Source organism: Nocardia sp. BSTN01 (assembly GCF_015354405.1).
Classification (GTDB): domain Bacteria; phylum Actinomycetota; class Actinomycetes; order Mycobacteriales; family Mycobacteriaceae; genus Nocardia.
In genome coordinates this window covers 1-56739 of the sequence record NZ_JADKYP010000029.1, presented here as the reverse complement: position 1 = coordinate 56739, position 56739 = coordinate 1, and the positions used below count along the sequence as shown (strand labels likewise).

General features: G+C 67.9%; 53 protein-coding genes and 1 tRNA gene (1 of these 54 only partly in view). 22 read left to right on the top strand and 32 right to left on the bottom strand.

Features of this window, described 5'->3' with window-relative positions; all coding sequences use genetic code 11:
- Window positions 1–1159 carry the 5' portion of an MFS transporter gene (locus IRT45_RS22115; protein WP_194807739.1) on the bottom strand. The gene continues 260 nt to the left of window position 1, outside the view, so the window shows 1159 of its 1419 coding nt (coding positions 1–1159); it begins with the start codon at window positions 1157–1159; the stop codon falls past the left edge of the window.
- A 145-nt stretch (window positions 1160–1304) separates the two neighbouring features.
- Here IRT45_RS22115 and IRT45_RS22110 point away from each other — a divergent pair, with 145 nt between their 5' ends.
- Window positions 1305–1877: a TetR/AcrR family transcriptional regulator gene (locus tag IRT45_RS22110; RefSeq protein ID WP_194807738.1), complete on the top strand. Its 573-nt coding sequence runs from the start codon at window positions 1305–1307 to the stop codon at window positions 1875–1877.
- A 189-nt stretch (window positions 1878–2066) separates the two neighbouring features.
- Window positions 2067–4481, top strand: coding sequence for an MFS transporter (locus tag IRT45_RS22105; protein ID WP_228534763.1), 2415 nt, complete (start codon window positions 2067–2069; stop codon window positions 4479–4481).
- A 127-nt stretch (window positions 4482–4608) separates the two neighbouring features.
- On the opposite strand, the gene IRT45_RS22100 is transcribed toward IRT45_RS22105, so the two are convergent.
- The 4 genes from IRT45_RS22100 to infC all read right to left on the bottom strand — a co-directional run bounded on the left by IRT45_RS22100 (window position 4609) and on the right by infC (window position 6921).
- Window positions 4609–5454 carry an RNA methyltransferase gene (locus IRT45_RS22100; protein ID WP_194807766.1) on the bottom strand — a complete coding sequence of 282 codons (846 nt, stop codon included), beginning with the start codon at window positions 5452–5454 and terminating at the stop codon, window positions 4609–4611.
- Window positions 5455–5525: 71 nt separating this feature from the next.
- A complete protein-coding gene (rplT, locus tag IRT45_RS22095; RefSeq protein WP_025348785.1) occupies window positions 5526–5906 on the bottom strand; it encodes a 50S ribosomal protein L20 in 381 nt (126 codons plus the stop codon).
- A 73-nt stretch (window positions 5907–5979) separates the two neighbouring features.
- Window positions 5980–6174 (bottom strand): 50S ribosomal protein L35, encoded by a 195-nt coding sequence (gene rpmI, locus IRT45_RS22090; protein WP_030518931.1) that lies wholly within the window; start codon window positions 6172–6174, stop codon window positions 5980–5982.
- A 66-nt stretch (window positions 6175–6240) separates the two neighbouring features.
- Window positions 6241–6921, bottom strand: coding sequence for a translation initiation factor IF-3 (gene infC / locus IRT45_RS22085; protein ID WP_036500642.1), 681 nt, complete (start codon window positions 6919–6921; stop codon window positions 6241–6243).
- Window positions 6922–7297: 376 nt separating this feature from the next.
- Between infC and IRT45_RS22080 the strand changes: the two genes are divergently transcribed.
- A complete protein-coding gene (locus IRT45_RS22080) occupies window positions 7298–7672 on the top strand; it encodes a DUF1844 domain-containing protein (protein WP_051042309.1) in 375 nt (124 codons plus the stop codon).
- Window positions 7673–7890: 218 nt separating this feature from the next.
- On the opposite strand, the gene IRT45_RS22075 is transcribed toward IRT45_RS22080, so the two are convergent.
- The 3 genes from IRT45_RS22075 to IRT45_RS22065 form a co-directional block, all read right to left on the bottom strand.
- The gene (locus IRT45_RS22075; protein WP_194807737.1) at window positions 7891–8505 is read right to left on the bottom strand and encodes a TetR/AcrR family transcriptional regulator; all 615 of its coding nucleotides are present in this window, start codon (window positions 8503–8505) and stop codon (window positions 7891–7893) included.
- Between the two features lie 5 nt (window positions 8506–8510).
- Complete coding sequence (locus tag IRT45_RS22070; RefSeq protein WP_194807736.1) at window positions 8511–9338, bottom strand: class I SAM-dependent methyltransferase; 828 nt, start codon at window positions 9336–9338, stop codon at window positions 8511–8513.
- Window positions 9339–9521: 183 nt separating this feature from the next.
- The gene (locus IRT45_RS22065; protein WP_194807735.1) at window positions 9522–10490 is read right to left on the bottom strand and encodes a nitronate monooxygenase family protein; all 969 of its coding nucleotides are present in this window, start codon (window positions 10488–10490) and stop codon (window positions 9522–9524) included.
- A 209-nt stretch (window positions 10491–10699) separates the two neighbouring features.
- Between IRT45_RS22065 and IRT45_RS22060 the strand changes: the two genes are divergently transcribed.
- Together IRT45_RS22060 and IRT45_RS22055 are read left to right on the top strand one after the other, a co-directional pair.
- Entirely contained in the window at window positions 10700–10921 is a 222-nt protein-coding gene (locus IRT45_RS22060; protein WP_194807734.1) for a hypothetical protein, read from the top strand.
- Window positions 10921–12219 (top strand): hypothetical protein, encoded by a 1299-nt coding sequence (locus IRT45_RS22055; protein WP_194807733.1) that lies wholly within the window; start codon window positions 10921–10923, stop codon window positions 12217–12219. Before IRT45_RS22060 ends, IRT45_RS22055 begins: the two co-directional genes overlap by 1 nt.
- Before the next feature lie 166 nt (window positions 12220–12385).
- On the opposite strand, the gene uvrA is transcribed toward IRT45_RS22055, so the two are convergent.
- Both uvrA and IRT45_RS22045 read right to left on the bottom strand, forming a co-directional pair.
- Window positions 12386–15340: an excinuclease ABC subunit UvrA gene (gene uvrA, locus IRT45_RS22050; RefSeq protein WP_194807732.1), complete on the bottom strand. Its 2955-nt coding sequence runs from the start codon at window positions 15338–15340 to the stop codon at window positions 12386–12388.
- Window positions 15341–15469: 129 nt separating this feature from the next.
- Complete coding sequence (locus IRT45_RS22045) at window positions 15470–16612, bottom strand: beta-ketoacyl synthase N-terminal-like domain-containing protein (RefSeq protein ID WP_194807731.1); 1143 nt, start codon at window positions 16610–16612, stop codon at window positions 15470–15472.
- A 311-nt stretch (window positions 16613–16923) separates the two neighbouring features.
- On the opposite strand from IRT45_RS22045, the gene IRT45_RS22040 reads away from it, so the two are divergent.
- The 3 genes from IRT45_RS22040 to IRT45_RS22030 all read left to right on the top strand — a co-directional run bounded on the left by IRT45_RS22040 (window position 16924) and on the right by IRT45_RS22030 (window position 21064).
- Window positions 16924–18264 (top strand): diguanylate cyclase domain-containing protein, encoded by a 1341-nt coding sequence (locus IRT45_RS22040; RefSeq protein ID WP_309241093.1) that lies wholly within the window; start codon window positions 16924–16926, stop codon window positions 18262–18264.
- A gap of 11 nt (window positions 18265–18275) precedes the next feature.
- Complete coding sequence (locus IRT45_RS22035; RefSeq protein WP_194807729.1) at window positions 18276–18611, top strand: antibiotic biosynthesis monooxygenase; 336 nt, start codon at window positions 18276–18278, stop codon at window positions 18609–18611.
- A 65-nt stretch (window positions 18612–18676) separates the two neighbouring features.
- Window positions 18677–21064: an ATP-binding domain-containing protein gene (locus tag IRT45_RS22030; protein ID WP_228534762.1), complete on the top strand. Its 2388-nt coding sequence runs from the start codon at window positions 18677–18679 to the stop codon at window positions 21062–21064.
- Between the two features lie 27 nt (window positions 21065–21091).
- On the opposite strand, the gene IRT45_RS22025 is transcribed toward IRT45_RS22030, so the two are convergent.
- The 3 genes from IRT45_RS22025 to IRT45_RS22015 all read right to left on the bottom strand — a co-directional run bounded on the left by IRT45_RS22025 (window position 21092) and on the right by IRT45_RS22015 (window position 23410).
- A complete protein-coding gene (locus tag IRT45_RS22025) occupies window positions 21092–21544 on the bottom strand; it encodes a universal stress protein (protein ID WP_063007845.1) in 453 nt (150 codons plus the stop codon).
- Between the two features lie 439 nt (window positions 21545–21983).
- On the bottom strand, window positions 21984–22400 hold the full coding sequence (locus IRT45_RS22020; protein WP_194807728.1) for a DoxX family membrane protein: 417 nt from the start codon (window positions 22398–22400) through the stop codon (window positions 21984–21986).
- Window positions 22401–22504: 104 nt separating this feature from the next.
- Window positions 22505–23410 carry a helix-turn-helix domain-containing protein gene (locus tag IRT45_RS22015; RefSeq protein ID WP_309241092.1) on the bottom strand — a complete coding sequence of 302 codons (906 nt, stop codon included), beginning with the start codon at window positions 23408–23410 and terminating at the stop codon, window positions 22505–22507.
- Window positions 23411–23486: 76 nt separating this feature from the next.
- On the opposite strand from IRT45_RS22015, the gene IRT45_RS22010 reads away from it, so the two are divergent.
- On the top strand, window positions 23487–23957 hold the full coding sequence (locus IRT45_RS22010; protein ID WP_194807727.1) for a VOC family protein: 471 nt from the start codon (window positions 23487–23489) through the stop codon (window positions 23955–23957).
- 71 nt (window positions 23958–24028) lie between these two features.
- Here IRT45_RS22010 and uvrB read toward each other — a convergent pair whose 3' ends face one another.
- Window positions 24029–26212 (bottom strand): excinuclease ABC subunit UvrB, encoded by a 2184-nt coding sequence (gene uvrB, locus IRT45_RS22005; protein WP_194807726.1) that lies wholly within the window; start codon window positions 26210–26212, stop codon window positions 24029–24031.
- An 853-nt stretch (window positions 26213–27065) separates the two neighbouring features.
- Here uvrB and IRT45_RS22000 point away from each other — a divergent pair.
- From IRT45_RS22000 to IRT45_RS21990, 3 genes are all read left to right on the top strand, one after another.
- Window positions 27066–27629 carry a hypothetical protein gene (locus IRT45_RS22000; RefSeq protein ID WP_194807725.1) on the top strand — a complete coding sequence of 188 codons (564 nt, stop codon included), beginning with the start codon at window positions 27066–27068 and terminating at the stop codon, window positions 27627–27629.
- Between the two features lie 85 nt (window positions 27630–27714).
- Complete coding sequence (locus IRT45_RS21995) at window positions 27715–28239, top strand: DUF402 domain-containing protein (RefSeq protein WP_194807724.1); 525 nt, start codon at window positions 27715–27717, stop codon at window positions 28237–28239.
- 128 nt (window positions 28240–28367) lie between these two features.
- On the top strand, window positions 28368–29330 hold the full coding sequence (locus IRT45_RS21990) for an aldo/keto reductase (protein ID WP_194807723.1): 963 nt from the start codon (window positions 28368–28370) through the stop codon (window positions 29328–29330).
- A 64-nt stretch (window positions 29331–29394) separates the two neighbouring features.
- Here IRT45_RS21990 and coaE read toward each other — a convergent pair whose 3' ends face one another.
- Window positions 29395–30591, bottom strand: a complete 1197-nt coding sequence (coaE, locus tag IRT45_RS21985) for a dephospho-CoA kinase (RefSeq protein WP_194807722.1) — start codon at window positions 30589–30591, stop codon at window positions 29395–29397.
- Window positions 30592–30881: 290 nt separating this feature from the next.
- On the opposite strand from coaE, the gene IRT45_RS21980 reads away from it, so the two are divergent.
- Window positions 30882–31088, top strand: a complete 207-nt coding sequence (locus IRT45_RS21980) for a hypothetical protein (RefSeq protein WP_194807721.1) — start codon at window positions 30882–30884, stop codon at window positions 31086–31088.
- Between the two features lie 55 nt (window positions 31089–31143).
- On the opposite strand, the gene IRT45_RS21975 is transcribed toward IRT45_RS21980, so the two are convergent.
- Both IRT45_RS21975 and rpsA read right to left on the bottom strand, forming a co-directional pair.
- The gene (locus IRT45_RS21975; protein WP_194807720.1) at window positions 31144–32673 is read right to left on the bottom strand and encodes a phospholipase C; all 1530 of its coding nucleotides are present in this window, start codon (window positions 32671–32673) and stop codon (window positions 31144–31146) included.
- A 221-nt stretch (window positions 32674–32894) separates the two neighbouring features.
- On the bottom strand, window positions 32895–34364 hold the full coding sequence (rpsA, locus tag IRT45_RS21970; RefSeq protein ID WP_039777576.1) for a 30S ribosomal protein S1: 1470 nt from the start codon (window positions 34362–34364) through the stop codon (window positions 32895–32897).
- Window positions 34365–34837: 473 nt separating this feature from the next.
- Between rpsA and IRT45_RS21965 the strand changes: the two genes are divergently transcribed.
- Window positions 34838–35719, top strand: a complete 882-nt coding sequence (locus tag IRT45_RS21965) for a class I SAM-dependent methyltransferase (RefSeq protein ID WP_194807719.1) — start codon at window positions 34838–34840, stop codon at window positions 35717–35719.
- Here the strand turns inward: IRT45_RS21965 and IRT45_RS21960 are convergent.
- The 4 genes from IRT45_RS21960 to IRT45_RS21945 all read right to left on the bottom strand — a co-directional run bounded on the left by IRT45_RS21960 (window position 35694) and on the right by IRT45_RS21945 (window position 39162).
- Window positions 35694–36488 (bottom strand): hypothetical protein, encoded by a 795-nt coding sequence (locus tag IRT45_RS21960; protein ID WP_194807718.1) that lies wholly within the window; start codon window positions 36486–36488, stop codon window positions 35694–35696. The two genes, IRT45_RS21965 and IRT45_RS21960, sit on opposite strands and share 26 nt — an antisense overlap.
- A 109-nt stretch (window positions 36489–36597) precedes the next feature.
- Window positions 36598–36777 carry a hypothetical protein gene (locus tag IRT45_RS21955; RefSeq protein ID WP_194807717.1) on the bottom strand — a complete coding sequence of 60 codons (180 nt, stop codon included), beginning with the start codon at window positions 36775–36777 and terminating at the stop codon, window positions 36598–36600.
- Window positions 36777–37715 carry an SPFH domain-containing protein gene (locus IRT45_RS21950; RefSeq protein ID WP_194807716.1) on the bottom strand — a complete coding sequence of 313 codons (939 nt, stop codon included), beginning with the start codon at window positions 37713–37715 and terminating at the stop codon, window positions 36777–36779. Before IRT45_RS21950 ends, IRT45_RS21955 begins: the two co-directional genes overlap by 1 nt.
- 82 nt (window positions 37716–37797) lie before the next feature.
- The gene (locus IRT45_RS21945; RefSeq protein WP_194807715.1) at window positions 37798–39162 is read right to left on the bottom strand and encodes an FAD-binding oxidoreductase; all 1365 of its coding nucleotides are present in this window, start codon (window positions 39160–39162) and stop codon (window positions 37798–37800) included.
- A gap of 71 nt (window positions 39163–39233) precedes the next feature.
- On the opposite strand from IRT45_RS21945, the gene IRT45_RS21940 reads away from it, so the two are divergent.
- A complete protein-coding gene (locus tag IRT45_RS21940; RefSeq protein WP_194807714.1) occupies window positions 39234–40145 on the top strand; it encodes a LysR family transcriptional regulator in 912 nt (303 codons plus the stop codon).
- Between the two features lie 106 nt (window positions 40146–40251).
- A complete protein-coding gene (locus IRT45_RS21935) occupies window positions 40252–41094 on the top strand; it encodes an oxidoreductase (RefSeq protein ID WP_194807713.1) in 843 nt (280 codons plus the stop codon).
- A 10-nt stretch (window positions 41095–41104) separates the two neighbouring features.
- Here the strand turns inward: IRT45_RS21935 and IRT45_RS21930 are convergent, their stop codons facing one another.
- The 4 genes from IRT45_RS21930 to IRT45_RS21915 all read right to left on the bottom strand — a co-directional run bounded on the left by IRT45_RS21930 (window position 41105) and on the right by IRT45_RS21915 (window position 44972).
- Window positions 41105–41893 carry an amino acid ABC transporter ATP-binding protein gene (locus tag IRT45_RS21930; RefSeq protein WP_305082320.1) on the bottom strand — a complete coding sequence of 263 codons (789 nt, stop codon included), beginning with the start codon at window positions 41891–41893 and terminating at the stop codon, window positions 41105–41107.
- Window positions 41890–42840 (bottom strand): amino acid ABC transporter permease, encoded by a 951-nt coding sequence (locus tag IRT45_RS21925; protein WP_194807712.1) that lies wholly within the window; start codon window positions 42838–42840, stop codon window positions 41890–41892. Before IRT45_RS21925 ends, IRT45_RS21930 begins: the two co-directional genes overlap by 4 nt.
- A 6-nt stretch (window positions 42841–42846) precedes the next feature.
- Window positions 42847–43755, bottom strand: coding sequence for an ABC transporter substrate-binding protein (locus tag IRT45_RS21920; protein WP_309241091.1), 909 nt, complete (start codon window positions 43753–43755; stop codon window positions 42847–42849).
- A 152-nt stretch (window positions 43756–43907) separates the two neighbouring features.
- The gene (locus IRT45_RS21915; RefSeq protein WP_194807762.1) at window positions 43908–44972 is read right to left on the bottom strand and encodes an isocitrate/isopropylmalate dehydrogenase family protein; all 1065 of its coding nucleotides are present in this window, start codon (window positions 44970–44972) and stop codon (window positions 43908–43910) included.
- 187 nt (window positions 44973–45159) lie between these two features.
- Here IRT45_RS21915 and IRT45_RS21910 point away from each other — a divergent pair, with 187 nt between their 5' ends.
- Both IRT45_RS21910 and trxA read left to right on the top strand, forming a co-directional pair.
- Window positions 45160–45681, top strand: coding sequence for a 2'-5' RNA ligase family protein (locus IRT45_RS21910; protein WP_194807710.1), 522 nt, complete (start codon window positions 45160–45162; stop codon window positions 45679–45681).
- A gap of 76 nt (window positions 45682–45757) precedes the next feature.
- Window positions 45758–46123: a thioredoxin gene (trxA, locus tag IRT45_RS21905; protein ID WP_030514619.1), complete on the top strand. Its 366-nt coding sequence runs from the start codon at window positions 45758–45760 to the stop codon at window positions 46121–46123.
- A gap of 89 nt (window positions 46124–46212) precedes the next feature.
- On the opposite strand, the gene IRT45_RS21900 is transcribed toward trxA, so the two are convergent.
- The 4 genes from IRT45_RS21900 to IRT45_RS21885 form a co-directional block, all read right to left on the bottom strand.
- Entirely contained in the window at window positions 46213–46641 is a 429-nt protein-coding gene (locus IRT45_RS21900) for an alpha-isopropylmalate synthase regulatory domain-containing protein (protein ID WP_036500539.1), read from the bottom strand.
- Window positions 46642–47047: 406 nt separating this feature from the next.
- Window positions 47048–47692 (bottom strand): class I SAM-dependent methyltransferase, encoded by a 645-nt coding sequence (locus IRT45_RS21895; RefSeq protein ID WP_194807709.1) that lies wholly within the window; start codon window positions 47690–47692, stop codon window positions 47048–47050.
- 136 nt (window positions 47693–47828) lie between these two features.
- Window positions 47829–50639: a DNA polymerase I gene (gene polA / locus IRT45_RS21890; protein WP_194807708.1), complete on the bottom strand. Its 2811-nt coding sequence runs from the start codon at window positions 50637–50639 to the stop codon at window positions 47829–47831.
- Window positions 50640–50810: 171 nt separating this feature from the next.
- Window positions 50811–51437 (bottom strand): ANTAR domain-containing response regulator, encoded by a 627-nt coding sequence (locus tag IRT45_RS21885; protein ID WP_036500534.1) that lies wholly within the window; start codon window positions 51435–51437, stop codon window positions 50811–50813.
- Between the two features lie 197 nt (window positions 51438–51634).
- On the opposite strand from IRT45_RS21885, the gene IRT45_RS21880 reads away from it, so the two are divergent.
- The 4 genes from IRT45_RS21880 to IRT45_RS21865 all read left to right on the top strand — a co-directional run bounded on the left by IRT45_RS21880 (window position 51635) and on the right by IRT45_RS21865 (window position 53705).
- Window positions 51635–51721 (top strand) — tRNA-Leu (locus IRT45_RS21880).
- A 113-nt stretch (window positions 51722–51834) separates the two neighbouring features.
- On the top strand, window positions 51835–52416 hold the full coding sequence (locus tag IRT45_RS21875; RefSeq protein WP_194807707.1) for a phenylacetaldoxime dehydratase family protein: 582 nt from the start codon (window positions 51835–51837) through the stop codon (window positions 52414–52416).
- Between the two features lie 147 nt (window positions 52417–52563).
- Entirely contained in the window at window positions 52564–53193 is a 630-nt protein-coding gene (locus IRT45_RS21870; RefSeq protein ID WP_194807706.1) for a low molecular weight phosphatase family protein, read from the top strand.
- Between the two features lie 107 nt (window positions 53194–53300).
- Window positions 53301–53705: a hypothetical protein gene (locus tag IRT45_RS21865; RefSeq protein ID WP_194807705.1), complete on the top strand. Its 405-nt coding sequence runs from the start codon at window positions 53301–53303 to the stop codon at window positions 53703–53705.
- A gap of 11 nt (window positions 53706–53716) precedes the next feature.
- On the opposite strand, the gene IRT45_RS21860 is transcribed toward IRT45_RS21865, so the two are convergent.
- The 3 genes from IRT45_RS21860 to IRT45_RS37820 all read right to left on the bottom strand — a co-directional run bounded on the left by IRT45_RS21860 (window position 53717) and on the right by IRT45_RS37820 (window position 56631).
- Entirely contained in the window at window positions 53717–54625 is a 909-nt protein-coding gene (locus IRT45_RS21860; protein WP_051042298.1) for an acyl-CoA thioesterase II, read from the bottom strand.
- Window position 54626: 1 nt separating this feature from the next.
- Window positions 54627–56048 (bottom strand): pyruvate kinase, encoded by a 1422-nt coding sequence (gene pyk / locus IRT45_RS21855; RefSeq protein ID WP_083870718.1) that lies wholly within the window; start codon window positions 56046–56048, stop codon window positions 54627–54629.
- A 103-nt stretch (window positions 56049–56151) separates the two neighbouring features.
- Window positions 56152–56631: a TM2 domain-containing protein gene (locus tag IRT45_RS37820; RefSeq protein WP_194807704.1), complete on the bottom strand. Its 480-nt coding sequence runs from the start codon at window positions 56629–56631 to the stop codon at window positions 56152–56154.
- Window positions 56632–56739 lie beyond the last annotated feature (108 nt).

Genomic DNA, 56739 nt, shown 5'->3' with positions numbered 1-56739 from the left:
GCGCGAAGGTCAGGCCCATGCCGACACCGGCGAGAAGGAACGGCCCGATGATCGACGCATAGGACAGGTCGGCGGTGACGATCGCTCCGATCCAGGCCAGCGCGGCCGCCTGGAACACCTGCCCGGCCACGATGAGAGTGCGCGCGCCGATCCGGTCGACCACCAGGCCCGCCAGCGGCGCGACCACCATCGGCGCCATCGTCCACGGCAGCGTCCGCACTCCGGCCGCCAGCGGCGAGTATCCCTGGACCACCTGGAAGAACTGGGCGAGCAGGAAGATCGAACCGAAGACACCGACCGCGAACGCGAACGCCGACACGTTCATCACCGCGAACGCCCGGGAGCGAAACAGCCGCATCGGCAGCATCGGAGCCGATGAGCGCAGTTCCCATCCGACGAACGCGATCAGTGCCAGCGCGCCGGCGAACAGCGCGGCCAGTACCGGCGCCGAGGTCCAGCCGTCGTCGGCGCCGTGCACCACGCCCCAGACGATCGACAGCACGCCACCGGCCGAGAGCAGCAGTCCCAGCGGATCCAATCGCTGTGCGCCGCCGAAGGATTCGCCCAGCACTCGCGCCACGAACGGCAGCGCCAGCACTCCGATCGGCACATTGAGCCAGAAGATCCACTGCCAGCTCAGCCCGTCCACCACCAAGCCGCCGACGACCGGACCGACCGCGATGCCGAGCCCGGAGATGCCACCCCAGATCCCGATCGCCGCGCTGCGCTTCGCGACCGGCACCGCGTTCGCCAGCAGCGTCAGCGACAGCGGCATGACCGCGGCGCCACCGAAGCCCTGCACCGCCCGGGCGAGGATGAGCATCCACGGCTCGGTCGCCAGCGCACATGCCGCCGAGGCGAGAGTGAACAGGGCGATTCCCGACAGGTACATCCGGCGGCGGCCGAACCGGTCGCCCAGCGCCGAGGCGGTGAGCAGCAGCGACGCGAAAGACAGCGTGTAGGCGTTGACGAACCATTGCAGGTCGGCCAGGGACGCGCCCAGTTCCGTGCGGATCACCGGGAGCGCGTTCGTGACGACCAGATTGTCCAGGGTGACCATGAACATCGGAATGCCGACGGCGGCCAGGACCGCGCCGAGCGACCCGGTGGTGGCGCCGGATGAGCCGGCGCGGGGGGTGGTTTCGAGGGTGGTGGTCATCGCAGATCCTTTGTTGTTATCGACTGATAACTTGATAATCGAAAGAGTATGCATCCGCTGATAACATGTCAACAGGTGACGATGCCGGGCTCTCCCCCCGCCCGCACCGCGACTACCGTGACCGTCGGACAACGTAAGGAGGACCATGGCGGACTCGACCCGCATGCGCCTGACCGCAGCCGAGCGCAGCGAGCAGGTGCTGGCCGCCGCGGTCACCGCGTTCGCCGAAACCGGTTACGCCGCAACGAAAACCGATGAGATCGCCCGGCTCGCCGGAGTATCGCAGCCCTATGTGATCCGGCTGTTCGGCACGAAGGAACGACTGTTCGTCGCCGCGGTCAACCAGGCCTGCGAACGGATCGAAGAGGTCTTCCGCGCGGCGCGCGCCGACGCGCCGGCGAACGCGACCGCCCAGGAGGCATTGCAGGCGCTCGGCAAGGGATACGAGACCTTTCTCGCCGAACGGGAATTGCCGCTCCTCCTGTTGCACGGCTTCTCCGCCAGCGCCGATCCGGCGATCGGCGACAACGTCCGCGAGCGTTTCGGCCGCATCTACGAACTGGTTCGCGAGCTCACGGGCGCCGATGCCGACGACGCCCGTCGATTCATGGCCACCGGCATGCTCATCACCGTGATGACGGCCATGCAGGTGATCGGACCCGATGCGGTGCCGACTCCGTGGGCCGAGGAAATCAACGCCTGCCTCCAGGACGACTGACCAGGCGTTTCGCCCCCGTTGCACCGGTGTGATCGAGCACACCGCCCCCTCGGCCTTTGCGCAGCGTCCTCACAGGATTATAGTTACTTTCGTTAATCAACTTGTTTGATATCCCCCGAACACCTCTTGCTGCGGCGAGATCGGCATAACCGGCTGTCCGCCGCATCGACCGCTTCCGGAAAGAGAACGATGGCAATCACCACTGCGAACGACGCCGCGCGCAGATCCCCGGACACGGGTGACACGGCGGCGATGACGCACCGGCAGATCATGGAGGCCCTGTCCGGCCTCCTGCTGGGCTTGTTCGTCGCGATCATCTCCTCCACGATCGTGACCAATGCGCTGCCGAAGATCATCGGCACCCTGGGCGGCGGACAGTCCGCCTACACGTGGGTCGTCACCGCCTCCCTGCTCGCGTTGACCGCCACCACCCCGTTGTGGGGCAAACTCGCCGACCTGTTCAGCAAGAAGGCACTCGTCCAGATCGCTCTGCTGATCTACGTCGCCGGATCCGTGGTCGCGGGTCTGTCCCAGAATCCGGGCATGCTCATCGCCTGCCGCGCGGTGCAGGGCATCGGCGCGGGCGGTCTGTCCGCGCTGGCTCAGATCGTGATGGCCGCGATGATCTCGCCGCGCGAGCGTGGCCGCTACAGCGGCTATCTGGGCGCGGTGTTCGCGGTGGCGACCGTCGGCGGTCCGCTGCTCGGCGGTGTGATCACCGACACCAGCTGGCTGGGCTGGCGCTGGTGCTTCTACGTCGGTGTGCCGTTCGCGGTGGTCGCGCTGGTCGTGCTGCAGCGCACGCTGAACCTGCCCGTCACCAAGCGCGAGGTGAAGGTCGACTGGCTGGGTGCCTTCCTGGTCACGGCAGCGGTGTGCCTGCTGCTGGTGTGGGTCACCTTCGCCGGCGACAAGTACGCGTGGGGTTCCTGGCAGACCCTGGTGATGGTGCTCGGGGCCGTCGCGCTGGCCGTCGCATTCGTCTTCGTCGAATTGCGGGCCGCCGAGCCGATCGTGCCGATGCACCTGTTCGCCAACCGCACCATCAGCCTCGCCTCGGCCGCCTCGCTGTTCATCGGTGTCGCGATGTTCGCCGGCACGGTGTTCTTCAGCCAGTACTTCCAGCTGGCCCGCGGCGAATCGCCCACGATGTCGGGCGTCATGACCATCCCGATGATCGGCGGCCTGTTCATCTCCTCCACGGTGTCGGGTCAGATCATCACCCGCACCGGCCGGTGGAAGGCGTGGCTGGTCACCGGCGGCTTCCTGGTGACCGCCGGCCTGGGGCTGCTCGGCACCATCCGCTACGACACCAACTACTGGCTGGTGGCGATCTACATGGCGATGATGGGCCTGGGCATCGGTATGACGATGCAGAACCTGGTGCTGTGCACCCAGAACCAGGTGGCGCCGCACGAACTGGGCGCGGCCAGCTCGCTGGTCACGTTCTTCCGCAGCCTCGGTGGTGCGATCGGTGTCTCGGCGCTCGGCGCGGTGATGGCCGAGCGGGTGAAGGACTACATCAGCGACGGGCTGAGCCACCTGAACCCGGCCGCGGCCGGAGCCATGGGCGGCGGCGGCCGGATCCCGGACATCTCCGCACTGCCCAGCCCCGTCCGCACGGTCGTCGAGGACGGCTACGGTCACGGCATCGCCGACGTGTTCCTCATCGCGGCGCCCATCGCGCTGGTCGCCTTCCTGCTGACCCTGTTCATCAAGGAGGTCGCGCTGCGGACCACCGGCGCGCTGGCCCAGGCCGCCGAATCGGGGCCGGAGCCGGTGCTCTCGGCGCAGGTCATGGCCGAGGACGCCTCGGGCCTGGTGCCGGAGGAGTTCGTGAGTACCGGAATCACCATCCACGGCCGCGTCCAGGCCGGTGACGGCTCACCGGTGACGCGCACCGCGCTCACCCTGATCTCCCCCACCGGCCGCCAGATCGGCCGTGCCATCGCCCGCGGCGACGGGCACTACGCACTCGACGCACCGGAGCCCGGTTCCTATGTGCTGATCGCCTCGGCCGACGGCTTCCAGCCGCAGGCCACGCCGATCACCGTGGGCACGCGACCACTCGAACACGATGTGCGCCTGAGCGGTATGAGCGGATTGGCCGGCACCGTGCGAGCGGCGGACGACGGCACACCGGTGCCCGACGCGCTGGTGATCGTCACCGACAGCCGCGGCGACGTCCTGGCGGCGGGCGCGTCCGGTCCCGAGGGTGACTACGCGCTGACCGAACTGGTTCCCGGACCGGTGACCGTCGCGGTCAACGCCGCCACGTTCCAGCCGGTCGCGTTGCCGGCGGAGGTCGCCGGCCAGGGCATCACCCAGCTCGACGTGGTGCTCTCGCGCGGCGCCCAGCTGCGGGGTGTTGTGCACGGCGCCCACGGCCCGCTGCGCGATGCCCGGGTGACCCTCGTCGATGCGGGGGGCGCGGTGATCGACAGCACCACCACCGACGCCGACGGCAGTTACCTGTTCGCCAATCTCGCGGTCGGCGACTACACGGTGGTGGCGTCCGGCTACCCGGCGACCACCTCCACGCTCACCCTGGCCGCGGGCACCGGTGACGACCACGTGATCGAGTTGGCGCACCCGCGCGACTGATCGAGAAAGTGTGGGCGCCGGATACGAATATCCGGCGCCCACAGTCGTATTCGGGGCCCGCCGACACGTCGTACCGGTCCGGCACGGTCTGCGTTATGGACCGGGCACCGTGGCTGTCGCGCGGGCGCTATGGGCGGTGGCGGACCCGGGCGTCGGCGTAGAGGCAGATCGCGGCGGCGGCGGCCAGGTTCAGGCTTTCCGCTCGGCCGTGGATGGGGATGCGGATGCGGTGGTCGGCGCGGGCGGCGACGGCGGGGTCCAGGCCGTGCGCCTCGTTGCCGAAAAGCCATGCGGTGCCGCCGGATTCGCCCGCGGTACGCAGCAGGTCGTCGGCGTCGTCGAGATCGACTTCCCCCCGCGCGGTCGTCGCGAGCACGGTGATGTCGTGGTCGCGCAGCGCGTTCAGTACGGCATCGATATCGCGGTCGCGCGCGATCGGGACGTGGAACAGGCTGCCCGCGCAGGCGCGCACACATTTGCCGTTGTGCGGATCCACCGAATCGCCGGCCAGGACGACGCCGTCGGCGCCGACCGCGTCGGCGACGCGAATCAGAGTGCCGGCATTTCCGGGGTCGGCGATCTCGACCGGGACGGCGAGCAGGCGGGCGCCCGAGGCTACCGCTCCGGGCTCCGCGGCCACCGGCGCCCCGCGCGGCGAAACAACCTGTGCGAGCGGCCGATCCACGAGGCGGCAGACCGCGACCAAGCCCGGCGGGGTGACCGTCTCACCCAGATGTTCGGCGGCGCGCTCGCTCACCAGCGTGGTGCGCACACCCAGCGCGGCGGCCGTGGCCACCAGTTCGTGTTCGCGTTCGGCGGCACGACTGGAGTAGAACAGCTCCTCGACCCGCTCGGTATCCAGGGCCGCGGCCACGGAATTGGCGCCCTCGGCCAGGAACAGGCCGGTTTTGCGGCGCGATGCGGAGCGGTGCAGTTTGACAGCGGAAACGACCCGCGGATTGCGTTCCGACAGTTCCGGATTCGTCCGGGCGTCGGAGCCGCGCTCCGCGGGTCGTTTCGACGTGTTGGTCAACTGGTCGCAGCTCAGGCGGCCGGGGCGTTGACATCCTCCGGCAGGGCGGCCTTGGCCACCGCCACCAGGCCCGCGAACGCCTCGGCGTCGGAGACGGCGAGCTCGGCGAGGATCTTGCGGTCGACCTCGACGCCCGCGGCCTTCAGGCCCTGGATGAAGCGGTTGTAGGTGATGTCGTTGAGCCGAGCCGCGGCGTTGATGCGCGCGATCCACAGCTTGCGGAAGTCACCCTTGCGCGCCCGGCGGTCCCGGTAGGCGTAGGTGAGCGAGTGCAGCTGCTGTTCCTTGGCCTTGCGGTACAGCCGCGAGCGCTGCCCGCGGTAGCCCTTGGAGGCCTCGAGCACGGAACGGCGCTTCTTCTGAGCGTTGACGGCCCTTTTGACGCGTGCCACTGGTCAGTCCTTGTTCGATCGAGGGGCGCGGCGGCGCCCACAGGTTGGGAGAGGGAACGGTGCGCGAGCGCGCTCAGATACCGAGCAGCTTCTTCACGCGACGGACGTCAGCGGGCGCGACGACCTCCGTGCCGTCCAGACGACGAGTCCGGCGGCTGGACTTGTGCTCGAGCAGGTGGCGACGGTTCGCCTGCTGGCGCAGCAGCTTGCCGCGACCGGACACCTTGAATCGCTTCGAGGTGCCGCTGTGGCTCTTCATCTTCGGCATGGATTCCTCAATCTTGTCTCGTTCCGGCGGCATCGCGTCGTGCGATACCGCCGGTGCTGTATCGGTTTACTGCGGGCTGGCCGCTTCGGCTTCCGGCGCGGGCGCCGAACCGGCCGCAGCGTCGCCCCCAGCGGGCGCGGAACTGCCCGGCGCCGAACCACGCTGCGCGGTCTGCTGCGCGGCGGTCTGCGCCTTCACCCGGGTCTTCGCACCCTTGTGAGGTGCGAGGACCATCGTCATGTTCCGGCCGTCCTGCTTGGCGGAGGTCTCCACGAAGCCGAGGTCGGCGACATCGGAGGCCAGCCGCTGCAGCAGCCGGAAACCGAGTTCGGGACGCGACTGCTCGCGACCACGGAACATGATGGTGACCTTGACCTTGGACCCGGCCTCGAGGAACCGCATCACGTGTCCCCGCTTGGTCGCGTAGTCGTGGTCATCGATCTTCGGACGGAGCTTCTGCTCCTTGATCACGGTCTGCTGCTGGTTCTTGCGGGACTCGCGCGCCTTCTGCGCGGTCTCGTACTTGAACTTGCCGTAGTCCATGATCTTGCAGACCGGTGGACGCGCGTCCGGTGCGACCTCGACGAGGTCGAGGTCAGCCTCTTGGGCGACGCGTAGTGCATCTTCAACACGCACGATCCCCACCTGCTCACCCCCCGGTCCGATGAGTCGGACCTCGGGCACGCGGATGCGATCGTTGATGCGGGTCTCAGTGCTGATGGGGCCTCCTAGGTCAAGCGGTGTCATCCAACGACCGCGAGCAACAACTGCAACCCCATACCCAACACGAAAGCCCCGTTGCGGTATTTCACCGCCACGGGGCCCGAATGTCGACCGGTCGCCGCGGGCGTCCACCAACAGGACTGCCACCTCGACCCCGCCACGGACGGATCCGAGCGAGAACCCGCCGCATACGGCGGGTGACCGGACCATCGAACCTGGCACGCAGGCCGGCCGATGGTGGGAGTCGGGCTCCACTTACAGCCCCGAACCGGTGCACTGGATCGGTTCCAGCACAGGACCGGGGCGGTCGTCGCCGACCACTTTAACACCGCGGGCGCCCCTACTCCCAATCGGCCGCCCCCGCAACCCGTCGACGCGAACTCGATGACATGCTACGGATATGAGCGAGCATGCCGGCGACCCGTCGGCCCTGAGTGAGTCCGCGGATCAGGAAACGGTGCGGGAGCTGGCCGACATCCCCGCCGTCGAGGTGATCAGCCGGGCCGCGGTGATGCTGATGAGCTCGGCCGCCGAGAAGCTCGGCCTCGCCGACGAGGATCCCGACTCCAGCCCGCGCCGCGACCTGGACGAGGCCCGCCGCGTGATCACGGCCCTCGCCGGTCTGGTGACGGCCTCGGTCGAATATCTGGGCCCGCACGCCGGACCCATCCGCGAGGGTCTGCAGTCGCTGCAGCGGGCGTTCCGGGAGTCGTCGGCGCATCCGGATGCGCCGGGTGCGGGACCGGGCGAGAAGTACACCGGGCCGGTCTACTGAGCAGAGGTGCGCCCGCGCCGGCCGCGTCCGCCGGCGTTCCGCATCCACCGATCGCGACCGCATTCCCAGGGTGATCGCGACCGCACCCCATGGCGTCGGGCTGCGACGGTGCCGCCGAGTCGTATGGCGGCGCAGCGGGCGCCGGTACGACGGGCAGCGCCGGGCGCGCTGCGACGCACCCGCCCGCTGCTGCCGGCACGTGCGTGGCGCCGCGCCGATCACCGCACGGCGATCCCAGTGAGCAGGGTGGCGACGACGGCCTCCACCGGGGGCGGCACGAACGGGCGCGGCGTTCCCGACAGCAGCGACGACAGCACCGCGTCGTGACAGATGCCGATCAGGACCGCGGCGGCCGCATCGACGTCCGCATCGGCCGCCACTCGGCCCAGATCGCGTTCGGCGCGCAGATAGTCGACCAGCTGTTCGCGCCACATCCGTTGCCGGCCTTCCGTTTCGGCGAATCTGGCCAGGACCGTGGGCTGGGTGATCAGACCCGCGAACACGGGCAATACCGCCTGATGCAGCGCCAGCCCCTGACGCAGGCACACCGCCAGGTTCTCCGCGAGATCGCCGCTACCGGCGGCGGGCAGCGGCGGAAAACTCCGATCCACCGATTCGACATGAGACCGCAGCGCCGCGGCGAGCAGTTCCTCCTTGTCGGCGAAATGGTTGTAGAGCACCCCGTCGGACACCCCGGCGGCCCGGGCGATGGCGCGCACGGTGAGCCCGGCGGCGCCCTGTTCGGCGAACAACGTTTCAGCCGTGGCGATCAGATGGGCACGCAGATCGCGGTCGTCGCGGTCGTGCAGTGCCGCCGCCCGTCGGGGTGACATGCGACCTACGGTAGTGCGACGGTGGCGGTGACGACGCGGGAGGCCGCGCGCAACCGGACCGGGCCGTCACCGGCGAACGGCGCGAGCGCGGCGGCGACGGCTGCCCGGACCTCGGCATCGGTGCCGAAGTCGTTGCGCAGCCGGTGATATCGCACAGGCCCCCAGCCCACGACGAATTCGGTGGCATCGTCGACATCCGCGCCCCAGATGCTGTCGGTGACGACGAGTTCGTTTCCGACACCGGCGAATCCGGCCGCGCCGAGCAGGTCGGCGGTGGCCGCGGGATCGGCGAAGGCGTTGAAGCCGTGTCCCACCTCGAAACCGGGCAGATGCGCCGCGGCGGCGGCGAAGACGCCGGCGATCTCGGAGTCCGCCATGGCCGGGACCGCCACCGCGAGCCGCCCGCCGGGACCCAGCGCGCGGGCGATGTTGGTGAACGCCGCCACCGGATCGGCGAAGAACATGATGCCGAACCGGCTCGTCGCCACATCGTAGGAGCCGGGTGCGAAGCCGAACACCTGCGCATCTCCCTGCTCGAACGAAACGTTGTGCACGCCTTCGGCTTCGGCGAGCAGGCGCGCCCGCGCCAGCATCGGCCCGGAGAGGTCGACCCCGGTCGCCGAGGCCGCCCGCCGCGCCGCCGCCCGCGTCAATTGGCCATTGCCGCAACCGATGTCGAGGACGCGATCTCCCGGAGCGACCTGCGCCGCGGCCAGCAACGGCTCGTTGATCCCGGAGTTCACCGCGTCGTAACGGTCGGCGTGGCCGGCCCAGTGTTCGCCCTCGTAGCCGTTCCACGCCTCGGACTGTGCGGTGTTGACGATGTGGGTCATCACGGTCTCCTCGCGATTATTATGAACACGTGTTCATGAACGTGTGTTCATAATGGTTGACGAGTCGTTAGGCCGTCAAGATGCCGGCACATCACCATCTGCGTCGGCGCACATCGTTCGAGGTGAACGACTCCCGGGCGAAGCGGGCCGCCGAGGAACGCGGCACCGCGAGTCGGGCACGGATCAGTTGTCGCGCAGCGTGATTCGCCGAAGCGCCGCGTCCGTCTCCTCGGCGAGAAGGCCCACCAGTTCGGTCGCCGAAGCGATCGAGGTGATCCGGTCGACGGCTTGGCCCGCCCACACCGGAACGGCGGTGAGGTCGTTGCGGGCGGCGGCGTCCCGGTACTCGCGCAGGGCGATCTCGTCGGTGCGCAGTTCGTCGTCGCGCCCGCGCCACCGGTCGAGGAAGGTGTTGCGCAGCGTACGGGCGGGATATTTCTCCGGCCACGGTGCGCCGCGGGCGATGTCGAGAGTCCAGTTCACCTCGGTATCGCCGCCGGTGGCATCCACCAGGGCCTCGCCCAGTTCGGCGGGCACCAGGGCCTCGTGGGTCGCCTGGAAGCGGGTACCCACCATCGCTCCGGCCGCGCCCAGCGCCAAGGCGGCCGCGACCGCGCGACCGTCGGCGATTCCACCGGCGGCGAGGACCGGCACCGCATCCGCCAGATCGACGACCGTCGGCACGAACGACAGGGTCCCGATGCCCTGGGCGGCGCAGTGACCGCCGGCATCGCTGCCCTGCGCCACCAGCACATCCGCGCCCGCGTCCAGCGCCCGGCGCGCCTCGTCGACATCGGTGACCTGGACGATCAACACCGCACCGGCGTCCCGGACGGTCGCGGCCAAGGGCAGGGGATCGCCGAAGGACAACAGGACCGCTGCAGGATCGAACGACAGCGCATGGTCCAGTACGGTCCGGTCGATCGCCCAGCTCAGGAAGCCGATTCCCCATGGCGCGGTGGTGTTCTCGCGCACCAGTCGCAGTTCGCGCTCGACCCATTCCCGATCGCCGCGACCGCCACCGACGAGTCCCAGGCCGCCCCCCTCGGACACCGCGGCGGCCAGTGCCCCGCCCGCTTCCCCACCCATCGGCGCGGACACGATCGGGTGGCGGACGGAGAGGATTTCGGTGAATGCGGTCGGGATCGCCATACCCCGATCGTCGCAGGTGTGTGCGGCGGACGAGTGGCGGCGTGCGGACCGGTTGGTCGTTGTCGCGCTCGAGCACCACCCGTTGCTCGCGGTGACTTGCCCCAATGCGCGCAGTTTCGCCCTCGCCGCACGGTAGCCGCCTTCTATGATTCGCCGAATGTCTTCATGGGTACGTTCCAGCGGAAGACGTGACGATACCGGGGTGCAGCATGACCGCCAGAAGAGATCTGGACCACGAACTCGGCGGCCCGACCGCCGCCACGGATCTACTGACCGATCACGAGTGCGCCGACCTGTTGCTGCTGTTCACGCAGGCACGTCAGGAGGAGGCGAAGGCGCTGTCGCAGTCGGTGGACACGATGATCAGCGCCCTGCCGCGGCCACTGCGCACGCCGGCGAAGAAGATCATGTTCGGGAACCTGCTGGACTGATGACGGATCCGGTAACCCGAGCCCAGCTCATCCTGCTCGCCCGCACCCTGCACGTACCGCCGGAACGACTCGCGCATCTGGAACGGCTCGGCGCCCGGAATCTGCACGAATTACAGCAGCGGATGGCGGCGGTCGTCTTCGATCAGCATGCCGAAACCTTCAAGCGGATAAGCAGATTGGTGCCGATCATTCCGCTCGGCATCTCGATACCGCTGGTGCAGAAGCTGGTGCCGTCCGCGCTGACCGGGCGCGCGGCCGGCGCGGTGGGCGTCGACCATCCGAAGAAGGCCGCCGAAACCGTCGCGCTGCTCGGCATCGGCTACGCGGCCGACTGCGCGCCGTATCTGGATCCGCGCACGGTCGGTGAACTGGCCGATATCGCGCCGCCGGAGCCGATCGTGCAGATCGTCAACGAGGTCTTGCGCCGGCGCGACTACATCACCGCGGGGCCGTTTCTCGGCTATGCCTCGGCACGGTTGATCGAGGCCGTGGAGCGCGGCGTCCCCGACGACGAAGGCCTGATCTTCTCGGCGTCGTTCGCGTTCTCGACCAACGCCCTGACCTCAGTGCTGCGCCAGTTGCTGAACGGGCCGGCGCGCCGGATGCCGCGCATGATCCAGACCGTCCTGCACGGGTCGCCGGAATTGCGGCTGGCGGCGTTGTCGATCTTCGCGCGCTGCGACTCCGACGTTGTCGCCGACGTCGGAGATATCGTGCTGGGCGTCGGTACACCCGCAATGCTGGGCAATCTGGTGACGACCGCGATCCACGGCCGGGCGGTGCGCGATATGGCCGTCTTCTTCGACACCTTGCGTCCGGCCGCCCTGGCTTCGATGGCGGCATTACCGATCTTCACCGATACCACGGTCACCGGCGCGCTGCTGCAGGGCCTGGAGGGCTGCTCCGATCCGGCGCCCTGGCGCGGTGTGTTCGCCCTGCTGGCACAGCTCGATCCCACGATGCGGCCGGCGCTGGCGGATATGCTCGCGCAGCAGTCCGACGCCACGATCGCGGCGCTGCCCTCGCACGCCACCGAGGCCGATCTGTGGCCCGTGCTGCTGGATATCGTTGCCACCGGCTCTCATTCGGTTCAGACGCGGATCGGCAGCCGCTGGGCGATGCTGCCGCCGGAGCGCCGCGCGGGGGTGCAATGGCATCTGGACGAACGCAGCGACGACCCGCGGCTGACCACGGTGGCCGGCGCGGTGGCCGCCAGTTCGGTCTCGGTGGAAGAGGTCTTCTTCCGGCGCCGCCAGCTCGGCCGGCGCCGCGGCGCCGACAGCTGGGACGCCGTCTGATCGAGCCGGGGCCCATCGGCGCCGCAGTCACCGATCGACGTAGTTGAGAGACAACACATTCGACCAGCAGTCGCGCACCCGGCGCGACGGCACAGACATCACCCGCGCAGCGTCGGCGCAGGCGCGGCGGACCCGCTGGAAACCCCGCGGGCCCGTCGCGCGTTGCTCAGCCGACGGCAGCCGTCTTGCGACGGCCGGCGGGCTTGGCAGCCGACGACTTGGCGGCCGTCGCCTTCTTGGTCTTCGTCGTCTTCGCCGGTGCGACCGGCTTGTCGAGGACCTCGCGCAGGAACTGGCCCGTGTAGCTGTCGGCAACGGCCGCAACATCTTCCGGGGTGCCCTCTGCGATCACGGTGCCACCGCCGGAACCGCCCTCGGGACCCATATCGATCACCCAGTCGGAGGTCTTGATGACGTCCAGATTGTGTTCGATGACGATCACCGTATTGCCCTTGTCGACCAGTCCGTTGATCACCGCGAGCAGTTTGCGGATGTCCTCGAAGTGCAGGCCGGTGGTCGGCTCGTCGAGGATGTAGACCGTGCGCCCGGTCGAGCGCTTCTGCAGTTCGGCGGCCAGTTTCACGCGCTGTGCCTCACCACCGGACAAAGTCGGGGCGCTCTGGCCCAGCCGCACATATCCCAGGCCGACATCGACCAGCGTCTTGAGGTAGCGGTGGATCGAGGTGACCGGCTCGAAGAATTCGGCCGCCTCCTCGATCGACATGTCGAGCACCTCGGCGATGGTCTTGCCCTTGTAGTGCACCTCGAGGGTTTCCCGGTTGTAGCGGGCGCCGTGGCACACCTCGCAGGGCACGTACACATCCGGCAGGAAGTTCATCTCGATCTTCAACGTGCCGTCGCCGGAACAGGCCTCGCACCGCCCGCCCTTGACGTTGAAGGAGAACCGGCCCGGCTGATAGCCGCGCACCTTGGCCTCGGTGGTGGCCGCGAACAGGGTGCGGATCTTGTCGAAGACGCCGGTGTAGGTCGCCGGGTTCGAACGCGGGGTGCGCCCGATCGGCGACTGGTCGACCTGCACCAGCTTGTCGAGGTGATCGAGCCCGTTGATCCGGGTGTGCCGGCCCGGCACCTGCCGCGCGCCGTTGAGCTTGTTCGCCAGGACGGTCGCCAGAATGTCGTTGACCAGCGTCGACTTCCCGGAGCCGGAGACGCCCGTCACCGACGTCAGCACGCCGAGCGGGAAGGCCACGTCGATGCCGCGCAGATTGTGTTCATTCGCGCCGACCACGGTGAGCTGCTTCTTCTTCGACACCGGCCGGCGCACCAGCGGCACCTCGATCACCTCGCGGCCGGACAGGTAGGCGCCGGTCAGCGAATTCGGATCCTCGAGCAGGCCCGGATACGGGCCGCTGTAGACGACCTGGCCGCCGTGCTCGCCGGCCAGCGGGCCGATGTCGACGACCCAATCCGAGGAGTGGATGGTGTCCTCGTCGTGTTCGACTACGATGAGCGTGTTGCCGAGATTGCGCAGCCGCGTGAGGGTTTCGATCAGACGCCGGTTGTCGCGCTGGTGCAGGCCGATGGACGGCTCGTCCAGTACGTACAGCACACCGACCAGCCCCGAGCCGATCTGGGTGGCCAGCCGGATCCGCTGCGCTTCACCGCCGGACAGCGTCGCCGCCGCCCGCGACAGCGTCAGATATTCCAGGCCGACGTCGAGCAGGAAGCCCAGCCGGGCCTGGATCTCCTTGAGTACCTGGCCGGCGATCGCGGCCTCCCGCTCCCCCAGCGCGAGCGAGTTCAGGAAACGTGAGCAGTCGCGGATCGAGAGATCACACACCTCGGCGATGGAGCGGCGTCCGCCCTCGGCGTTGAGGGTGACGGCCAGGATCTCCGGACGCAGCCGCGCACCGCTACAGACCGGGCACGGCACATCGCGCATGTACCCGTCGTAGTGCTCCTTCATCTGCTCGGATTCGGTGCTCTCCAGCCGCCGCTGCAGGAACGGCATCACGCCCTCGAAATCGGCGTAATAGGACCGCTTGCGGCCGTAGCGGTTGGTGTAGGACACGTGCACCTGGTCGGAACTGCCCTCGAGCACCGCCTTACGGGCCTTGAGCGGCAACGTGTTCCACGGCGCGTCCATCGAGAAGCCGATCGCCTCGGACAGCCCGGACAGCAGCCGGTTGAAGTATTCGGCGGTCTGCCCGCGCGACCACGGGGCGATCGCGCCGTCGTTGAGGCTCAGTTCCGGATCGGGTACCACCAGATCCGGATCGACCTCCTTGCGAATGCCGAGACCGGTGCAGTCCGGGCAGGCGCCGTAGGGCGAGTTGAAGGAGAACGATCGCGGTTCCAGGTCCTCGATATCGAGCGGGTGACCGTTCGGGCAGGCCAGCTTCTCGGAGAACCGCCGCTCGCGGTCGTGTGCGTGCTCGTCGCGGTCGACGAAGTCCAGGACCACGATGCCGTCGGCCAGCCGCAGCGCCGTCTCGATCGAATCGGTCAGTCGCTGTTTGGAAGTCGGCTTCACCGCCAGCCGGTCGATCACGACCTCGATGTCGTGCTTCTCCTGCTTCTTCAGCTTCGGCGGCTCGGTGAGCGGATACACCACGCCGTCGACGCGCACCCGGGAGTAGCCCTGGGTGTTGAGCTGGTCGAACAGGTCCACGAATTCGCCCTTGCGGGTCCGCACCACCGGGGCCAGCACCTGGAAGCGGGTGCCCGGCTCCATCTCCAGCACCTGATCCACGATCTGCTGCGGGGTCTGCTTGGCGATCAGCTCACCGCAGACCGGGCAGTGCGGCGTTCCGGCGCGGGCATACAGCAGGCGTAGATAGTCGTAGACCTCGGTGATGGTGCCGACGGTCGAGCGCGGGTTGCGGTTGGTCGACTTCTGGTCGATCGAGACCGCCGGGGAGAGACCCTCGATGAAATCCACATCGGGCTTGTCCATCTGCCCCAGGAACTGGCGCGCGTAGGCCGACAGCGATTCGACGTAGCGGCGCTGGCCCTCGGCGAAGATGGTGTCGAAGGCGAGGCTCGATTTACCGGACCCGGAGAGTCCGGTGAACACGATGAGGCTGTCCCGTGGCAGGTCGAGGTCCACTCCCTTCAGGTTGTGCTCCCGAGCTCCGCGCACGGTCAACAGATCCGCCACCGGCTGTCCCTTCTCGATCGAAATTCGGCGTCCAGAATCTCCCCGGACGCCATGCTAGGCACACCCACCGACAAGTTCGGCGACACGCCGCGAGCGGACCCTCCGGCACCGCCCCGAGCGGGCCCGCTGTCACGCCGGACCGAGCACCACCACGGAGTTGTGCCCGCCCATACCGAGCGAGGTCTTCACCGTGAATCCGCCGTCGAACGGGGTGGGTCCGTCCAGCAGGCGAGGATGCGCCTCGGCCACGATCGGCGGCGCCACCACGACGCCGCGCTCGTAACCCAGGGCCGTCGCCGCGATCTCGACGCCGGCCGCCGCACCCATGCAATGTCCGGTCAGCGGCTTGATCGAATAGACCTGCGGGCGGTCGTCGAAGATCCGCGCCAGCACGGCCCGTTCGGCCACATCACACTGCCGGGTTCCCGGACCGTGGGCGTTGTAGTAACTCACGTCCCCGGGGCGCACCCCGGCCCGGTCCAGGGCCCGGTGCGTACAGTCCAGTATCCGCTCCAGACCGGGGTCCACGGACACGACGTGATAAGCGTCATTGGTCATCGCCCCGCCGAGCATCGCGCAGTACGGCCGCTCCACCTGCCGGGAGACCACGAACGCCACCGATGCCTCGCCGAAGCTGAACCCGCGGCTGCCCTCCTGGAACGGCCGGCACGCCTCCAGCGGATCGGCGTCGATCACCGCCGCGCCCATCTGCACGAAGTGGTGGACCATATCGGGGCTCGACGACAGGTCGGTGGTCACGCATACGACGTCGTCGGCGAAACCCTGATCCAGCCACATCTGCGCCGTGATCAGCGCGACGTTGGCCGAACTGCAGGCCGCCGAGACGTTCATCGACGGTCCGTGGAAGCCGAACTCCTGCATCAGCAGCGAAATCGGGGTCGACGGCAGCAGCCGCAGATAGTCGCGGGAACGACGGCGGCTGTCGTCGGTGAGGTAGAAATCCTCCCAGTCGCGGACATCGCCGAGCACGATCGCGTGGATCACCCCGACGGTGCCGCCCGGACGCCAGCCTCGTTCGGCCGCATCGGCGATCGCCTCGCGCGCGGCCTCCTGCACCGCGCGGGCGTAGCGGCTCGGACTGAGCGACTCGTCGCCGCCCTCGGGTACCAGCGCAACCCACGCGTATTCGTCGCGATCGGGACCGTAGCCGGGGTAGAGCCGGGCGGCCGCCTTACCGGTGTGCAGACCGCGCCACAGCGTTTCCCGGCCCCAGCCGTAACCGCTGACCACGCCGATACCTGCGATCGGCATACGATCTTGATATTCTCGAGTTGATATCGGGGTTGTGTTCGGCATTCGCGCTCCTACACCCTGCCTGGGCTACTGCCTCCGGCGTCACACCCGGTCCGGTCCCCCGACCGGACCGAACCCGAACCCGAACCCGACAGCGTACCCTCCGCCGTTACCGCGGGAACGGGCACCTGTCATGATCACTCACAGGCCCGATTAGAACCTGAACTGTGACCGAACCAATACCGTCCGCACTGTGATCCGCGGTACGTCACCATCAGAATGATCCCGTGCGCCAATTGACCTGACAGACCATGATCAGGGGGTTACATGTGGTTGAGGCAGGTGAGAACCGGTCCGACGGCGTGATGGACGCCGAACAACTCGCCCAGCGGTACCGCACGCTGGTCGAGCACAGTCCCGACGGTGTCGTCGTGCACGAGGACGGCGTCGTCGTCTTCGCCAATCCGGCGATCGTGCGGCTGCTGGCCGCCCCGGGAGTGGACGAGGTGGTCGGACATCCGGTCGCCCAGTTCGTGGCGCATCGCGACGTGCCGGCGATGCTCGAGCGCATCGACCGGCTGCATCAGACCGGCGACGCGTCCGAAACAGCGGAAATGACCCTGATTCGCTGCGACGGCCAGGCCGTCGACGTCGAGACGGTCTCGGTGCTCACCGTCTGGCAGAACCGGCTCGCCTATCAGGTGGTGATCCACGACCTCACCGCGCAACGCCGGGCCGAGGCCGCGCAACGCCGGGCCGAACACCATTTCACGGCCGTGGTGTCGCAACTCGAGGAGGGTGTGGTCGTCATCGACCGCGAGGGCCGGATCGAATCGATCAATCCGGCGGCGCTGCGCATCTTCGGTCAGGACGGCGACAATCTGATCGGCCGCCGCATCGATTCGCTGCCGCTGACGCTGTTGGACGCGAACGCCCAGCCGCTGGCTCCGAGCCATCACCCGGTGGCGCGGACGCTGGCCACCGGGGAAACCATCTCCCGCTACGTGTTCGGTGTGGACCGCCCGGACGGGCAGCGACGCTGGCTGTCGGGTTCGAGCCGGTTGCTCAACCCCGGCGCACCCGACTCACCGGCCGTCTCCTCGTTCAACGACGTCACCGAATTCCGTGCCAGCCGAAGGCAATTGGAGTATCAGGCGACCCACGATCCACTCACCGGGCTGGCGAATCGGTCGCTGGTGCTCTCGCGGCTGGCGACCGCGCTGGGTGTCGACGAACAGTCACCGGTGTCGAACGTGCTGTTCATCGACCTCGACGGATTCAAGGCCATCAACGACACCCTGGGCCACGCGATCGGCGATACCGTGCTGCAGATCGTGGCCCAGCGCCTGCAGCGCGGCCTGCGCACCGACGACGTGGTGGGCCGCATCGGCGGCGACGAATTCCTGGTGCTGCTGTCCGGCCGTACCCAGCCGGAGGATCTGGACGGACTGATCGCCCGGCTGCGCCAGACGATGGCCGAGCCGATCATCGCGCGCGGTCACCGCATCCACATCGAGGCCTCGATCGGCGTCACCGCGCTGCGCCCGGGTGATCCGCGCACTCCCGAAGCGGTGCTGCACGACGCGGATCTGGCGATGTACCGTGCCAAGCCGGCAACCTCCGAGAGCAACGCGCTGGGACGGCGGCCGAACAACACCCACGCCTCCTGAAAGACCCGCAGATGATCCTCGAACACGCGCTGCTGCCTGTCGTGCCCGATCGCACGGCCGAATTCGAGGCGGCGTTCGAGCAGGCGCGCCCCCTGATCGCCCGGGCGCCCGGGTTCCGGTCGCTGACGCTGTCGAAATCCGCCGAGTCGCCGCACACGTATCTGCTGCTGGTGGAGTGGGAGCAACTCAGCGATCACACCGAGGGCTTCCGCGGCTCTGCGGACTATCGGGAGTGGAAGCGCCTCCTCCATCACTTCTACGATCCGTTCCCGGTAGTGCAACATTTCACTACCGTGTTCGCGGCGCGTTCACCTGGGACTACGGCGAGTCCGACGAACCCCCACTAGACTCGACGATTCCGTTCTCTTCGCGCGCGGCCCGCTCGGCCCCTGTGGTGACAAGGAGTTCCGTTTTGCCCGACCGCCTCACCGAGGATCGCCCCGCCACCGATCGCGCCGCCGAACTGGAGCGGGAGCAGAGCTATCTCACCCTGCTGTATCAGCGGCTGGACGGTATGCGCGAATACGCCCAGCGCCGCCTGCGGACGGTACTGCTGGAGACCGGCGGCACCCCGCAGGCCCGCAGCGAACGCGAATCGTTCACCCAGCTCTACTCCGAGGATCTGGCCAAATACGACGCCGCCGAGAACGGGCTGTGCTTCGGCCGGATCGATCTGACCGCGGAGAACACGGAGGACACCGGCGACGCGAGTGCCGAGGGCGAGTACCGCTACATCGGCCGCCTCGGCATCCTCGACGAGGACGACGACTACAACACCCTCCTGCTCGACTGGCGGGCCCCGCTGGCCCGGCCGTTCTACCTCGCGACCACCGCCGCCCCCGACGGCGTGACTCGGCGCCGGCACATCCGCTCGCGCAATCGCGCCGTGACCGGAATCAGCGACGAATACCTCGATCTGGAGATGGCGCGCCGCGCCGGCGCGATCGAGTCCGACGACGGCGGCGTCGGCAGTGAGAGCGCCCTTCTCACCGCCCTGAACGCGGCGCGCACCGGCCATATGACCGATATCGTCGAGACGATCCAGAGCGAGCAGGACGCCATCATCCGCTCCGAACACCGCAGCGTCCTGGTGGTCCAGGGCGGGCCGGGTACCGGAAAGACCGCGGTCGCATTGCACCGCGCGGCGTATCTGCTCTACACCTACCGTCAGCAGCTCGACAAGGCCGGTGTGCTGATCATCGGCCCCAATTCCACCTTTCTCGACTACATCGGCCAGGTGCTGCCGTCGCTGGGCGAGACCGGTGTGCTGCTGTCCACGATCGGCAATCTGTATCCGGGAGTCGAAGCGACACTGGAGGATTCGCTGCGCGCGGGCGAACTCAAGGGTTCGCTCGACATGCTCGATGTGCTGAAGAAGGCGGTGCGCGACCGGCAGGAGGTGCCGCGCGACCCGGTCCGCCTCGACTTCGACGGGTACGAGCTGACGCTGGATCGCAAGATCGCCACCCGCGCTCGCGGCCGGGCCCGCTCCTCGTGCCGCCCGCACAACCTCGCCCGCCCGATCTTCGCCGCCTCGGTGGTGGACGCGCTGACCGACCAGCTGGCGCAGATCATCGGCAAGGACCAGTTCGCCGACACCGTCGACGAGGCCGATGCCGCCGCCGGGCGCCGCCCGTCGAACACCGGGCGCAATCTGCTGAGCCAGGCCGACCTGACCGAGATCCGTGACGAGATGCGCGCGGACGCCGGCATTCAGCGCGCGATCGCGCAGTTGTGGCCGATCCTGACCCCGCAGCAGGTGCTCGCCGATCTGTGGGCCGAGCCCGAGCGGCTGGCGCATGCCGCGGACCGGCTCAGCGCCGAGGACCGCAAGGAGCTGTTCCACGCCCTCGACCCGGCGAGCGGGCCCGCATTCGCGGCCGCGGACGCGCCGCTACTCGACGAGCTGGCCGAACTGCTGGGCATCGACGACGCCGAGGAACGGGAGCGCTCACGGCGGCGGTGGCGCGCGCAACTGGCCGAGGCGCAGGAGGCGCTCGACATCCTGACCGGTTCGGCGCCGCAGGACCTCGAGGACGATCTGGATCCGGAAATCCTGATGGCCTACGACCTGATCGACGCCGGCCAGCTCGCCGAACGCCAGCATGTGCGCAACCGCCAGACGACCGCCGAGCGGGCCGCCGGTGATCGCAGCTGGACCTACGGGCACGTGATCATCGACGAGGCGCAGGAGCTGTCGGAGATGGCGTGGCGAATGGTGATGCGGCGCATTCCGAATCGCTGGGTAACGGTGGTCGGCGATGTGGCGCAGACGGGCGATCCCGCGGGCGCATCGTCATGGCAGCGGATGCTGGAACCCTATGTCGCACAGCGCTGGAAGCTCACGGAACTGACGGTCAACTACCGCACGCCCGCCGAGATCATGGCGGTGGCCGCCGATGTGCTGGCGGCGATCGATCCGGAGGCGACCATCCCGCGATCGGTCCGGGAATCCGGCTTTCCGCCGCAGGCCGTGCAGGTGGCGGCCGGCGGTTCGCTGGCCGCGGTCACCGAACTCGTCGCCGCCGAGGCCGGTAAGCCGGGAATCACCGCCGTTCTGGCCCCGCATGCGACGGTGAGCGAATTCGCCTCGCTGGCGGGCGATTCCGTGCAGGTGCTGACGGTGGCGGAGGTGAAGGGCCTGGAGTTCGACGCGGTCGTGCTGGTGGAACCGCAGGCCATCCTGGACGAATCGCCGCGCGGGCTCAACGATCTGTACGTGGCGCTCACCCGTGCCACCCAGCGATTATCGGTGGTTCACACCGGCACGCTGCCCGAGGTCCTCGGCGCATTGCGCTGAGGCCCCGGGCGGCCGGTCATGCGAATGTCAGCGAACGGTGTGCACGATCAGGACGTCGCTGCGCGACTTGCGGGCGACGTCGGAGGGCACCGAACCGAGCAGACGCCCGGCCAGGGTGTTGAGGCCGCGGTTACCGACGACCAGCAGATCGGCCTCCACCTCCTTGACCAGGTTCAGCAGCGATTCCACGGGTTCGCCGACGACGGCCCGCTCCACGATGTTGGCCGCCCCGGCGGCGACCGCCTTGTCCCGCGCGACCCGCAGGATCTCGTTGGTGGGGGCCGAGCCGCGTACCTGGTAGGCCTCGTCCTTGAGGACGTCGGCCGCGGCGGCCACATCGCGGTCGTCGGTCGGGTAGTACGCGCACGCGACGTACAGGGTGGCGCCCGCGTCGCCGGCCAGCGCGGCAGCCTTCTCGACAGCGACGTACGACGAATCCGAGCCATCGGTACCGACGACAATGGACCGGTAGGCGGTCATCTTTCCTCCAAACGTACAAGTGGGCGGATGCCTGCGCGCAATTCCGGAGCAGAAACCCGCGCGGGCAACTGCGCTAGACCATAACCGTTATCGCGCCGGAATCATCGACAATCGCAATACATCACATCGGTGCGCCCCGCGATCCGCAGGACACATTAGCCGGCCGGGCGGCCGCGCGACCCGTCTCACCAGCGCCGATCCCGAAACCGGCCACATCGCTCTGCGATCGTCGTCGCACTGGCGAACCCGGTTGTGGCCCTGGGATTTTCGTCACAGAAGGGTTTCCCGCAATTGCACGGACCGCGATTGCCCGGATGCACAGAGCGCACCCGGGCGTGATGGTGAGAAATCACAATTCACGGCGGCGAGAACCGATTCCGGCGGTTTCCGGATGCGCGAGGGAATAACCGCCGAATGATGAATGCGGGTCGTTCCGCGTTCATCCGAGGTGGAATAACGGTCCGGTGATTGTGGCGCCGAGATCGTCGACATGGGCGAAGAAGGCGAACAACATCAGGGCAGCACCGGCCAATGCCAGATCCTTGTTGAAATGAATCATCTCGCCCTGTTTGGCCTGAGCATCGGATTCCTTCCAGAAGGGGTGCATCAGGAATGCGGTCGGCAGCAGGAAGACGAACAGCAGCAACGCACCCAGATCGGCCCACACTCCGAGCAGCACGCTCAAGGCGCCGAGCAGCAGGACCACGCCCGAACCCAGCACCGCCCCCTTCGCCATCGGAACACCCTTGCTGCGGGCGTAGCCGGTCATCGCGTCGGCCTGGGTCAGATGCCCGATCGCCGAACTCGCGAACAATATGACGAACAGAATGCGCCCGATCAGCACCAGAACACTCATCGCCAACTCCTCTGTCGGCCGGCGGCACCGCCGCCGGGCTGGTAGTACAGCATTCAACTACTTATGTGTTCGGATATTCCCGGAACCGGAGTGGCCGAAACGAATCAGCGATCCGGCGCCGGATCGCCGGGTGAGGCGTGGTGTGACAGTAGCGATGCGCGTGCGTATTCCAGCGGCGCCATTCCGATTTCGTTCGCGAATTCGCGGCTGAAATGGGCCTGATCGAAATAGCCGAGTTCCAGCGCCAGCGTCGCCAGATCGTCGGTGCGGCCCTGTGCCAGCAGTTGTGCGCCGTCCTGGAGGCGATAGCGGCGCAGCACCCATTTCGGCCCGGCGCCGACGTAGCGGCGGAACAGGCGTTGCAGGGTGCGGATCGGAATGTCGAAACGGGCGGTGACCTGATCGACCCGGGTCAGCTCGGGATCGGCTTCCATCGCGGCGATGATCCGTAACACCAGCAGGTAGTTGTCGTTGGGCGTGCGGCGGCGCGCGGCGCGGGCGAGGTAGGCGTCGACGATGTCACGGCGCTCCTCGGCGCTGTCGGTCGCCAGCACGCGTTCGGTCAGGCCCGCGGCCTCCGGCAGCACCTCGGTCAGTTCGATCGTGGTATCGCGCAGGGCGCCGACGTCGATGCCGGTGAAGGCGCCGAAGCCGCCGGGACGGAATTTGGCGGCGAAGGTTTCCCCCTCCCCCGTCAGTTCCCGCACGAATTTGCCGGTGGTCACACCGTTGACGAATCCGCCGGTGCGGGTGGCGGACCGCTCGAAGCTGACGTTGACCGAGGGGAACGGCAGCACCTGCGCCTGATAGGGCGGCCGGCCGCGCAGATCCCAGGAGACCGACCAATACCATTCGACGAATTCGGCCGTGTGCGGGCCGGCCGGCAGCCGGATCAGCCTGCGGTGACGCTCCTGTTCGCGGGGATGCAGGATGCCCTTGGTGACCTCCGGCGGAGGCACCGGAACCGGATGCAGCGCAGCGCCTTTCGCGCGCTCGTCACCGGTCGGCACGGCCCGTCTCCCACCGCGGATGAGGCTGTCGCTTTCTTACAAGATCTATTCCTCGCGATGGACGAGAGTTGTTCCCATGAGCAACGACGTCAATCCCATTCCCGAGGGTTATCACTCCATCAACTGTTTCCTGGCCGTACCCGACGGCAACAAGGCCATCGAGTTCTACTCCGCGGTCTTCGGCGCGAAGGTGCTCAGCCGCAACGACCTTCCCGACGGGCAACCGGCGCACGCCGAACTGGCGATCGGCGATTCCACCATCCAGATGGGTATGCCCATCCCCGAACACGGGGTGCGCGCACCCGAATCGGACTGGGTGCACACCAGCATCGTGCATTACTGCCCCGATGCCGACGCGGTCGTCGCCCGCGCCGCCGAACACGGCGCCGCCCGGGTCGAGGAGCCGCAGACGTTCGTCACCGGCGACCGCTACGGGCTGGTGATGGATCCGTTCGGACACCGCTGGGTGGTCATGACCCGGGTCGAGGACGTCTCGCGCGAGGAGGCCGAGCGCCGGGTCAACGAGTGGATGGCCACGCAGAGCTGACGCGGGCCGCGCGGGTGCCCCGGCCCGGCCGGGGCACCGCCGCGAGCGCGGGAAAGATACTGCGCGGGAACTCATTTCAGCCCGGCGGCATCCATACCCCGCAACTCCTTCTTCAGGTCGGCGATCTCGTCGCGCAATCGCCCGGCCAGCTCGAACTGCAATTCGCGGGCGGCGTTCATCATCTGATCGGTCAACTGGGCCACCAGATCCGCCAGTTCCGCGCGAGGCATATTCGCGATATCGCGGCCCTCGTACACCCCGGCGCTCACCGCGCGCCCGGGTTCACCCTGGGCACGGCGTCCGCGGCTGGCATTGCGCCCGGATCCGCCGACCTCCACCTCGGTCTCGTCGGCCTCACGGTAGACCTGATCGAGGATGTCGGCGATTTTCTTGCGCAGCGGTTTCGGATCGATGCCGTTGGCTTCGTTGTAGGCGACCTGCTTGGCCCGCCGCCGTTCGGTCTCGTCGATGGCCTGGCGCATCGAGTCGGTCACCTTGTCGGCGTACATGTGCACTTCGCCGGAGACGTTGCGCGCGGCACGCCCGATCGTCTGGATGAGGCTGGTGGCGCTGCGCAGGAAGCCCTCCTTGTCGGCGTCCAGGATCGCGACCAGCGACACCTCCGGCAGGTCGAGGCCCTCACGCAGCAGGTTGATGCCGACCAGCACGTCGTATTCGCCCAACCGCAGCTGCCGCAGCAGTTCGACGCGGCGCAGCGTATCGATCTCCGAATGCAGGTAACGGACCCGCACACCCATGCCCAGGAGATAGTCGGTGAGATCCTCGGCCATCTTCTTGGTGAGCGTGGTGACCAGGACGCGTTCGTCGCGTTCGGTGCGGGTACGGATCTCGTGCACCAGATCGTCGATCTGGCCCTTGGTCGGTTTGACCACCACCTGCGGGTCGACCAGTCCGGTCGGGCGGATCACCTGCTCGACGAACTCACCGCCGGTACTGCCCAGTTCGTACGGGCCCGGCGTCGCCGACATGTACACCGTCTGGCCGATCCGGTCGGCGAACTCCTCCCAGGTGAGCGGGCGGTTGTCCACCGCCGAGGGCAGCCGGAAACCGTATTCGACGAGGTTGCGCTTGCGCGACATATCGCCTTCGTACATGCCGCCGATCTGCGGCACGGTCACGTGCGACTCGTCGATGATCAGGAGGAAATCCTCCGGGAAGTAGTCGAGCAGCGTCGCCGGCGCCGAACCGGCCGGACGGCCGTCGATATGCCGCGAATAGTTCTCGATTCCGGAGCAGAACCCGACCTGCCGGATCATCTCCAGGTCGTATTGGGTGCGCATGCGCAACCGCTGCGCCTCGAGCAGTTTGCCCTGCCGCTCCAGATCCGCGAGCCGCTGTTCGAGTTCGGTCTCGATATCGGCGACCGCGCGCTCCATCCGATCCGGCCCGGCCACGTAGTGGGTGGCCGGGAAGATGCGCAAGGTGTCGACCTGGCGCACCACATCGCCGGTGAGTGGATGCAGGTAGTACAGCGCCTCGATCTCGTCGCCGAAGAACTCGATGCGGACCGCGAGTTCCTCGTAGGAGGGGATGATCTCGACGGTGTCGCCGCGCACCCGGAACGAACCGCGGGTGAAGGCCATGTCGTTGCGCGTGTACTGGACATCGACCAGCAGGCGCAACAGCCGGTCGCGCTCGACCTCGCTGCCGACCTCGAGTTGCACCGAGCGGTCCAGATAGGACTGCGGGGTACCCAGGCCGTAGATACACGAGACCGAGGCGACCACCACGACATCGCGGCGCGAGAGCAGGCTCGACGTCGCCGAATGGCGCAGCCGCTCCACGTCGTCGTTGATCGAGGAGTCCTTCTCGATGTAGGTATCGGTCTGCGCGATATACGCCTCGGGCTGGTAGTAGTCGTAGTAGGAGACGAAGTACTCCACCGCGTTGTGCGGCAGCATCTCGCGCAGTTCGTTGGCCAGCTGGGCGGCCAGGGTCTTGTTCGGCGCCATGACCAGGGTCGGGCGCTGGACCCGCTCGATCAGCCAGGCCGCGGTGGCCGATTTGCCGGTACCGGTGGCGCCGAGCAGCACCACGTCCTTCTCGCCGCCACGCAACCGCCGCTCCAGCTCCGCGATCGCGGCAGGCTGGTCACCGGCGGGCCGATGCTCGCTGACGACCTCGAACCGCCCGTCGGAGCGTTCGATCGCCCCGATCGGCCGGAATTCCGAATGCGCCAGCGGCTGCTCGCCGGGTGCGTCCGAATCCGCGGGGATCTCCGTTGCGAAAGCCATGGTCACCAGGGTAAGCCGCGGCACCGACAAGTTCCGGCGCCGTGACCGCGGGCACAGCGACACATCCGGCGATCATTTTTCGGCCACGAGTGTGTATCGACGGGCACAGGCGCTGCCGCCGCGTGGCGAGGCGCCGCCGGCCGCGGCGATGCAGGCACCGACCGCTCAGGGCAACCACACGGCAAAACCAGCGGCCCCCGGCCACCCGATGCCAGGACCACACCACGGGCTCGGCCGACACGCCCGCATCCACACCGGCCGGCATCGACCACCGCGAACCGGAGCCGCCCGATCGGACGTCGACACAACCGGCCGGCGGCGGAACGGGTTCCTCCCTCCGGAACACGCCGTATCCCAATCATTTCGACCCGACCCGCGTCACCGAGACCGCAATTCCCGGCCGACCCGTTCGGACATTTCGAACAATTCGATTCCTGCCACCGCTTTTCGGCCACAACAGACCGAACGCACTGCCCCGCAGAATAATTCGACAATTCCCCCAAAATGACGGCACAGTTCCGCCCAGCGGCGCCACCGAAGCGCTACCACCGACCATGGCGACAGGTCCGGCCCGAGGTTTGCCGGACCCGCGGGAGCATTGCCCCGGCAACCGCGCGCGCAGCATTGAATCAAGCGACCAAATGCCCGAAATGTCTGGTAGAGCAGGGCGGCTCGACGATAACGACACGGCCGAATCAGCCGGATTCCGTGTCGTTTTCACCCCGCCGGAGGGGGTTGCCCGGGTGTACGCTGATCCGGTCGGAAGTCGAGAAGGGCAAGTGTTATGGCCGGTTTCCTCGCTGAACGTGTCACCCGGACTCTGCGCACTGCCGCGCCCAATGGAGTCAGCCCAATGCCGTCGAATCGCAACATTCCGGGCCGAAAAACACCGATTCCGGTGCCACCATCGGGGACGGCACACAGACCGCACGTCGAATATTTCGACATCGCCGATCTCACCAGAACCGATTCCCGCGGTTTCGTCCATTCGGTCGACAGTTATCACGCCGAGCCGTGGGGTCTGTATCTGGTCCGGGCGGCCGATACCCCGCCCTACCGCTACACCGAGACCTGGCTCCTGCCCAAGCAGTCGGTCCGCGTCACGATGCATCACGTCAACGCCGCACACGATCGCGATCCGATCTATCACATCTATATCGGCAACTTCGCCAAGATCGAGCCGAAGCGCTGGCGGGCCGAATACCACTACATCGACATCGCCGCCCGCAACGGCCACGTCTGTGAGCTACACGGGGTCGACGAACTGTTCGCCGCGCACGCGGCCGGCCATGTGTCGGCCGAGACGGCCCAGCGGGCGTTCGAGCAGGCCACCGCCGTCGTCGACGGTATCGCCTCGCACGATCACAACTTCGAACGCTGGCTCACCACCCAGGGCGTCACGCTGCACTGGTTGTGATCCCGGCACCACCCGCTCGCGCCGATGATCATCGAATCACGGCGCGAGCGGGCATTTCGCGGGCCCGCGACGGTAGATTCGGGGCATGACGCAGGGGCACGTGGTCGATCTGCATCGGCCGAAGATCGAGTACTTCGACCTCGCCGGGTCTACCAATACCGATCCCAAGGGTTTCGTGCGGCCGGTCGAGACGTATCGGACCGAACCGTGGGGGCTCTACATGGCCCGCACCGCCGATCATCCGGAATTCCACTACCTCGAGTCCTGGCTGCTACCGCAGCTGTCGCTGCGCGCCACCGTCTTCCACTTCCGCCCCACCCACCCGCGCGATCAGGACTTCTACCTCGATATCGGTGATTTCTCCGCGGCCGGTCCGCAGATGTGGAAGTCGGTCGATCACTACCTCGACATCGTCGTCCGCACCGGCCGGGAGGCGATTCTGCTCGACGTCGACGAACTTCTGGCCGCGCACGCCGCCGGATATCTGAGCGCGTCCGAGGCCCAGCAGGCGATCGAGGCCGCCACCACCGCCATCGACGGAATCGCCGCGCACGGACACGATTTCGAAGCCTGGCTGCGCTCACGAGGTATCACCCTCGGCTGGCGGTGAGCCCCGGCGCCGAGCCCGGTGCGACAGCCGCGGAAACGAGTCGGGCTGCGCCGAACTCTTCTCCGCGGTGCGCCCTCGCCACTAGGGTCCAGCCAGGTCGTTCACGTCCCTCGAGAACCGGGAGAGCCATGGGTGAGTCGTCGTCGTTGCGTCGTGTCGGGAGTTCGGGGCTCGCGGTCTCGGTCGTCGGGCTGGGCACCAACAATTTCGGGATGAAGCTCGATCTCGAGCAGAGCAGAGCAGTGCTGCACGCCGCGCTCGACCACGGCATCACTCTGATCGATACCGCCGACTCCTACGGGGAATCGGAGCGACGAATCGGCGAGATCCTGCAGGGCAGTCGCGACGACGTCGTCATCGCGACCAAGTTCGGCAACGATGTGCGTCGCCTCGGCGGGGACAACGGCGAGGACTGGGGCGCGCGTGGCTCACGCCGCTACATCCGCCGCGCGGTCGAGCAGTCGCTGCGCCGGCTGCGCACGGACTGGATCGATCTCTACCAGTTCCATCGCCCGGACCCGGCGACGCCGATCGAGGAGACGCTGTCCGCGCTGGACGACCTCGTCCACGAGGGCAAGATCCGGTATCTGGGCCATTCCAACTTCACCGGCTGGCAGACCGCGGACGCCGAATGGACCGCGCGCACCCGCAATCTCGAGCGGTTCATCAGCGCGCAGAACGAATACAGCCTGCTGCAGCGTGGGATCGAGGCCGACCTGGTGCCGGCCCTCGAGCACTACGGGATCGGGCTGCTCCCCTACTTCCCGCTGGCGAGCGGTCTGCTCACCGGTAAGTACAAGCGCGGCGTGCCGGCGCCCGAAGGCAGCAGAATTCAGGCGTGGGGCCGGGAATCCGCACTCACGGACGCGGCTTTCGACATCGTGGAACAGCTGGAAAATTTCGCCGCACAGCGGTCGATCACCCTGCTCGACGTCGCCATCGGCGGTCTCGCCGCGCAGCCCGCGGTGAGTTCGGTGATCGCCGGCGCCACCTCACCCGAGCAGGTGCAGGCCAATGTGCGGGCCGGCCAGTGGCAGCCCACCGCCGAGGACCTCGCGGAGATCGACCGGATCACCTCCGTGTCGCGCTGACAGCGCAACGGGCGCCCGGCGGAAAAGCCCGCCGCCGGTGCGCCCGATCGCGGTGGTGCCCGTGTCAGGCGCGCGGAACCCGCTCGTAGACCTTGTCGAACCAGGGTTCCTTCACCGACAGGTACGCCTCGATGGCCTCGTCTCCCACCGTGCCCGTCGCCGCCGCCTCCCCGCGGCGCTTGATCTCCAGGTACTCGGCGCGGGCGTCGGCGTCGGCACGCAACCAGTCGCGGAAGTCCAGGGCGAACCGCTGTCCCGGCGAACCGTCCACGCGCACATGCACATTCGCGACCCGCCCGGGATCGGCGTTACCGTGCAGACGTTTCGCCCACAGCTCGGCATCGGTGCCCGCCGGGTCCTGGGGCGTCGGCTTCGGGTTGTCGCCGGTAACCGAGTCGATCAGCGGAAAACCGGCGGCTGCCAATCGATCCCGCAGCGCGTCTGCCGTCGTGAGGTCGGCGACGGTGATCTGGATGTCGACGACATCCGTGGCGGCCAGCCCGGGCACGGCGGTGGAACCGATGTGATCGATGCGGCGCGCGTCGCCACCGCAGGCCAGCCACAACCGGCCGATCAACCGCTGCGCCTGCGCCGGCCACTGCGGATCCGGCTCGGCCAACCGCACCGGCCCGGTCGAGCGCGCCGGAGTCCGGGTGCGCACATTGTGTTCGAAGGGCAGCAGGCGCTGCTCCCACAGCGTCCGCACCTGCGGCGCCAGCGCCTCGGCATCGGAGTTGTTGTCCAACAGGACATCCGCGGCCGCACGCCGTTGGTCGTCACTCGCCTGCGCCTTGATTCGCGCCAGCGCGTCCGCACGGCTCACACCACGGAACTGCTCGAGCCGGTGCACGCGAGTCTGCTCGTCGGCCATCACCACCACGACGAGATTCATCATCGCGCCGAGATTGTTCTCGACCAGAAGCGGAACATCCTGCACCACAACGGCATCCGCGGGCGCGGCGGCGATCAGCTCGGTGGTGCGCCGCCCGACCAGCGGATGGGTGATGGAGTTCAGCGTCGTGCGCGACCGCTCGTCCGCGAAGGCGACCGCCGCGAGCGCCGGGCGGTTCAAACTTCCGTCCTCGGCCAGAATTTCCGGGCCGAACGCCGCGACCAGTGCGGTCAGGCCCTCGGTGCCGGGTTCGACGACCTCGCGGGCGATGGCGTCGCTGTCGACCAGCACCGCCCCGTGTTCCACCAGCAGCCGCGCCACCGTCGACTTACCCGCTCCCATGCCTCCGGTGAGACCGATACGCAACATTTCCCCAGTCTCGCATCCACAGCCGGCGTCCGCGCCCGCACCCCGGCCGCGGGCCGATCGGGTCGATTACCCATCGCGTGTTTCTTTTTCACCTCCTCCACGCGGTATTACCCATTCCGTGACGCCGGTGATATCAATTCGCAACTTTTTCCGCCCGATACCGACCTGGAGTCGGCAACTTTCCGACACGCCGGGTCCGAAGTCACGCAAAATCCGCAACCCCCCACTTTTGTTCCGCTACTGTTTCGCCCCGGGCGATCCAGGCCATCCGAGCTAGCGAAGGACGATCATTGGGCACCACACACATCCAGTCGGGTCGCCACCGGCTGGGTTTGGCAGGCACCGTGCACTGCATTCGGATACCCGCCGTTGCGGCAGCACTGGCCGAACATCGCCGTTCGTGGTTGACCGCCCTACTCAGCCCGGCCCGGCACAGCTTCGCGGCCATGCGCAGCCGGGGCGGCGTCACGCGGTGGATTCCCGCCACGGCGAGCTGACCAGTACGTCGAACGTTCGGCGGCCCACCGGGGACTCGGCGGGCCGCTGGGTATTTCACACCAGACCGCTCGGGCTTCGGCGTGAGCCCGGTTCCTGGCTCGGCATCGCATTCGGTGGCACCGGATAGGGAATTCCCTTATCGTTGGTGCCGAGCGCGATATTCGGACCACATTGCGCCAGAGCGGCATCCGATTTCGGTTTCGGATCGGTAATTCGCGGCAGCACGGAATCGGGTGCCGAACCGAAATCGAAGGCCGAGGTCATATCACCGGTGACGCTGCGCCGCCAGGCGGTCACATTCGGCACGTCCACACCGAAACGACGTTCCAGCAAACGCAATTGCGAGGTGTGGTCGAAGGTCTGCGAGGCGACCAGGCCGCCGCGGGAATACGGCGAGATGACCAAACACGGGACGCGGTAACCCAATCCGATCGGGCCCGCGACCCCCTTGGCAGCGGGTACCCGGCCGAGGTCCACGGTGAGGTACTCCCCCGGCGTGCCGGGCGGCGGGGTCGGCGGGGTCACGTGATCGAAGAATCCACCGTTCTCGTCGTAGCTCACGATGAGCGCGGTCTTCTCCCACACCTTCGGATTGGAGGTGAGGATGTCGAGCACCTGCATGATGCCCACCGCGCCCAATGCCGGTGGCAGCGCCGGATGTTCGCAGTTGAACAGCGGCGGAATCACCCACGACACCGAGGGCAGCCGGTCGGCGGCCACGTCCGCCGCGAAATCCTGCGGATAGACCGGAGCCTTGCCGCGCCTGGCCAGCTCGGAATTCGGATCCGCGGCCTGTGTGAAGCAGCCCATCATGCCGTCGAGGATCACCGACGAGATCGGGCCGAGGTCGCGGTTGTTGTAGATCTTCCAGTCGACGCCGGCCTCGGACAGGTTCTCCGGGTAGGTGCGCCAGCTGTAGGCGTTCTGCGGGATCAGCGTCGGCGTGTCCACCAGCGGGCCGCCGGCCAGACCGTCGGGGTCGATGGTGGCGGAGATCCAGTACAGCCGGTTCGGGTCGGTCGGGCCGAGGACCGAGCAATAGTAGTGGTCGCAGAGGGTGAACGCATCGGCCAGCTCATGGTGAATCGGGATATCGGCGCGGGTGTAATACCCCATGGCCGCCGGACCGTTGGCAGCGCCGACGCCGGCCACCGACATCGGCATCCAGCGGTCGTTGCGGCCCCCGTTCCACGCCTCGTGCATACCGCCCCAGGAATGATCGGGATCGTTGACGCATTCGCCATCGAGGGTCGCGCCGCGGGTGGTGTCGAGCCGGAACGGGACGATGAACCCGTCGGCGGTCGGCCCGACGCCGGGAGCGTAACCGTACTGCTTCCACGCCGGCGAGGCGTCGTCGAAACCCCTTACGCCGGAAAGGGTTCCGAAGTAGTGGTCGAACGAGCGGTTCTCCTGCATCAGCAGGACGAAATGCTCGATATCGCCGAGCCCGCCCATCCCCGCCGGGTCGGCCGCGTGTGCACGTTCGATGATCGGGTTCGCCCAGGCGGCCAGCGCCCCGACCCCACCGGCCGCCATGGCCTTCGCCAGAAAATCACGCCTCTTGATGCCGTCGAACAGACCCATTCCGGTGCCGAGACCTTCCGCGTCGGTGAAAACAACAGTGCCGGATGACAAGACCGCGTCAGCCGGCAAAACCGTGCCGACTGACAGAGGACAGTGGCAGATCCTCGCCGAGAATAATGGACCGGCGGTATCGACGCGGTGACGAGGGGCTGAATGGGCGGCCCGGACATGGGCGAAGGCCCCGGTCCATCGGACCGGGGCCTTCGTTTCAGCTCAGCGAATTACGCGTTGCCGGACAGCTTCTCACGCAGCGCGGCGAGCTGCGCGTCACTGGCCAGCGAACCGCCGGCCGGCTCGGAGGAGCTGGAGGACGAGCTCTGCGCGCCGCTCTCGGAGGAGTAGTTACCGGAGGCACCGCCGTTGGCGGCCTCGGCGGCGGCGTCGGCCGCCATCTTCTCCATCTGAGCGGTGTGCATCTTGTGGCGACGCTCGGCCTCGGCGTAGCGGCCTTCCCACTCTTCCCGCTGCTTGTCGAAGCCCTCGAGCCATTCGTTGGTCTCGGGGTCGAAGCCCTCGGGGAAGATGTAGTTGCCCTGCTCGTCGTAGCTGTCGGCCATGCCGTACTTCGACGGGTCGAACTCGGCGTGGTAGTCCTCGTTCGCCTGCTTCAGCGACAGCGAGATCCGGCGACGCTCCAGGTCGATGTCGATGACCTTGACCATCGCGTCGTCGCCCACGGCGACAACCTGGTCCGGCACCTCGACGTGGCGCTCGGCCAGCTCGGAGATGTGCACCAGGCCCTCGATGCCCTCTTCGACGCGCACGAACGCACCGAACGGAACCAGCTTGGTGACCTTGCCGGGCACGATCTGGCCGATGGCGTGGGTGCGGGCGAACTGACGCCACGGGTCTTCCTGGGTGGCCTTGAGCGACAGCGAAACCCGCTCGCGGTCCAGGTCGACGTCGAGAACCTCGACGGTGACCTCCATGCCGACCTCGACGACCTCGGACGGGTGGTCGATGTGCTTCCAGGACAGCTCGGAGACGTGCACCAGACCGTCGACGCCGCCGAGATCGACGAACGCGCCGAAGTTGACGATCGAGGACACGACGCCCTTGCGGACCTGGCCCTTCTGCAGCTGGTGCAGGAATTCGCTGCGGACCTCGGACTGGGTCTGCTCCAGCCAGGCGCGGCGGGACAGAACCACGTTGTTGCGGTTCTTGTCCAGCTCGATGATCTTGGCCTCGATCTCCTTGCCGACGTACGGCTGCAGATCGCGGACGCGGCGCATTTCGACCAGGGACGCCGGGAGGAAGCCACGCAGGCCGATGTCCAGGATCAGACCACCCTTGACGACCTCGATGACGGTGCCCTTGACGGCCTCGTCCTTCTCCTTGAGCTCCTCGATGGTGCCCCACGCCCGCTCGTACTGAGCCCGCTTCTTCGACAGGATCAGGCGGCCTTCCTTGTCCTCCTTGGTGAGAACAAGGGCCTCGACCTCATCGCCCACGGAAACGACCTCGGCCGGGTCGACATCGTGTTTGATGGACAGTTCGCGGGAAGGGATGACGCCTTCGGTCTTGTAACCGATGTCGAGCAGAACCTCGTCGCGGTCGACCTTGACGATCGTGCCTTCGACGATATCTCCGTCGTTGAAGTACTTGATCGTCTTGTCGATGGCGGCGAGGAAGTCCTCGGCGGAGCCGATGTCGTTGACGGCTACCTGCGGCGAGGTGACGGTGGTGGGCATATGTTGGGTTGCTCCGGACGGATTGTGGTCGGTAGTGGACATTGGAACTCTCGGTTTTGCTGTGAAGTCACAGCGGTGGAACTACGTTGACGGCCATGCACAGCACATCGCTGCGACACAGCACAACGCTGTACTCACTGCAGAAACTCACAGCACCGGCTGCGAAATCACAGCCCGCGGGCGACTTCCGAAATCCGTAACCCCTGCGCCCGGTACCGAGCGCTACAGTACCGACAGCGGCTACGCAAATGCCGAAGACACTCGCGGGAAACAGCGTACGCGACGTGAGTTACGCCAAGCAAACACGGGTCCCCGCCCGCATCATGATCATACGTCCGCATCGAACACCGTTCCCGCACAGTGTGGTACCCGTCACGGCCGGGACGCGATCACCCCGCTCGCGCGCACCCCGGCGTGCCCCTCCCGACGGCGTCCGCGAGGGCCACGCCCGGGCGTGCCATACGCTGCGAACCATGTCCGACGACCCGCATCCGGCCCTCCTCGACGACGCTCGCCACGCCGAGGCCAACGCCCTGCTCGGCACCGCGCGGGTGACCCGCACGCTCGTCGGCTCGGCCGCCAGCGAGCGCGCCAACCGGCGCTGGTGGGACGCCGACGCCGCGCAGTACCACGAGACCCACGCCGATTTCCTGGGCGTCGACTCCGAGGCCGGAGAATTCGTCTGGTGCCCGGAAGGCCTGCACGAGGGCGACTGGCATCTGCTGGGCGAGGTCACCGGGCGGCGGGTGCTCGAGATCGGCTGCGGATCGGCGCCGTGTTCGCGCTGGCTCGCCGGCCGGGGTGCGCATCCGGTCGGACTGGATCTGTCGCGGGCGATGCTCGACCGCGGACTCGAAGCCATGGCGCGCGGCGGACCGCGAGTGCCGCTGGTGCAGGCCGGGGCCGAGGCGCTGCCGTTCGCGGACGAATCGTTCGATCTGGCCTGTTCGGCATTCGGCGCGATCCCGTTCGTCGCCGATGCCGCCCAGGTGATGCGGGAGGTGGCCCGGGTGCTGCGGCCGGGCGGGCGCTGGGTGTTCTCGGTGAATCACCCGATGCGGTGGATCTTCCCCGACGATCCGGGTCCGGACGGTCTGCGCGCCACGATCCCCTATTTCGACCGGACGCCGTACGTCGAGGTCGACGCCGACGACGAACCGATCTACGTCGAACATCACCGCACGATCGGTGATCGGGTCCGCGACATCGTCGGCGCGGGCCTGATCCTGCTCGACATCGTCGAACCCGAATGGCCGGAGTGGCTCGAGCGCGAATGGGGTCAGTGGAGCCCGTTGCGCGGTGAGATCTTCCCCGGCACAGCTATTTTCGTTACCGAGAAGCCGCCGCGGCATTAGCCCGCGCGGCTCGCGGCAGCGGCGGCGGCGCCACCGTCGCCTTGCCGTCGGACACCGAGATCTGCGCGGGAATGGGCGTGGTCTTGCCCGGATCCGGCTTGGCCACCGGCGTGGTGGGCGCCGCGGCGGGCTCCGCCTTACTCGTGGGCGCCGGCTTACCGGTCGACGCCTCCGCACCGCCGGGGCCCGGGAACGGCGGCAGCGCCGCGAACCGCGGATCGATGCGCGCGGTCCGGCTGACGTGAGTGATCCAGCGCCGCGCGCGGGTCAGCGGATGGTCCGGGAACTGCGGATCCCAGCGCGCGTCGTCGGCGATGTTGTAGGGCAGCTTGCCCTTGACCTCGGGCGCGTACGGATGCGGCGGGAACATGTTCGCGAAGCCGACCTTCGGAACGACCGCGGCCTCGCGGACGCCGGAGCGGCCGGTTTCGGGGCACATGATCTTCACGATCGCGCTGCACCCGGCCTTGGGCACGACGATTCCGGCGGTGAAGCCCAGTCCGGTCGCCTGATCGGCCAGCGGGAACTTCTCCAGCCGCAGCAGGGCCGGCTGGGAGTCCACGCTGATGGCATGTGCCTCGATCAGGCAGCCGAACTCGGCCTGCAGTTCGGTGAGGCGGCGGCGCAACGTGTCGATGTCGGACAGCGGGGCGGGTAAGTCCGGTACCAGATCGATATAGCTCAGCGTGATGATGTCACGGGTGGCCGGATTCCCCCACGTGGTCTGGTCAAGCTGCTGCAGTCCCCCGGTTTCGAACACGATTGGCACGCAACCAAGCTACCCATTCGTGACCTTTTCGCACTTCCTGGGGCATTTTGTGTTCAAGGCGTGACCACCTGGTAATAAATACCGGGCGAAACGGGCGTCAGGTTTGTTTTCATTCGGGGGTCTCCCCGGACCGCCGCGGGGAGCGCCCCACCTGATCGAGCGCCATCCGCAGGGCGTACTCGATCTGAGCGTTGATGCTGCGCAGGTCGTCGGCCGCCCACTTGGCTATCGCCTCGTGGACGGCCGGATCGAGCCGGACGAGCACCTTCTTGGGCTCGCGCTTGGCCATCAGGAGTAGAGCGTTCCGGTGTTGACGACGGGCTGGGCGGACCGATCGCCGCACAGCACCACCAGCAGATTCGACACCATCGAGGCCCGCCGCTCCTCGTCCAGGTCGACCATCCCCTCCTCGGTGAGCCGCTGCAGCGCCATGCCCACCATGCCGACCGCACCTTCGACGATGCGGCTGCGCGCTGCCACCACCTGCGCGGCCTGCTGGCGGACCAGCATCGACTGGGCGATCTCCGGCGCGTAGGCCAGGTGCGTGATGCGCGCTTCGAGAATCTCGATACCGGCGAGCGCGGTGCGCTCGCGCAGTTCCGTGGTCAGTTCCTCGGCGACCTCGGCGCCGTTGCGCAGGCTGGTCGGAGCCGGGTCGTCGGCCGCGGCGAGAGCGGGCGTCGCCGCCACGGCCGCGGGCACCACATCAGGGGCGGCGTCGTAGGGATGCACGGTGGCCAGGTGCCGGACCGCGGCCTCGGACTGGGTCTGCACGTACTCCTCGTAGTCGTCGACGGCGAAGGCGGATTTGAAGCTGTCCACGACCCGGTAGACCACCACGGCCGCGATCTCCACCGGATTACCGTCGAAATCGTTGACCTTCAACTTCTGCGTCTCGAAGTTGCGGACCCGCAACGAGATTCGCCGTTTGGTGGTCAGCGGCAGGGCCCAGAAGAAGCCGGCGTCGGCGACCGAGCCGACGTAGCGGCCGAAGAACTGCAGCACCTTGGCCTCGTTCGGGCCGACCGTGGTGAGCCCGGTCAGCAGGATCACCGCGACCGCGAGGATCACGTAGCCCGCGACCGCGCCGATCGCCGCGCCGGCACCCCCGCCCGAGCCGGCGGCGCTGGAGGCGGCGACCCCGCCGATCAGTCCGGCGGTGCCGACCACCAGCAGCACCAACAACATCAAGAACCCGTTCAGCCGGAAGGCCGGACGCAGCGACATGACATCCTCCCAATATTGAAGTGATATCACGACGATAGCGCAACGATACTTCCGGCGACAAGGGCCCGGTCGACGGAACGGCTCAGGCGGGCCGGATGTTGCGGTTGAAACGGAACAGGTTGGCCGGGTCGTATACGGACTTCAGCGCTCGCAGTCGGTCGTATGTCCGCGCGGCGTATCCGGCGCGGGTCTGGTTCTCGTCGGCCCACTCCCCGGCGCCGTACAGGAAGTTCAGGTTGTGGCCGATCGTCCACGGCGCCAACGTCTTCGCGACCAGGTCGTGGTAGCCCCGCGGATCGGGGCCGTCCGAGTTCGGCATCGTGATGATGCGCGCGTTGTATTCGGCCTCCCGGTGATCCATCGCGATACCCGCCGGACCGGGGCGGCGCAGCGCACCGCCGAGATGGCGGAAGCCGGCCACCGCCGCGACCGGCGCCTCCGGGCCGGTGACATCGAGGAAGGCCGACGCCGCATCCGCGGTCAGATCCGACAGCAGGGCATTGGTCGAGGTATAGGCGTGCGGGAAACTCGGGTCGCGGTAGATGCCGTGCGTGTCGCGGTAGGGCATCGTCCGCAGATCGTCGGCGAGCCGGGCGCCCACCTCACGCAGCGGCCGGACCAGCCGCTCACCGTCGGCGGCCGACCCGGTGAAGGCGATGTTGACGGTGGCCAGGTAGCGCCCGCGCAGCGGTTCCGGAATCGCCGGGACGTCGGGCATCGTCATCATGGTGATCGCCGAGGTCATTTCCTCGGGGACCTCGGCGGTCCACTGCCGCCATGCCTCGAGGGCGGGTTCGACCAGCAGGGTGTCGAAGCTGAGTTGTCCGCCGTAGACCTCGGTGATCGGAAACAGTTCCAGTTCCATACCGGTGACCACTCCGAAGTTGCCGCCGGAACCCAGTGCGGCACCGAACAATTCGTCACCGGGGGTGAGGCGGCGCAATCGCCCGTCGGCCGTCACGAGCTCCAGGGCGCGGACGCGGTCGGCGGCGTAGCCGAAGGTGCGCGCCAGAATGCCGAGCCCGCCACCCAGGTGATAGCCGACCACGCCGACCGAGGGCGAGGAGCCGTTCAACGGCGCCAGACCGTGCGCGACCGCCGCCGCGATCAGCGCCTCGGCCCGCACACCGGCGGCCACCCAGGCGGTGCGGGCTTCCGGATCGACGCGCACGCCGGTCATCCGGCGCGTGCTGATCAGCACACCGCCCGCGGCCGGCACCGAGAGCCCGTGCCCGGTCGCCTGGACCGCGACGGGCAGCCCGTGCCGGGCGGCGAATTCCACGGCCGCGCGGACATCCTCGGCGTGGACCGCGCCGACGACCAGATCCGGCCGGTGCGTGTAGGCGGTCTGGAAACCGGAGACCTCGGCGTCGTAGCCGTCCGCACCCGGGCGGAAGACCGGGCCGGTGACGGTGGGCAGTTCGGCGGGGAAGGTCGAGTTCGTCATGTCCTGAACTCTGCCGCCGGGCGAATGAGAAGTAAAACAGATAGTTCTTCTCGATACTAGAATGAACAGTTATGGAACTGCGGCAGTTGCGCTACTTCGTCACCGTCGCCGAGGAGGCGAATTTCACCCGGGCGGCCCAGCGGCTGCATCTGGCGCAACCCGGCCTCTCGGCGCAGATCCGGCAGCTGGAACGGGAATTGGGTCAACCGCTGCTGGACCGGTCGGGACGTAGCGTGACACTGACCGCCGCCGGTGCCGCCGTCCTGCCGTACGCACGATCGGCATTGGCTGCGGCACAACAGATCTCGTTCACCGTCGACGAGTTCACCGGATTGTTGCGAGGACAGGTCCGTATCGGCCTGATCTCCGGGGCGGCGACCGAGGAGTTCGACGTCGCTACGGTCCTGTCGGCGTTCCATCGGGATCATCCGCAGGTCGGTATCACCCTCACCGAGGACACCACGGACCGGATGCTCGCCGCGCTGACCCACGGCGAACTCGATATCGCCCTGGTCGGGCTGACCGGTGCGGAAATCGACGAACGCCTGGCCGTCGACGTCGTCTTCGAGACGCGCCTGGCCGCGGCCGTGGCGCGCGACGACCACGAATTCGGATCCCGGATCGCGCTGACCGAGTTGCGCGAGCGCTCCCTGATCTGCCTGCCGCGAGGCACCGGAATTCGTGGCGTGCTCGAACGTTGCTGTGCCGCCGCGGGATTCACTCCGCGGATCGAGTTCGAGGCCGCCGCGCCGCCGCTGCTCGTTCAACTGGCGGCCGGTGGACTGGGAATCGCCGTGGTTCCGGCCCTCGGCGCCGCCCACGCCGAGGCCGCGGGAGTCCGGATGATCGAGATCACCGACCCGCAGATGCACGGACAGCTCGGCCTGGTCTGGCGGTCGGATCGACCGGCGGCGCCGGCCGCGAAGGTACTGCTCGGGCAGTTGCGGATCGCCCTGGGCCACCGCAAGGCGGCGCACCGCTGAGGCTGGTCACGCGAATGTCGGCCGTGTATAGCGAAAGGTCTTGGACTCCACCACTGGGGACAGGCAAAGATTTCTCTCGTATCCAGAACTATCGAGGAGAGTTTCCGTGAGCACAGGCAAGGTCTGGCTGATCACCGGCGCCAGTAGCGGTTTCGGCCGCGCGATCGCCCAGGACGCGATCGACGCCGGCGATATCGTCGTCGCGGTCGCCCGCCGCACCGCGGGGCTGGACGATCTGGTCGCCGCCCACCCTGATCGCATCGAGGCCGTGGCGCTCGACGTCACCGACACCGACCGCGTCGACGCGGTCGTCGCCGATGTGATCGCGCGGTACGGCCGCATCGACGTGCTGGTCAACAATGCCGGGCGCACCCAGGTCGGCGCGGTGGAGGAAACCACCGACCGGGAACTGCGGGACCTGTTCGACCTGCATGTCTTCGGTCCCGCCGCCCTCACCCGCGCCGTCCTGCCGCAGATGCGCGCCCAGGGCAGCGGAGCGATCGTGATGATGAGCAGTGTGGGCGGCCAGATGTCGTTCGCCGGCTTCTCCGCCTACAGCGCCACCAAATTCGCGCTGGAAGGACTGTCGGAGGCGCTGGCCGACGAGGTGGCGCCGTTCGGCATCCGGGTCCTCGTCGTGGAGCCCGGTGCCTTCCGCACCGGCCTGTTCGGTTCCGGCGCAGCCTATTTCAGTGCCGAATCCGACGTTTACGCCGACACCGCGGGCAAGACGCGTCGCATGATCGAGGGCGGCGACGGCACCCAGCCCGGCGACCCGGCCAAGGCCGCGGCCGCCATCCGCGCCGCCCTCGAGGCCGAGCGCACCCCGCTGCGGCTGCCGCTGGGCAGCGATTCGGTCGACACCCTCCTCGGTCACCTCGACTCCGTGCGCGCCGAGATCGGCGAATGGGAGAAGGTCGCGCGCGCAACGGCTTTCGACGAGGACTGAGCCTCGTTTCCTACAGGATGCGGGACAGGAAGGCCTGGGTTCGCTCGTGTTGCGGATTCGCCAGCACCTCGCGCGGATCCCCGGCCTCCACCACCACTCCCCCGTCCATGAACACCAGCTGGTCGGCGACCTCGCGGGCGAAACCCATTTCGTGCGTGACGACCACCATCGTCATGCCCGATTGCGCCAATTCGCGCATGACCGTGAGGACTTCGCCGACCAGTTCGGGATCCAGAGCGGAGGTGGGCTCGTCGAACAGCATCAGCTTCGGGTCCATCGCCAGGGCGCGGGCGATGGCGACGCGCTGCTGCTGGCCGCCCGACAGCTGCGCGGGATAGGCATCGGCCTTGTCCGCCAAACCGACTCGATCGAGCAGTTCCCGGGCGCGAGCGACCGCCTGGGAGCGGGAGATCTTCTTCACATGAATCGGCGCCTCGACCACATTCGCCAGCGCGGTGCGATGCGGGAACAGATTGAAATGCTGGAACACCATGCCGACGTCGCGGCGCTGGCGCGCCGACTCCCGCGGACGCAGTTCGTAGAGTTTGCCGCCGCGCTCGCGATAGCCGACCAGATCGCCGTCGACGTAGAGCCGCCCGGCGTTCACCCGTTCCAGATGGTTGATACAGCGCAGAAAGGTCGACTTGCCGGAGCCGGACGGGCCGATCAGGCACATCACCTGCCCGCGCGCGACCTCGAGCGAGACCCCCTGCAACACTTGCAGCGCACCGAAGTTCTTGCACACCCGCTCGGCGCGGATCATCGGGACATCGGCCGAAGCCACCGTGGCGCTGCTCATTTACCGGCCTCCGTGGTCTGCTGAGTGGTGGCCAGCGCGCGCAGCTGCCGGCCGGTCAACTGCCGCGTCACCCCGCGCGAGTAGTACCGCTCGAGATAGAACTGGCCGACCATCAGCACACTGGTGATCGCCAGATACCAGGTCGCGCTGACCAGCAGCAGCGGGATCGGCTGGAAGTTGATGCCGTAGATATCGCGGGCGCGACCGTACAGATCGGTCGTCAGCGGGATCGCGGTGACCAGTGAGGTGGTCTTCAACATGGAGATCAGCTCGTTGCCGGTGGGCGGAATGATCACCCGCATCGCCTGCGGCAACACCGTGCGCCGCATGGTCTGCCCCCACGACATGCCCAGCGCCACCGACGCCTCGCGCTGCCCCTCACCCACCGAATTGACTCCGGCACGCACGATCTCGGCCATGTAGGCGGCCTCGTTCAATCCCAGGCCGATCATGGCGAAGATGAACGGCTGCGACCAGTCCTGCACATCCCACTGCACGAAACTGGGCCCGCCGAACGGGATTCCGAGTTGAATCGATTTGTACAGCGCCGGGAACAAGCCCCAGAAGACGAGTTGGATGTACACCGGGGTGCCGCGGAAGATCCACAGATACACCCACGACACCGACCGCAGCACCGGATTGGGCGACAGCCGCATCACCGCGAGAATCACGCCGAGCACGACGCCGATCGCCATCGCCAGCACGGTCAATTCGAGGGTGACCACCGCGCCCTCGGATATCCGCCGATCGAACAGATACTTCCAGTAGGTGTCCCAGCGATAGGCCGGATTGGTGGCGGCGCCGTAGACGAACAGTCCGAGCAGGATCAGCAGCACCGCCGCGGCGATCCAGCGTCCCGGACGCCGCAGCGGTACGGCCTCGATCGGCTCCGGCATCGATGCCTCGGGCGGGCCGGCCTGCGAGCCGGCGGGGGTTTGCGCGGACATGTGCACTCAGCCTTTCGCGCCGTTGATGACCGACGTGGTGACCGCACCGGCCTCCACGCCCCAGTTCTGCGCGATGGTGCGATAGACGCCGGAATCGATCAGATGCTGCAGCGCCGCTTGCAGCACCGGGGCCAGCGGCGAACCCTTCGGCACCGGCCAGCCGTAGGGTTCGGCCTCGAACACCGGACCCGCGGCCTCGATGGTGTCGGGATTGCGCTTGATCGCGTACGCGGTGACCGGGGAGTCGGCGGACATGGCGTCGACCTGGCCGAGGACCAGCGCGGTGGCCGCCGCGCTCTGTTCGTCGTAGGACATCTTGTGGATCTCGGGCTTGCCGGCATCGGTACAGGCCTTCGATTTCGCCGGGATCTCGTCGATGTCCTCGGTGGTGGTGCGCTGCACCGCGACCTTCTTGCCGCAGGCGTTGTTCGGATCGACGGGACGGCCCTTGCGTTGGGCCCACTGGATGCCGGCGGAGAAATAGTCGACGAAGTCGACGGTCTTCTCCCGCGTCAGGTTGTCGGTGAACGACGACATCCCCACATCGACGGTGCCGGCCTCGATCGCGGGGATGATCTTCTCGAAGTCGGCTTCCTGATAGTCGGCGCGCACACCGAGCACATCCGCGACCGCGTCCATCAGGTCGACGTCGAATCCGATGATCTGCCCGGTGTGCGGATCCCGGTACTCGTTGGGCTGATACGGAACGTTCACACCGACCACGAGCCGTCCCGCCTGCGCGATCTTCGGCGGGAGCTGCGCGGCGATCGACTCGACCTTCGTCACCGGCACCTTGGGCACCTTCGGCGATTCGTCCTCGGTGTTGTCCGCACATCCCGCCGCCAGCACCGCCGCACCGACGATCACGCACGCGGCTCGCAGGATGTACCCGCGGGCGCCGAGTCGAACTGACACGCGGCCCTCCGTATTCGCGCGACCCGCCCCCGCGGGCGGGTCGCCGTGTAGCAATGCAGCCATTCGAAAATCTAGGCGATCGGCACGGGATGCGCCGGTCGGTTACCGAAGGTTAATGCGCGCCGCGAGCGGCGGCAGGGGTACACGCCGATTCACCGGCGATGCACACGTGCCCGGACCTGCTCGGTGAATTCACTGGTCGAGGCCAGTCCGCCGAGGTCGGCGGTGGCGATACCGGCGGCCAGCGTCGCCGCCACCGCCCGCTCGATCCGGTCGCCCGCGCCGAGCAGCGCCGGATCGCCGTCCCGGGTGCCCAGCCAGCGCAACAGCATCGCGGCCGACAGGTGCAGAGCGCCCGGATTCGCCCGGTTGCGTCCCGCCAGCGCGGGAGCCGCGCCGTGCACCGCCTGCGCCATCGCCTTGTCGGCCGAGCAGTTCAGCGAAGCCGCCAGGCCCAGCGAACCGGCGAGTTCCCCCGCGAGGTCGGACAGTATGTCGCCGAACAGGTTCTCGGTCACCAGGACGTCGTAGTCACCGGGCGCCCGGACCAGATGGGCCGCCGCGGCGTCGACATGTTCGTCGTCGACCTCGACGCCCGAGTAGCCGGCGGCCACCTCCGAGCAGACGTCGCGGAACAGACCCATCGTCATCGGCAGCACATTCGCCTTGTGCACGATCGTCAACCGGCCGCGCCGGGCCGCCGCGAGCGCGCACGCCTGATGCGCGATGCGTTCACACGCGGTCCGGGTGATCACGGCCACGGCCATCGCGACATCGGCGGTGGGCCGGAATTCCCCCGAACCGGCGAACATGTTGCGGTCGGCGTAGAAGCCCTCGCTGTTCTCGCGCACGATCACCAGATCGATGTCCTTCGCCGCCGCCCGCACGCCCGCAAAGGTCCGAGCCGGGCGGATATTCGCGTACAGGCCGAAGCGTTTGCGGATCGCCCCGCCCGGCGGAGCCCCGATGCGGTGCTGCGGCGCGTAGGAGACGTTGTCGTGCGGACCGAGAATCCAGGCGTCGAGGTCGGCGAGCGCGGACAGCGTGGACTCCGGCAGAGGCTCCCCGCATTCGGCGATGGCCGCGTGCCCGATCGGCAGTTCGACCCATTCCGGCGTGGGCGCGCCGGCCGCGGCGAGCGCCTCGTCCACCACCGCCCGGGTCGCCTGTACCACCTCCGGCCCGATGCCGTCGCCCTCGATCAGCCCGAGCCGCATCACCCGCCGCGCATCCACCGCGCTCACTCCTCTGCTCGCACCCCGTCCCGGCCGGTCCGCGGCCCGGCACACCGGGTCACCCTATGGGGTGGCCCGTCATCGAGCTCACCGCGGGCCCGGGACCGCCGACCGAAGTCGGGTAATCGACGCACCGCACGCGATCTCCGCGCGTAAGTTGGCCTGAATCATGGTGCAGTCGGTGGAACTGGTGCTCGACGAGGCGGCGGAGGCCGAGATTCGCCGGCAGTGGCGCATGCTGGCCGAGGCCGGAATGCACAGTCCCACACCGGAACACCGACCGCACATCACCGTCGCGGTGGCCCGCGAGATCTGGCCCCGGATGGACAGGACGCTGGCCGCCCTGCCGTTCCGGCCGCTCCCGATCCGGCTGGGCGGGCTGCTGATATTCGGCGCCCGCCATCCGATTCTGGTCCGGCTGGTGGTGCCCACCGAGGACCTGCTGACGATGCAACGGCGCATCGCGGCGGTCGTCGATGCATGCCCCGGCGTTCCGGCGAACATGTGCCCGGACGCGTGGACCCCGCACGTGACGCTGGCACGGCGGCTGAGATCGGAGCACTGGCCCGCGGCGATCGACGCGGTGGCGGCCGAGCGGGATTTTGCGGCTACCGTGGTGGGTATTCGGCGGTGGGACGGTGATCGGCGGATCGAGTGGCCGATCGCCCCAGGGGGTGGGGACCACGGTTGAGCCGCGGACGCCGGCCGCACGGAAGATACGCGCAGCGTCCCGCGTTGCACCGCAGACAACGACACGAGAGGAACCCATGGCCACCCAGACCCTGACCGCGCAGAACTTCGACGAGATTGTGACCGGAAACGACGTCGTCCTCGTCGATTTCTGGGCCGATTGGTGCGGGCCCTGCAAGGCGTTCGCGCCCACCTTCGAGGCATCCTCGGAACAGCATCCCGATGTCGTCCACGGCAAGGTCGACACCGAGGCCGAGCAGAGCCTCGCCGCCGCCGCCAACATCCGCTCCATCCCCACGATCATGGCCTTCCGCGAGGGTGTCCTGGTCTTCGCGCAGCCGGGCGCACTGCCGCCGGCCGCGCTCGAGGATCTGGTCTCCCAGGTGAAGGCGCTCGATATGGAAGAGGTGCGCAAGCAGCTCGCCGAACAGCAGCAGGGCTGACCCGCCCGAACCGGTGCCGCATCCCGATTCCTCACGAAACGGGATGCGGCACCGGCCTTTTCGCGCGTCGCTCGGTTGCCGAGCTCGGCTCAGTTTCCGAGTTTGTTGATGCCGGCGATCATGGCCCGGACGGTCGACTCCGGCCCGTCTCCGGCGAGCGCGGCGCCCCAGCCTCGGCGGCCGTTGCATTCGCACTGCACGAAGGTGGCGGTGCCGCTGCCGGTGCGCCGCTGGTGGAACTGCAGAATCTCCACCGGATAGCCCTCGTCGTAGAGCGCCGAGGTCAACGCGGCGACCGGGCTACCGGCGGACACCACGGTCCGCGCATGTCCGGCCAGTTCGATGGTGGCGGTATAGGTCGCCCGCTGTTCGGCCCGCGCCCAGTCGCTGAGCTTGACCGGGCCGGTGTGCGCACAGTAGCGGTCGTAGAACTCCGCGGGCGTCAGGTCGGCGGATTCGGCGCGCAGCCCCTTGGGCGCGGCCGCGATGAAGTCATGTGTATCAATGGTGATCGTCATTGGACTAGGTCTTCCCGAAGCTTTGTCGTTGGTCGGATGACAGAGGGGACCAGCGCAAACACTTGTCAACGGCCGCAGCGAGGGGGCCGGTCCGAATCAGCTCCCGCTACGGCGAGGTACTACGAGAAGTCGCGCCGCAGCCACCATCGCGGTAAGCGGAAGGAGCACCACGCGGTCGCGGTCGGCGACGTTGCGCGCGGCGCTGTGGCTTGCGGCGGGATTCGGCACGGCTTCGAGAATATGGACTCGTCGCGACGATGGCAACAATATTGCGGCGGAACCAACGAGTAACTTCGTCACATTTTCGAGTGAACGGTATGCCAACGGACAGTGCCGTGGTGAGCGCCGCATTCGCGCAGGCCACAGCGGGTCCACAGGATGTGTCGCGGTCAGGTTCGGCGTGTCGTCACCGGGGTTGCCCGGATTTGTCCCACCGCAACAGATAGCGCCAGAACACCAGTCGGCGCACGCGGGCGCCCGGCAGGATGTCTCGCGCCCGGCGGGCGACCTCGCGCGTGGTGAGTGGCGGATCGAGCAGGACCGGCATCGCCGCGTGTGTGGGTTCGTGTGCGTACCAGGCGCCGCGGCCCGTCGCGCGCAGCGTCGCGAAAGCCAGGCCGAAGACGCGTTGCGCGAGTATCGCCGTGACTTCGGCGGGCAGTTCGCGCAGTGGATCGGCCCGCGGCAGCGCGATCACCGCGAGCACCCCGCCCGGCCGTAGCGTGTGCGCGAGCCGCGGGAGCACCCGTTCGAGAGGCATGTGATGGAGGGTGGTCAGCGATACGACGGCGTCGTAGGAGGCCTCCGGCAGCGGGTGATCGAGTATGTCGGCACGCACGCAGGCGACGTTGTCCGGAACGACGCGGCGGGCCGCCTCGATCATCTCCGGCGAGCGGTCCACCGCGTCGACCCGGTCGGCACGCCGCGCCAGCTCGGCCGCCAAAGTGCCCGCCCCGCAACCGACTTCGAGGATCCGCTCACAGTGCTGGGGCAGCTGCCGCAGCAGCGTCCGGTGGTAGAAGGCGTTGTGATCCCAGTCCACTGCACCCATCGCGCCACCCTACGATGTAGCGGGTCGACCGCGTATCGACCGCCGGAGAGGCGATTTCCCGCACCGTGCGCGGCACATCCCGTCTGTGGCGCCATACGCCGCGCGAGACTGGGCCGGCCGGCGCCTTCGGGGCCCGTCAGTGGGCGGCCGAGTCCCAGCTGCGGCCCACTCCGACGGAGACCTCGAGCGGCACCGACAGGTCGATGGCGCTCGACATCTGTTCGCGCGCGAGCGTTTCCAGCGCCTCCCGCTCACCCGCGGCGACCTCGAAGACGAGTTCGTCGTGGATCTGCAGCAGCATGCGCGAACGCAGGCCCGCCTCGGCGATGGCGGCCTGGGTGTTGATCATCGCGACCTTGATGATGTCGGCGGCGGTGCCCTGAATGGGCGCGTTGAGCGCCATCCGCTCGGCGGCCTCGCGGCGCTGGCGGTTGCTGGAATCCAGGTCGGGCAGGTAGCGGCGGCGGCCGAACAGCGTCTCGGTGTAGCCGACCTTGCGCGCCTGGTCCACCGCGTCGCGCAGATAGTCGCGAATCGCGCCGAAACGGGAGAAATAGACCTCCATCTGTGCCTTCGCCTCCTCGGCGCTGATCCGCAGCTGCTGCGAGAGCCCGTACGCGGACAAGCCGTAGGCCAGGCCGTAGGACATCGCCTTGATCCGGCGGCGCATCTCCGGGTGCACATCGGCGATCGGGATGTCGAAGGCCTTGGACGCGACGAAGCTGTGCAGGTCTTCGCCCGAGTTGAACGCCTCGATCAGCCCGGCGTCCTTGGACAGGTGCGCCATGATCCGCATCTCGATCTGGCTGTAGTCCGCCGTCATCAGCGATTCGTAGCCGGGGCCGACGACGAAGGTGTCGCGAATGCGCCGGCCCGTGTCCGTGCGGATCGGGATGTTCTGCAGATTCGGCTCGGTCGAGGACAACCGGCCGGTGGCGGCGATGGTCTGGTTGAACGTGGTGTGGATGCGGCCGTCGTCGGCGACCGACTTCAGCAGCCCGTCCACGGTGACCTTGAGGCGGGTGGCGTCGCGGTGCGCCAGCAGATGTTCCAGGAAGGGATGCTGGGTCTTCTCGAACAGCGACTCGAGCGCGTCGGCGTCGGTGGTGTACCCCGTCTTGGTCCGCTTCGTCTTGGGCATATCCAGTTTGTCGAACAGCACCACCTGCAGTTGCTTCGGCGAACCGAGGTTGATCTGCTCACCGATCACCTCGTAGGCCGCCGCCGCGGCCGAGGCCACCCGGTCGGCGAATTCGCGCTGCAACCCGTCCAGTTCGTCGCAGTCGACGGCGATGCCGGCGTGCTCGAGTTCGGCCAGCACACCCAGCAGCGGCAGTTCCATCTCGGTGAGCAGCGGCACGGATTCGATGCGGTCGAGTTCGGTGTCGAACGCCTCGGCCAGATCGGCCACCGCGCGGGCGCGCAGGATCTCGGCCTGAGCCAGTTCGGTATCGACCTGATCTTCGTCGTCGAGCAGCGACAACTGGGTGTCCTCGGCGGCTTCGACCCGCAACTCCCGCGACAGGTACCGCAACGACAGATCGTCGAGGTTGAAGGTGCGCTGTCCGGGCCGGACCAGATAGGCCGCGAGCGCGGTGTCGCTGGTGAGCCCGGCGAGCCGCCAGCCGCGCCCGCGCAGGGCGTGGATGGCCGCCTTGGCCTCGTGCACGGCCTTCGGGGTCTCGGGGTCGGCGAGCCAGCGACCGATGGCGAGCTCGTCCTCGAGGGTCAGCCCGACCACATCGAAGTAGCCGCCCTCCCCGTCGGCGGCGGCGATCGCGATCGCCTTCACATCACCCTGCACGGGCGTGGTCGTCCCCACGATCGAAACGCCGTGGCGGGCACCGGCTTTCGCATGCTCGGCCAGCCAGTCCGCGGCGGCGCCGGGCGCGACCGGGCCGCCGCTGATCTCGAAACCGCTCTCGGCCTCCGGCTCCGGCGGCGCCAGCGTTTCGAACAGCCGGTCCCGCAGCACCCGGAACTCGAGATCGTCGAACAGGCGGTGGATCTTGTCGCGATCCCACGGCTGCTGGGCCAGCTGCTCCGGGGTGTACGGCAGCGGAACATCCTTGACCATCTCGGTGAGCTGCCGGTTGAGCACCACACTGGACAGGTTCGCGCGCAGCGCGTCGCCGACCTTGCCGCGCACCTCGTCGACCCGCTCGACCAAGGAGGGCAGATCGCCGAATTCGCGAATCCACTTGGTCGCCGTCTTCTCCCCCACGCCCGGAATGCCGGGCAGATTGTCACTCGGGTCGCCACGCAGTGCCGCGAAATCCGGGTACTGGGCGGGGGTCAGGCCGTACTTCTCCTCGACCGCCTCCGGCGTGAACCGGGTGAGCTCGGAGACACCCTTCTTCGGGTACAGCACGGTGACATCGGCATTGACCAGTTGCAGCGAATCCCGGTCTCCGGTGACGATGAGCACCCGGAAACCTTGCGGCACAGCCTGAGTCGCGAGGGTGGCGATGATGTCGTCGGCCTCGTAGCCCTCGATGGCCATCACCGGGATACCGAGCGCGCCGAGCACCTCCTGGGTGATCTCCACCTGTCCGCGGAATTCGTCGGGCGTGGTGATGCGGTTGGCCTTGTACTCCGGGTAGGCCTCGACCCGGAAGGTCTTCCGGCTGACGTCGAACGCGGCCGCCACATGGGTCGGCCGCTCGTCGCGCAGCAGGTTGATCAGCATGGCGGTGAAGCCGTAGACCGCGTTGGTGGTCTGCCCGGTGACGGTCTTGAAGTTCTCCGCCGGTAGCGCGTAGAAGGCGCGGTAGGCCAGGGAATGGCCGTCCAGCAACAACAGCGTGGGACGCTCGCCGGGGGCACCCGCCGCCGTACTGCCGGCTTTCGGCGCTGCCGCTGCGGCGGTGGTGGACGACACACTGCCCTGACGCTGATCGGTGGAAGCTGGAGTCACGGCACAGAGTCTAGGGACAAGCACCGACATCCCCGGCCACCGGGCACGAACCGGCAGATGTCGCGTTCGAATTCGCCCGCGCGGATCCGGCCGCCCGCTGTCACGCAGGCCACACCCACCCCACCGGACCAACAGCTGTGTCACGCCCACGCGCGACCGTCGTGGCCGGCACATGATGCGCGGCCGGCCACGAGCGGGCGATCAGGACTTCGGCGCGAGATTGTCCAGGACGACCTCCGCGACCGCCTTCATGGTGGTGCGGCGATCCATCGCGGTGCGCTGGATCCACTTGAACGCCTGCGGTTCCGACAGGCCCTGCGTCTGCATCAGCACGCCCTTCGCGCGCTCGACCAGTTTGCGGGTCTCCAGGCGGTCGGAGAGGTTCGCGACCTCCTGTTCCAGCGCCGAGATCTCGTGAAAACGGCTGGCCGCCAACTCGATCGCGGGCACCAGATCCGATTTCGTGAACGGCTTCACCAGATACGCCATCGCACCCGCGTCGCGCGCCCGCTCCACCAGGTCACGCTGGCTGAACGCGGTCAGAATCACCACGGGCGCAACACGTTTGGAGGCGATTTCACCGGCGGCATCGATACCGTCGCGCCGCGGCATCTTCACGTCCATGATGACCAGATCCGGGCGCAGTTCCACGGCCAGATCGACCGCCTGCTGGCCGTCGCCGGCCTCGCCCACCACCTGGTAGCCCTCCTCGGAGAGCATCTCCACAAGGTCCATCCGGATGAGCGCCTCGTCCTCGGCCACCACGACACGCTTCGCGGCAGCCGGCGCGTCCTGCTTCGCGCCCGCGCCCCCTGCATTCGTTCCCATAGACAGACCCCTCGATATTCCGATGCCGATACCCGATGTGCGCCTCCGGTCCCACCCTGTCACCGGCCACGCACAGCCGAGTGTCCTAAAGCGTACCGTTCAACTTCGCTCACAACCCATCTACCCAGCGCGAACCCGCCAGCGCGGGACCGATTCGGTAACCTGGGCACCCACCGGCTATCATTTCCTCCCGGTGCGCCGAGTTGGCGGAACTGGCAGACGCGACGGTCTCAAAAACCGTTGTCCTCACGGACGTGTGGGTTCGAGTCCCACACTCGGCACCATCTTCGGCGGTCCGATCGGGCCGCTTTTGTCGTATTCGAACCGAATCGGCAGGTTGTCCCGTGGATACGCGTAGGGTGGGGCACACGACCCCGGGCAGGAGGAGGTCGCGCGTATGCGGGTGAACCGGCTCACCGCGGATCTTTCGGGATATCCCGATCTGGTGGTGATCTATCTGGGGATGCGGGTGCGGACCCCGCGGGGGATGCTGCGTCTGCTCGGCCTCGGGCCGAAACTGTATCGCTCCCATCATGATCGACCCGACGGGCTGCTGCGGCACGAGGACATCATCTGGTCGCTGTTCCCACCGCACTGGGGCGCCCGCCAATACTGGCGCGATCTGGACAGCCTGGAGCGCTGGACCCGTTCCCAGCCGCACCGCGACTGGTGGCAGCGGTTCCTGCGCGACTCCGGCGGCACCGGATTCTGGCACGAGGCCTATTTCCTGCGCGGCGGCATCGACACCATGTACGACGATATGACCACGCCCACCGGCCTGGGCGCGTTCGCCCCGACCCGGGCGATGCGCGGACCGCTGTTCAGTGCGCGCGGCCGGGCACAGGACAACGCCGCCCGCGCCGGCGCGGACAGCGCGCACCTCGGTGCGGAGCCGACGGTCGCGCCCGTCGTCGAGGAAACCACCTACTATCGAAACGCTTCCGCCGCCGACGGATCCGAGGCGGACCGCCAGGCGTAGCGCCACACCGTTCGTGCAGCGGGTCAGCGAAAAGTCGGCAAACGGTCGAATGCGACCCGCTACCGGCAGCTGAACATCGCGTGAAATCAGCGGTTTTCGGCCGTCTCCGGCTTCCGCCGGGGGCCGCGGCTACCTACCGTAGCAGTCATGCACGTCCTGTTCGTCTGCTCCGGCAACGTCTGCCGCTCGGTGATCGCCGAACGTCTGACCCGCGCCGTCGCCGCCGAACACGGTCTCGACGACCTCACCGCCGAGAGCGCCGGCACCCGTGCACTCGTCGGCTTCGGCGTCGATCCCCTTGCGGCACAGATCATCACGGGCCTCGGCGGCGATCCTGGCAACTTCTCAGCACGCAAGGTGAAGCCGGAGATGGTCGCGCGCGCGGATCTCGTGCTCGCGATGACCGAGCAGATCCGCGACCACATCATCGACCTGGTGCCGAAGGCCCGGCCCCGGACCTTCACGCTGCTCGAGGCCTACCGGGTGGCGAAGGTCTCCGGCGCTCGCACGATCGCCCACATCGACAGTGCCCGAAACGATCTCGCCCTGGTGGGGCGGGAGAACATCGCCGACCCGGTCGGGCTGTCGAGCGAAAAGTACTGTGCCGTCGGCGATCGGATCGCCGAGACGCTGGTCCCGCTGCTGCTCGCGTTGCACGCCCATCGCGACGCGGGGCGCACGCAGTCCGGCCGGCCCCGCCTGGTACTGCTGCCCGGCGGGCGGATCGAGACCCCGCCGTGGGGCATCGAGCCCGTGCGAATCGGCCGACACGCCTGAACAATCCGGCGCCGGGCATGCCGCTCTCCCGCGGATCGGGATCCGGGGTTAGACTCCCCGCGGAAACTGCCGACGCCGATGGTTCGACACCGGAACAGGACACAGACATGCCGAAACGAATTTCGGATGTTTCACTCCATGTTTACGTCACACCGGAAACGCTCGACCGCGTCGTGCACACCGTGCGCTGCGTGGTCGACGACCACCTCGCCGAGCACGATGTTTTCGCCTGGCGCTTCACTCTGCCCGTCGACGCCGATCAGCCCGATCACACGGTGCTGGAGACGCAGTGGCGCCTGGAACACCCCCACCGCGACCCCGGCTCGCGCTGCACCTACGAGATCGCGCTCAGCCTGGTGGGCGATCCCGATCAGCTGACCGAATCCGGCCTGGCCGCACTCGAGCACCGATTGGTCCTCGGGATCGCCACCACCGCCGACGCCGTCCCCTACACGATTTCCGCACTCCATCGCGACAGCTACGACTTCGACGAGAACCGCGAACGCCTCTGACCGGCGCCGCGCTACTTGCCGCGCGCCGGGAAGTGCCTGATCACGCCTTCCTGCACGACGGTGGCCAGCAGCTCACCGGCCCGTGAGTAGAAGTGACCGGTGGCCAGACCGCGCGAACCGGCGGCCACCGGTGACTGCGTCGCGTACAGCGCCCAGTCGTCGAAGCGGAACGGACGGTGGAACCAGATCGAATGGTTCACCGTGGCGGCCACGATCCGGTCGTGCCCCCACGACAACCCGTGCGTGGTGATGATCGAATCCAGCACCGTCGTGTCCGACGAATAGCCCAGCGTCGCAACGTGGATCAGCGGATCGTCGGGCAGTTCGCCGTCGGCCTTCATCCACACCCGGTTGTGGTTGAGGGTGCCGCCGGTGCCCTTGAGAATCCACGCCGGATCGTTGGTGTAGCGCATATCGATCGGATGCGGCGCCTGCACGAACATCTGCAGTTTGTCCTCGAATCCGGAGAAGGACTCCTCCACGCGGGGCAGTCCGTCCGGATCGGGCACCTGCGGCTGCGGGCTGGCGTGTTCCAGGCCCTTGGCCCAGTCCTGGAACGCCGCCAGCATCACGAACAGTTCCTGATCGCCCTGATACGCCGTCACCGTGCGGTTGGCGAAGGCACGCCCGTCACGATGGCGTTCGACCCGGTATTCGATCGGTTTGCGCACATCCCCGCCGCGCACGAAATGCGCGTTGACCGCATGCACCGGGCGCCCCGGCCCGACCGTGCGACCGGCCGCGATGATCGCCTGCGCCACCAGCTGGCCGCCGAAGGTGCGACTCCACACCTTCTCCGGATGGTGACCGAGGAAAACGTCCTCGCCGATCTCCTCGAGTTCGAGCAGGCCGAGCAGGACGGCGAGATCGCCCCCGCTCTCGCGGCCGGTGCCGACCGATTCGCCCAGTGATGCACTCACCTCAGTGGTCCTCCTCGCCGATGCGATGCACGTGGATCAGGTTCGTGGAGCCGACGGTTCCCGGCGGGGAACCGGCCACGATCACCACGAGGTCGCCCTTGGCGTAGCGATTCAGCGACAGCAGTTCTTTGTCGACCTGGCCGATCATCTCGTCGGTGGTACCGACCGGCGGGACGATGAAGGTTTCCACACCCCAGGTCAGCGCCAGCTGACTGCGCACATCCGGCAGCGGGGTGAATGCCAGCAGCGGCAGCGTGGTGTGCAGGCGGGCCAGCCGGCGCACCGTGTCACCGGACTGGGTGAACGCCACGAGCGCCTTGGCGTTGAGCCGCTCGCCGATGTCGCGGGCCGCATAGGAGATCACGCCGCGCTTGGTGCGCGGGACGTGGGTCAGTGGTGGCACCCGGGTCGAGGATTCGGATTCCACGGCGTGCACGATGCGCGCCATCGTGCGCACCGTCTCGATCGGATACTGGCCGACCGAGGTCTCACCGGAGAGCATGACCGCGTCGGCGCCGTCGAGCACCGCGTTGGCGACATCGGAGGCCTCGGCGCGGGTCGGGCGGGAGTTGCCGATCATCGACTCCAGCATCTGGGTGGCGACGATGACGGGTTTCGCGTTCTCCCTTGCCATCTGGATCGACCGCTTCTGCACCAGCGGCACCTGCTCGAGCGGCAGCTCGACGCCGAGGTCGCCACGGGCCACCATGATCGCGTCGAACGCGAGCACGATCGCCTCGAGATTGTCGATGGCTTCGGGCTTTTCGAGTTTGCCGATCACCGGCACCCGGCGGCCGACGCGATCCATGATGTCGTGGACCAGCTCGACGTCCGACGGCGACCGCACGAACGACAGGGCGATGAAGTCGACGCCCAGCCGCAGGGCGAATTCCAGATCCTCGATGTCCTTGTCGGACAACGCCGGAACGGAAACGTCCATACCCGGCAGCGAGACGCCCTTGTTGTTGGAGACCGGACCGCCCTCGGTCACACGGCACACCACGTCGTTGCCCTCGACGCGGATCACGGTCAGGCCGACCTTGCCGTCGTCGACGAGCAGCCGGTCACCGGCCTTGGCGTCTTCCGATAGTTGTTTGTAGGTGGTGGAGACGCGATCGTGGGTGCCTTCCACGTCGTCTACCGTGATTCGCACCTCCTCGCCCGTCGCCCACACGGTGCGGCCGTCGATGAATCGGCCCAAGCGGATCTTCGGTCCCTGCAGGTCGGCGAGAATGCCGACCGCACGGCCCATCTGCTCGGCGGCGTGCCGCACCTTGTGATAGTTCTCGGCGTGATCGGCGTGTTCTCCGTGACTGAAATTCAACCGGGCCACGTCCATGCCGCTGTCGACAAGTTCACGGATCCGGTCCTCGGTGGCGGTGGCCGGTCCGAGGGTGCACACAATCTTTGTCCGTCGCATCACGAACCGAGCCTAGTCCTGCCGCCGCAGTGGCGCTGATCGGCACACCCACCACTGTCAATCGACGAAAATATGACGGACATCACATATTTACCCGGCATGGTCGTCACTCCTGCAGGGGACGGTTGTACGGGTCGCGAACTTTGCCGGTGAGGATCATGATCGCGTCGATGAACGGCCAGATGCCGCCCAGCCCACAGGTGAACAGCGTGACCAGCAGCTGGGCGACGCCGATGCCGGTGTAGCCGAGGTAGAACCGGCCGATTCCGAGGCCGCCGACGAACAGTTGCAGCAGCCCGGCGGTGAGCTTCGATTTGTCCGAGAACGGTTCGCCGTACATGTTGCGCCCGTAAGGCGCCTCCGGATCCATGCCGTAGGGCGCGGGCGGGTATCCGGGGGCGGGAGCATAGGGCTGGGCGTACGGGTCGACAGGCTGGCCGTAGGGCTGGCTGTAGCCGTAGGGGCCGGATTGGCCACCCGCGCCGTAGGGGCCGGATGGGCCGTAGCCGCCCGGATTCCCCGGTCCGGTACCCGGTGCACCGTACTGCGGGCCGTAGCCGGGCTGCGGCTGATAGGGGTCGGTCACGAAGTCCTCCTGGTTCGAGCGGTCGGCCCGCTCAGCTCTTGTCCGCCTTCTTCCGGCCCGGCTTACCCGACTTGCCTTCGGCCCGCCGCTCGCTGTTCCCGGCATTGG

Excerpts from the sequence above, each read along its gene's own strand:
- IRT45_RS22110 (WP_194807738.1), top strand. The coding sequence starts at position 1,305 with ATGGCGGACTCGACCCGCATGCGCCTGACCGCAGCCGAGCGCAGCGAG.
- IRT45_RS22105 (WP_228534763.1), top strand. The coding sequence starts at position 2,067 with ATGGCAATCACCACTGCGAACGACGCCGCGCGCAGATCCCCGGACACG.
- rpmI (WP_030518931.1), bottom strand. The coding sequence starts at position 6,174 with ATGCCGAAGATGAAGAGCCACAGCGGCACCTCGAAGCGATTCAAGGTG.
- infC (WP_036500642.1), bottom strand. The coding sequence starts at position 6,921 with ATGACACCGCTTGACCTAGGAGGCCCCATCAGCACTGAGACCCGCATC.
- IRT45_RS22080 (WP_051042309.1), top strand. The coding sequence starts at position 7,298 with ATGAGCGAGCATGCCGGCGACCCGTCGGCCCTGAGTGAGTCCGCGGAT.
- IRT45_RS22075 (WP_194807737.1), bottom strand. The coding sequence starts at position 8,505 with ATGTCACCCCGACGGGCGGCGGCACTGCACGACCGCGACGACCGCGAT.
- IRT45_RS22070 (WP_194807736.1), bottom strand. The coding sequence starts at position 9,338 with ATGACCCACATCGTCAACACCGCACAGTCCGAGGCGTGGAACGGCTAC.
- IRT45_RS22065 (WP_194807735.1), bottom strand. The coding sequence starts at position 10,490 with ATGGCGATCCCGACCGCATTCACCGAAATCCTCTCCGTCCGCCACCCG.
- IRT45_RS22060 (WP_194807734.1), top strand. The coding sequence starts at position 10,700 with ATGACCGCCAGAAGAGATCTGGACCACGAACTCGGCGGCCCGACCGCC.
- IRT45_RS22055 (WP_194807733.1), top strand. The coding sequence starts at position 10,921 with ATGACGGATCCGGTAACCCGAGCCCAGCTCATCCTGCTCGCCCGCACC.
- IRT45_RS22045 (WP_194807731.1), bottom strand. The coding sequence starts at position 16,612 with ATGCCGATCGCAGGTATCGGCGTGGTCAGCGGTTACGGCTGGGGCCGG.
- IRT45_RS22035 (WP_194807729.1), top strand. The coding sequence starts at position 18,276 with ATGATCCTCGAACACGCGCTGCTGCCTGTCGTGCCCGATCGCACGGCC.
- IRT45_RS22025 (WP_063007845.1), bottom strand. The coding sequence starts at position 21,544 with ATGACCGCCTACCGGTCCATTGTCGTCGGTACCGATGGCTCGGATTCG.
- IRT45_RS22020 (WP_194807728.1), bottom strand. The coding sequence starts at position 22,400 with ATGAGTGTTCTGGTGCTGATCGGGCGCATTCTGTTCGTCATATTGTTC.
- IRT45_RS22010 (WP_194807727.1), top strand. The coding sequence starts at position 23,487 with ATGAGCAACGACGTCAATCCCATTCCCGAGGGTTATCACTCCATCAAC.
- uvrB (WP_194807726.1), bottom strand. The coding sequence starts at position 26,212 with ATGGCTTTCGCAACGGAGATCCCCGCGGATTCGGACGCACCCGGCGAG.
- IRT45_RS22000 (WP_194807725.1), top strand. The coding sequence starts at position 27,066 with ATGCCGTCGAATCGCAACATTCCGGGCCGAAAAACACCGATTCCGGTG.
- IRT45_RS21995 (WP_194807724.1), top strand. The coding sequence starts at position 27,715 with ATGACGCAGGGGCACGTGGTCGATCTGCATCGGCCGAAGATCGAGTAC.
- IRT45_RS21990 (WP_194807723.1), top strand. The coding sequence starts at position 28,368 with ATGGGTGAGTCGTCGTCGTTGCGTCGTGTCGGGAGTTCGGGGCTCGCG.
- coaE (WP_194807722.1), bottom strand. The coding sequence starts at position 30,591 with ATGTTGCGTATCGGTCTCACCGGAGGCATGGGAGCGGGTAAGTCGACG.
- IRT45_RS21975 (WP_194807720.1), bottom strand. The coding sequence starts at position 32,673 with ATGGGTCTGTTCGACGGCATCAAGAGGCGTGATTTTCTGGCGAAGGCC.
- rpsA (WP_039777576.1), bottom strand. The coding sequence starts at position 34,364 with ATGCCCACCACCGTCACCTCGCCGCAGGTAGCCGTCAACGACATCGGC.
- IRT45_RS21965 (WP_194807719.1), top strand. The coding sequence starts at position 34,838 with ATGTCCGACGACCCGCATCCGGCCCTCCTCGACGACGCTCGCCACGCC.
- IRT45_RS21955 (WP_194807717.1), bottom strand. The coding sequence starts at position 36,777 with ATGGCCAAGCGCGAGCCCAAGAAGGTGCTCGTCCGGCTCGATCCGGCC.
- IRT45_RS21950 (WP_194807716.1), bottom strand. The coding sequence starts at position 37,715 with ATGTCGCTGCGTCCGGCCTTCCGGCTGAACGGGTTCTTGATGTTGTTG.
- IRT45_RS21945 (WP_194807715.1), bottom strand. The coding sequence starts at position 39,162 with ATGACGAACTCGACCTTCCCCGCCGAACTGCCCACCGTCACCGGCCCG.
- IRT45_RS21940 (WP_194807714.1), top strand. The coding sequence starts at position 39,234 with ATGGAACTGCGGCAGTTGCGCTACTTCGTCACCGTCGCCGAGGAGGCG.
- IRT45_RS21930 (WP_305082320.1), bottom strand. The coding sequence starts at position 41,893 with ATGAGCAGCGCCACGGTGGCTTCGGCCGATGTCCCGATGATCCGCGCC.
- IRT45_RS21925 (WP_194807712.1), bottom strand. The coding sequence starts at position 42,840 with ATGTCCGCGCAAACCCCCGCCGGCTCGCAGGCCGGCCCGCCCGAGGCA.
- IRT45_RS21915 (WP_194807762.1), bottom strand. The coding sequence starts at position 44,972 with ATGCGGCTCGGGCTGATCGAGGGCGACGGCATCGGGCCGGAGGTGGTA.
- IRT45_RS21910 (WP_194807710.1), top strand. The coding sequence starts at position 45,160 with ATGGTGCAGTCGGTGGAACTGGTGCTCGACGAGGCGGCGGAGGCCGAG.
- trxA (WP_030514619.1), top strand. The coding sequence starts at position 45,758 with ATGGCCACCCAGACCCTGACCGCGCAGAACTTCGACGAGATTGTGACC.
- IRT45_RS21900 (WP_036500539.1), bottom strand. The coding sequence starts at position 46,641 with ATGACGATCACCATTGATACACATGACTTCATCGCGGCCGCGCCCAAG.
- IRT45_RS21895 (WP_194807709.1), bottom strand. The coding sequence starts at position 47,692 with ATGGGTGCAGTGGACTGGGATCACAACGCCTTCTACCACCGGACGCTG.
- polA (WP_194807708.1), bottom strand. The coding sequence starts at position 50,639 with ATGTCGGTGCTTGTCCCTAGACTCTGTGCCGTGACTCCAGCTTCCACC.
- IRT45_RS21885 (WP_036500534.1), bottom strand. The coding sequence starts at position 51,437 with ATGGGAACGAATGCAGGGGGCGCGGGCGCGAAGCAGGACGCGCCGGCT.
- IRT45_RS21875 (WP_194807707.1), top strand. The coding sequence starts at position 51,835 with ATGCGGGTGAACCGGCTCACCGCGGATCTTTCGGGATATCCCGATCTG.
- IRT45_RS21870 (WP_194807706.1), top strand. The coding sequence starts at position 52,564 with ATGCACGTCCTGTTCGTCTGCTCCGGCAACGTCTGCCGCTCGGTGATC.
- IRT45_RS21865 (WP_194807705.1), top strand. The coding sequence starts at position 53,301 with ATGCCGAAACGAATTTCGGATGTTTCACTCCATGTTTACGTCACACCG.